Below are 54,319 nucleotides of genomic sequence, written 5' to 3'. Positions count from 1 at the left end.
GGCGCGCTGCTGGCGCCTTATCTGGAGGCGGTGCGTTCGCTCAATCCCGGGGACGGCGTGAAGAAATATCCGGGCTCGCCACTGCTCGCGCGCCAGCTCCTGCGCAAGCAGGATCGGCTGTCGGCGATTGAACTGCACCCGAAAGACGCCGCCAAGCTGAAGGCGGAATTCGCCGGCGATTTCCAGGTGAGGGTGATGGAACTCGATGGCTGGCTGGCGCTTGGCGCGCATCTGCCGCCGAAGGAGAAGCGCGGCCTGGTGCTCATCGATCCGCCATTCGAGGAGGAGGGCGAGTTCGACCGCCTCGTCGACGGTCTCATAAGGGCACACAAGCGCTGGCCCGGCGGCATCTATGCGCTGTGGTATCCGATCAAGGACCGCCGGGCGATCATCGCCTTCAGGAAGGCGCTGAAGCAATCCGGCATCCCGAAAATTCTCGACATAGAATTCGAGATCAGGCCGGCGTCGCTAGAGCCCAGCCTCGATGGCAGCGGCATGGTGCTGGTCAACCCGCCCTTCACGCTGGAAGGCGAATTGCGAACGGTGTTGCCAACCCTGCACAAATTGCTCGCCGTGGAAAAGCCGGCGCACTGGTCGCTGGAATGGCTTGCTGGGGAGTAGGTGGGCATGGCGTCGGCGGAGGCGCTGCTACACCCCGGTGGCAGCCAGCACCGACGGCGTGATGCCGGAGAGCCGCCTGCTTTCGCGTATCAAATGGGCCTGGTCCGCATAGCCGGCCTCGATCGCTAAGACCGCGGTCGAAGCATCGCCAGATATCTGCCGCAGGCGCCTGAAGCGGTGGAAGCGCAGGATCCGGTCAAGCGTCTTCGGGCCGTAGCCGAAACTTTCCTCGAAACGCCGCCGCAGCGTCCGTTCGCTCATATGCAGGGAGCGCAGGAGGAAAGGCACCAGCGGCTTGTCGGCCGGCAGACCCCGGTCGATCAGGTCAAAGGCAAAGCCCATGCCCGCATCGGGCGCATGGTGGTCTTGCGCGTATGCGCCGATTGCCTTCTCCAACTGTCCCACTAGCTTGGCGAGATCGGGCGTGGCCTGGACGCGGCCCGCCAGATGGCTTGCCCTCGTGCCCCAGAGCTCACTGAGGTCAAGGCGTTCTCCCACGAGTTGGTTAGCCGGCACGCCCAGCCAACCGGCCGCCGCCCCCGGCCGGAATCTGAATCCGACAATCGTCGCTGCTGAGGGCAGTACCTCGATCTGCGGCTCCCGGTCCGGTCCCGCGACCCGGAACCGGCCGTCGATCCACTGCAGGTCGATCGTCGCATCCGGCGTTATCACGACAGGCGGAGCGTCCTGGTCGCGCATGCGGTGGACCCAGACGGACGCGAAAGCGGCACCCAGCCGTCTCTCTGCGGGCCGTTCCTGGAAAAAGCCGGTGGTCTGCGCTAGTACCGCTTCCATCCCTTCAGCCTTCGTCAGCCCCGCTATTCCATTTTGGCCGAAATCTTCAAGGCGTGCCGCTCCCGCCATGGCAAACCGACACCGTGCAAGTCCCGAATATAGAAAGGAGAACCCAAAATGAAAGCTCGCATCAGTGTCATCACGCTTGGTGTCGACAGTCTGGAAGCGTCGCTCGAGTTCTACCGAAACGGCCTCGGGCTTCCGACCGAAGGCATCATCGGCAGGGAGTTCGAGCACGGCGCCGTCGCCTTCTTCGATCTGCAGAATGGTTTGAAGTTCGCGATCTTTGAACGCTCCAACATCGCTGTTGACGCCGGCATCGCCCAGACCGGCCGCAGCCCGACCGAATTCACCATCGGTCACAATGTCACCAGCGAGGCCGAGGTCGATGCCGTGATGGCTCAGGCCATCAGCGCTGGCGCGCGCCTCGTCAAGCCGGCGCAAGATACGTTCTGGGGTGGCTATGCCGGCTATTTCCAGGATCCGGATGACCATCTTTGGGAAGTCGTCTTCAACCCTGCCTTTCTTCCCGAGGACTGATACTGGAGAGGAACGCGTAGCCGCTAGGTACGTTGGTAGACGCTCCAGATCGTTTCTGGAAACCATTGTTTCGGCAACCGCTTGACCGCTGCCAAGCGAATCCGCACAGTGCGCGCAATCGACCTTGAGAGGCTGCCATGACTCGCTTCGCCAAATCCGCTCTTGCTGCCCTGATTTCGTTCTGCACGCCGCTTGCCGCGCCGCTCGGCGTCACCCAGGCAGTGCACGCGGCCGACCTTGGCGTCTATGCCGACGACGATGGCGGCGTCTGCGGCCAGCCCTGGGTGTTGAGCAAGATCACCAGCCGCTTCTCCTACCAGGTGCATCACGTGCCGCATCTGCCGGATGTGCAGATCACTGATTTCCAGCGCATCCATCAACACCGCTATCTGCCGGCCAACGATACCTGGCCGATCGGCCGCCGCTATTGCGGCGCCACCGTCAGCCTTTCCGACGGCCGCGCCCGCACCATCTGGTACCTGATCGAGGAAGGCCAGGGCTTTGCCTCGATCGGCGACAATGTCGAGTTCTGCGTCTCGGGCTTCGACCGCTGGATGGTCTATAACGGCCGCTGCCGCGTCCTGCGTTAGATCCTCGTAGCAGGGTTTTCAGACAGCTGCGACCTTGCGGCCCTGGGGGCACAATGGCTGGGCTAGGCGAGTTGCATGATCGTCTGTACGGAGGACTTTGGCACACTACACGGCCTGACCGCTTTCCCGCCATTATGACCGCAGGTGCGTTGTTGGTCGAACCAAAGATTGACAACGCCGAACGCTGGAAGACGTCGCGTGGACCCGACTACTATCCCTTTGTCCGAGTGATCGGCGGCGTCAGTCTATTCGATTTCCGGGGCTTCGACGCCGACCGATACGATCAGTCGCATCCCATCAGCACTTGGCGAACCTTTGTTCCCCACTCAGAGAACTGGCGTGGAGCTGTCTGGATCGAGATCGATGCTGAGGCCATCGCAGGTAGCTTCGTCACAGCGGACGAGATCGTAGATCGATGGGACGCTGGTTGCTATCATAGGCATACGATCATGCCACGCATCGAGGCAGCCCATATCGGTGACCTGCCAGTGTCGGCCTTTCGCTCCGCCTTCCTAACGTGGGCAGGTGGACGGAAAGTGCGTGACTTGGACATCGTCGATTTCGATCCCGCGGAATTCGACCGTCTTACCCACGAACTGCCTCAGCAGCACGATCAGCGGTAACCGATTTCCTGTGCGTCCTGTTGACAAAAAGATGCGATCTGCCGTAGTGATGAGACAGACCTGTCTCATCACTCGATAAGCGCTATGACACCGACACCTGTCTCCGACAAACGCCAGCATGTCGTCGAAACCGCCTACGCGCTGTTCAAGCGCGCCGGCTTTCATGCCACCGGCATCGACCGGATCATCACCGAGGCCGACGTGGCCAAGATGACGATGTATCGCCATTTCCCCAGCAAGGACGAGCTGATCGTCGCGGTGCTCGACTATCGCGCCAGGCGGTTCGACGATCAGCTCGACCGGCTTGCTGAGAAGAACATCACGCCCGAGCAGAAAATCGCAGAGATTTTCGACTGGCACGGCCAGTGGTTCCGCAGGCCGGATTTTCATGGCTGCCTGTTCGCGCATGCGTTGGCCGAATTCGGCGATCCCGGGCATCCAGTGTTCGAGGCTGTCGCCAGGCAGAAGAATGGCTTGAGGCAGCGCATGCGGTCGATCCTTGCGCAGGTGATGCCGCGCGGGCGGGCCGGGAGCGTGGCGGCCACATTGTTGATGCTGATTGAAGGCGCGACCCTGATGGCACAGATGGGGCAGGGGGATGCGGCCATCCGCGACGCCCGCAAGGCTGCCCTGGACATCATCTCCGCCTCGCGCAGGCCGCAATGAGCCCGCTGGTCATCGGACTCGCGCTCTTCGCAGCGATCCTGCACGCAAGCTGGAATGCTTTCCTGCGAACCGGCGCCGACAGGTTGTGGACCGTCACGGTCATGAGCTTCTCCAGCACGGCGCTGGCCATTCCTCTGGCCATCTTCAACGGTTTTCCGGCCACATCGGCCTGGCCCTATGTTGCGCTGTCGGCCTGCCTGCAGGTCGGCTACAGCGCGTTTCTGGTGGCCGCTTACCGATATGGCGAATTGGGACAGGTCTACCCGATCGTTCGCGGCAGCGTGCCTCTGCTCGTCACCCTTGGCGGCTTCCTGCTCGCCGGCCAGCGGCTCACCGTTCTGGAGACCGTCGGCGTTGCCCTGGTCGGTGGCGGCATCATGGGTCTTTCGCTCGGACGCGGAAGAGCCGCCACGACATCGATCCTTTATGCGCTGGCAACGGGAGCCATCATCGCTGCCTATGCGACGGTCGATGCGATCGGCGTTCGTGCGGCGAATAATGTCGGCGCCTACACCGCCTGGGTCCTGCTGGCCTATGGCGCGTTGCTGCCGGCGACTTTCGTCGCCAGTCGCGGCCGGCTCGTTGTCGACCCGCGGGCGCCGGAGACCTGGAAGGCACTGGGCGGCGGCCTGTTCGCGCTGCTGGCCTATGGCGTCGTGGTGGCGGCCTTCGCGCTCGGGCCTGCCGGTCCGATCACCGCGATCCGCGAGACCAGCGTCGTCTTCGCGGCGTTCATAGGACGGCTGTTTCTTGGCGAGACGCTGACGCCTCGGCGGGTCGGCGCCTGCGCCGTCGTCGCGCTCGGCGCCATCTGCCTGGGTTATCAATCGTGACGACAATGTATGCGCCTGCCGGCACGCACAGCACTGCCATCGACAATGGCCTGCTTGCCATACTCGCTGTTGCCGCGGGCCTGACCGTCGCCAACAATTACTACAACCAGACGATGCTCGGCCTGCTGGCGCATCAGTTCGCTCTGTCCGCCGGCACGGTCTCGGCGCTTCCCGTCGTGACGCAGCTGGGCAACGTCGTCGGCATCCTGTTTCTGGCGCCCCTCGGCGACCGGATCGAGCGGCGTTCCCTCATCCTGGCGACGACGGCGGCACTGGTCGTCGCTCTTGCCGGTGCCGCACTGGCGCACAGCTTTCCCTGGCTGGTCGTCGCCGGCATCGGCATTGGTCTGTTCGCCACGGTCACGCAGCAGATCGTGCCGCTCGCCTTGCACCTGGCGGCACCGCATGAGCGCGGCCGTGTGCTTGGCATCGTCACCGGCGGCATTCTCGTCGGCATCCTGCTTGCCCGCACCGTCAGCGGTTTCATCTCGGACATTTGGGGATGGCAGGCCGTCTTCTCGGCCGCCGCCGCATTGATGCTTGCCACCTGTGCCGCGCTCGCATGGCGTCTGCCGCGCGTCGAGCCGGTCACCGATCTAAGTTATGGCAGGTTGCTCGGCTCGCTGTGGACACTGCTGCGCACGCACCGCATCCTGCGGCAGGCGATCGTCGTGCAGGCGCTGATCTTCGCGGCCTTCATCGGCTTCTGGTCGACGCTCGCTCTCGCCTTCGACGCCGCTCCCTATCATTTCGGCGCCACGGCTGTTGGCCTGATGGCGCTGGTCGGTGTTGCCGGTGCGCTTGCGGCTCCGCTCGCCGGCCGCTTCGCTGACCGGCGCGGACCTCATGTGATCGTCTCGATCGGCGCCGGCCTGGTGGTTGCCGCCTTCGCCATCCTTGGCCTGTTCGAGGGATCGCTGGCGGCGATGATCGTCGCTGTGCTGATCCTTGATCTCGGCGTGCAGTCGTCGCAGGTCGCCAACCAGGCGCGCATCCATGCTCTCGATCCGACCGCGCGTAGCCGCCTGAACACCATCTTCATGGCGACGATGATTCTCGGTGGCGCCTTCGGCTCGGGTCTCGCGGGACTTGCCTATTCGGCGTGGGGCTGGAGCGGCACCTGCCTGTTCGGCGCGGTATCCGCCGCGGCTGCACTGCTGGTGTCACGAAGGCCCTGAACTTTCGGGCTATCGCCGGCAGGCAAATCGGTTAACCCTCTCACCCGAGAGCAACGCATCACTTTCGGGAGCCTCCATGGATCTTGCCACCATCCTTGCCTTCGCGGCCGCCTTCTTCGTCTTCGCCGCCAGCCCTGGCCCCGACAACATGACCATCGTCGCCCGCACGATCTCCAGCGGTGCGGCGTCGGGCGTCGCCTACGGCGCCGGCACCGTGGTCGGCATCCTCATCTTCCTGACGCTCGCTGCCTTCGGCCTGTCGATCATCGCCGCCAAGATGGCAATCGTCATGACGGTGCTTCGTTATGGCGGAGCGGCCTATCTGATCTGGATGGGTATCAGGCTGTGGACGGCCGTGCCCGTTGTGCCGGAGCTGCAGCCCGTCTCCGGGCGGCGCGGGCTGCTGACGATCTTCGCCACCGGCGTCGCGCTCAACCTCGGCAATCCGAAAATGCCGTTATTCTATGTGGCGCTGTTGCCCAACGTCGTCGGAGCCTCGCTCACATCAGCCCATCTCGGCATCCTGGTCGCGGTGATCCTGGCCGTCGAGATCGTGGTGATCGGCGGGCATGTCGTTCTCGCCGGCCGCGCCCGCAATCTGTTGCGCACGCCCAGGATCGTGCGACGGGTCAACCGCGCGGCGGGCGGCGTGATGATTGGCGCCGGCGTTGCCGTGGTCGCCACGCGTTGAGGGAAAGCGCTCAATCGCAGTGCTATTTCCTGCGTCGCGCCGGCTCGGCCTGATCGATGATCTTGCGAAGAAAGGCGATGTGGCCGCGAAAGGCCCGCCGCCCAATCGTCGTTGCCTTGATCCGGGTCTGCGGCCGTCGCCCGACGAAGAGCTTTTCAACATCGACATAGCCCGCTCTGGCCAGCGTATCGATGTGCGCTCCGAGATTTCCATCGGTAGCTTCGATCATGGCCTTCAACTGGCTGAACTCCAGTGCCTCACGTCTTTCCAGCGTGTTCAGGATGGCCATGATCCTGAGCCGTATGCTCTGATGGATGATCTCGTCAGCGCTCACCGATGGGCTCCAATGCGGCAAAGCCTTGGGCCGTCGCCATGGGGCTCGGCAACCTCGGCAGCGGTAGCTCCTGTGCAGAATACTCTGCTACACAGAGTATTCTGTCAACTTGTCAGCAGTTGACCGAAGCATGCTTGACAAGGTGATCATCAGATTGGTCGTCGCATCGCGCTCGTGATCCGCATGGGTCGTTCGCTTGCAAAAGATGATCGCCTCGATGAGGCGGCAGGTCATGATATTCGCGGCCGAAGATCATGCGTGAAGCTACTCGCTAATCTTCGCAGCGTCATGATGGCTTCGCATCGAGAATGCCGGTGTGAAATTGCTGGCGGTATCAGAAGATCAACAGCGGATTTTTGCGATGATCAGTGCGATCGTGTGTCGATCTCAACGAAAATTTAAGCTGAGAAAATCATACCATTGCTTCGCTGGCTAGCGAGCCGCGAGTCAGATATGCATTGCGCGCCGGGGTCATTCACGGCCATCGGCATAACGTGAAGGGGCATGACATGGCTAAGCAGTCATCTAAAGCGCCGGCATCCAAGGCACCGGCAAAGAAAGCACCCGCAAAAGCAGTCGCGGCGAAGGCCGCAACAGCAGTGAAGAAAGCAGCGCCTGCGAAGGCAGCGGCGAAAGCAGCACCGGCCAAGAAGCCGGCAGCGGCCAAGGCTGTGGCGAAGCCCGCAGTGAAGAAGGCAGCGCCCGCCAAGGCAGCGGCAAAGCCCGCCGCTAAGGCAGCACCGGCGAAGAAGCCTGCAGCCAAGGCGGCGGCAAAACCCGCGGCCAAGAAAGCAGCGCCTGCCAAGGCTGCGGCAAAGCCCGCCGCTAAGGCAGCGGCAAAGCCGGCTGTCAAAGCAGCAGCGGCCGCGACAAAGCCTGCGGTGAAGAAAGCCGCCGCGCCGAAGGCCAAGGCAGCGCCTGCGAAGGCGAAGGCTCCGGCCAAGAAGTAGACCGGTCGTTGGGGCGTCGCGTGTCCTTCGGGGCTCGGCAAGGACGCTCTGACGCACTGGATCGAAAACAAGTCGGCGGCGGGTTCAGCCCTGAGGGCTGAACATCGGGATGGGACCGAGGGGCAAGCAAAGCGAGGCGGCGACTGGCTGCCTCGCTTGCCCTTTGGATTGTCTCCTTGCCTAGGTTGGCGAAGGCCCCGGCGCAATGCCTGGGGTTGGTGCGATACGGATGCAGGTTTGAAATCCCGTCAGCCTGCGGTTGTCGCTCGCTCGTATTTTCCAGCGTACCAGTCTGTCGGCTTGTCCGTGATGTCTGGAGCGGAAACCGCAACCGGTTTCTGGCTGCTGTTTTTCTGCGCTCTGGCGGTTGATCGCAAGCGTCTGTCCAGTCAACACTGGACGCCTGCAAACAGGAAACCGATCATGCCGAAGCTGCTCTACGCCTCCACCTCTCCTTACAGCTCGAAGGTAAGGATGGCCGCGGCCTATGCCGGGATCGCGATGGATCTGGTGCCGGTCAAGACAGAGGACAAACCGGCCGAGCTGATCGGCGCCAATCCGCTCGGCAAAATCCCGGTGCTGGTGCTCGATGATGGTCGGTCGATTCACGACAGCCGCGCCATTACCCAGCACCTCAACCGGATTTCGAAGAACGCCTTGTTCCCGCGCAATCCCGACAAGCGGCTGGAAGCAGAAGTGCTGGAGGCGCTGGCAGACGGCATCTGCGATTGTGCGCTGTCGATGGTCTATGAGCGCCGCACGCGGCCTGAGGAGATAGTCTATCAGCCCTGGCTCGACCGGCAATGGGCGAAGATCACCGCGGCACTGGACCTACTCAACGCCAACCCGCCAAAGCTGCCGAAGAAGATCACCGCCGGTCAGATGGCGTTGCGTGCCTGCCTCGGCTATCTCGCGCTGCGTTTCGCCGGCAAATGGGAAAAGGGCCGTGGCCGGTTGACTCGCTGGGCGGCGCGTTTCGACGAAAAATTCCCGGAGCTGAAGCCGGCGGTGCCGGCGTGAGGTAGCGCGTTGGTCTTCAACGTTGGCGATTGGCGAAGGCCAGCGTGACAGCTCGCACCTCACTCTCCACCTTGAACCGCCGCCTGCTTCCGTGCTTGCCTGTAACCACGCAATCGCGGAGTGGTGAGCATGGCAAAGTCAGTCATCAAAACCAGTGCGGCCTCCGATCCCATGGTCGAGCGTCTGCGCGCCGCCCTTGGTGAGCGCGCCTTCACCGAACAGAAGATGTTCGGCGGCACCTGCTTCATGCTCAACGGCAACATGCTGATCGGAACCTCGAAACGCGGGCTGCTGGTCCGCGTCGGCAAGGCCGCGCATGCGGAGGCGGCCCTGCGTCCCCATGCGCGACCGATGGAGATGGGTGGGCGTTCGATGGAAGGCTACGTCCGTGTCGCGCCGGAAGGCACCGCGACCGATGCCGACCTTCGCGGCTGGCTCGATCTCGCGCTGGCCTTTGTCGGTACGCTTCCAGCAAAATCGAAATCCGCCAAGGTCGCAAATAAACGCGCCTGAGCGGCTGGCTCAGCGCATTTTATGCATGCCGCCCTGAAGCGCGTCGCATAAATCTCTTTCGACGCGACGCGCTTCACGCGTCGCACGAGTGAATTTGGGCGGGTTGGGCGCATGGCGAGGGGAGGATGCGATGGTCCTTACGGGAAACTGTATGTGCGGGGCGGTTGGCTGGACCTACTCCGGAGACACCACGCGCAATCTGGTCTGTCACTGCGTTGACTGCCGGCGCGCCACGTCCTCCCCCTGACGGCCTTCCTTGGGATGAGGCGGGAGCACGTGAACTGGACCGGTGATATCGTGCACTATGAGAGCAGCCCCGGGACGTTCCGCGGATTTTGCCCGACTTGCGGCACAAGGCTCTATTTCCGCTCTGGGAGATGGCCTTCGGAGGTTCACGTCCACGCCGCGACGATGACCGATCCGGGCGAATACCAACCAGACGCGCAAGTCTTCATTGGCTCGCGGATGAAATGGCTCGACCGGCTGCGGTCGCTTCCCGCCCATCAGGGTTTTCAGCAAGCTCCGGACGATTCTGCCGATACGCCCTGAGGGCGGAGCCTGCACGGTCCAGTTTGTTGCCGTCTCGCACAAAGTTCTCGAAACCGGCAAACTCCTGGGCTAGAAAGGTTTTTGAGAGTGGCGGCGCGAAAACCCAGCGATGAATATTACCGACGACGACAGCCCGAACGGCGCCCGCAACGCAGCGTTCGCGCCGCCCGGCGATGGTGCCGGCACGGAAAGGGCAGGGCGCCCGCGCAAGGCGCTGCTCTCGTCCTCCATGGTCGGCTCGACCAATCGCGGCCGCGTGCTGCAGGCGCTGTTTGATCTCGGCCCCACCAGCCGCGCCGAACTCGCGCGCATGGCTGGCGTCAACCGCACGACGATTTCAGGCATCGTGCAGCCGCTGATCGACGACGAGGTGCTGGTCGAGAGCGATCCCATGCCCGCCAATCCCGGTGGTGGCAAGCCGGCGCGGCCGCTGTGGTTCTCGCCGAAAGCCCGTCCCATCTGCGGCGTGCTTTTGATGCCGGACGCGGTGCACGCCTGCGTGGCGACGCTCGACGGCAAGATCGAATCGGAACGCAAGATGGCGCTGCCGGATGGCAGGGGGCAGGTCGCACCGATCATCGAGACGATTGCCGAATGTGTCGGCGACACACTTGCCAAGGCACGGCGCAAGCCCTTTGGCATCGGGGTCGCCGTCGGCGGCATGGTCGACACCGATCGCGGCTCGATCGTCACCGTCAATCTGGCCCCGGCGCTCGACCGCTATCCGCTGGCCGACGATCTCGGCCGGCGCTTCGGCCTGCCGGTCAAGCTCGATCATCATCCGCGCGCCCTGCTGGTCGGTGACCGCTGGTTCGGCGCCGGCCGTGGCGTCAGACAATTCGCGGTCGTCTACACCGGCGAAGTGCTGGGCGGCGCGCTCTATTTCGATGGCCATCTCCATCGCGGCACGTCCGGGGCGGGTGGCGAGCTCGGCCACACTTTCGTGCAGCTCGACGGCGAACTCTGCCGCTGCGGCCGGCGCGGCTGCTGGGACACCATCGCCACGCTGAGCTGGCTGCGGCGCGAGGCCACCAATGCGGACCTGCCCGAACCCGAACTGATCGACTCGGCCCGTCTTGTCGACATGGCCGATCGCCGCGTGCCGGGTGCTGAAAAGCTGCTCGACCGCTATGCCCGCAACGTGGCGGTCGGCATCGCTAATCTGCAGCAGACGGTGGCGCCCAACATCTTCATCCTGCATGGCGACGTCGTGCTCGGCGGCGATCGTCTGCTCGGCGCGATCGCCGATCATGTCCGCGCCATGGTACCCTCGCGCCCGGGCGGCGCGATCGAATTCATCGCCGGCGATGCGGGCGATGGCGCCGCATTGCTCGGTGCCGCCGGCCTGGTGATTTCCGAGCTGCTGCAGCTGCCGATTTAGGAGGTCCTCCGCTCTATCCAGCAAGCCCTGGATAAGTCTGGAACCATGGCCTGATGCGCTCGAAGCGCGCCGCCATGTTGAGCACGCTTTCGTCGGCGTGGCGTCGCCCGATGATCTGCAGGCCGACCGGCAGGCCCTGCGCGGTCAGGCCGGCTGGAACCGAGATTGCCGGATGGCCGGTGTAGTTGATCGGGTAGGTCATGCACCAGCCGATCAGCGGATCGACCGCCTCGCCATTGATCGAGGTCGGTCCGATCGTGTTACCGTCGGTGGCATTCTTCACCGGCGGAATGGCAAGCGTCGGCGACACGATCAGATCGTGGCTCGCAAACACATCCTCGAGCCCGTCATGCACGCCGGTGCGCAGGAGATCGTCGAGCGCATGGTCGACGGCGGACACCTTGTAGGCGTCCTTCAGCATGGTGAGGAATTGCGGGGTGAGCACGCCGGCATGCTCGCCCATCAGGTCGATGCCTTCCTGCTTCCAGTAGACCGCGATTGCCGCGTAGTGGATCGAGATCGTACGCACCCAAAGTGCTGCGAGGTCCTTGTGGTCGGCCCTGAAATCGACTTCGATCTCGTCGACAGCAATACCGTTGTCGCGCATGGCCTCGACCGCGTCGGCGACCACGGTCGCGACCTCAGGATCGACCGGGAAATTGCCGAGGCGCGGGCTGTAGGCGACGCGCTGCGGCCGGAACGGTCCAGTCGCCGCGCCGACATAGTCGACACCATCGTCCGGCAGGCTGAGCGGGTCGCGGCTGTGCGGACCGGCCATCACCTTGGTCATCAGCGCGGCGTCGCCGACAGTGCGCGCCAGCGGCCCGATATGGACAAGCGGATGCGCCCACAGGAAACCGTCGGGACGCGTCACCGAAGGGATACGGCCGAAGGAGGGCTTGAAGCCGACAGTGCCGCTGAACGAGGCGGGGATGCGCACCGAGCCGCCGCCATCGGTGCCTTGCGCCAGTGCCGCCATGCCGTCCGCGACCGCGGCGGCACTGCCGCCCGACGAGCCGCCGGAATTGTAGCCGATCGCGAACGGCGTGCTGGTCGGTCCGAAACGCGGATTGTCGGTGATACCCTTGTGGCCGAACTCCGGTGTGTTGGTCTTGCCCAGCACGATGGCGCCGGCGGCAAGCAGCCGCTCGACAGCCGCGGCACTGGTTTGCGGCACCCTGTTTTTCACGGCGCGCGACGCCATCGATGTCGGCACGTCGGCGACATCGTCAAGATCCTTGATGCCGACCGGAACGCCATGCAGCGGGCCGAGCGGAACACCGGCCATCACTTGCTTTTCGGCGACGCGCGCTGCGTCCATCGCTTCGTCGCCGAGGACCAGCGTATAGGCGTTGATGACGGGGTTTCGCGCTTCGATGCGGCGCATATAAGCCTCGGTTACCTCGACCGGCGACAGGTCGCGGCGCCGGATGCGTTGCGCCAGTTCGGCAGCCGGCAGGAAACAGAGTTCGTTGTCCGCAGAAGTCATGGAAGCCATTCCGTCTATTTGATGAAAACCGGATTTGCCGAACCGCCCGTGCCCTTGCTCACCTTGGTGGGGCTGGCGCAGTAAAAGCCTTCGTAGCGCCGGTCCGCCGCGCAATCGGCGGCGAGCCGGTCGAGCGCGGCCATCTCGGTGAAGACGACGCCGAGATTGCGCATCAGCGCCGCATGCAGCACCAGCATCAGGCCGGTTTCGGGATCGTAGGTGGTTTCGTTGGCCAGCGTGTCGGTGACCAGGCAAGGCACCTGCATGGCGTCGAACCAGCGCACGAGGTCCATGCTGAAGGTCAGGCCGGGCTCCCAATAATTGTCCCCGACCGATTGCTGCCCGGCAGCCAGCGCGCCGACCCAGCCGGTGCGGACGAGCAGGATGCTGCGCGGCCGGATCTCGACGCCTTGCGCCCGCGCGCAGTCCATCAAATCGTGGTGGGTGAAGGTCTCGGCGCGATCGAGCACCGGCTTGCCGCGAAAGCGCGCGATGTCGAGGAGCACGCCATGTCCGACAATGCCGCGCTCGGCGATCGGCATGATGCCGGCCTTGGTCATGCCGCCATTGGTGCTCGACGCCGGAAAGCCGTTCCACAGCGTGTCGTCGAACCACATATGGCCGAGTGCGTCGCAATGTGTGCCGGCCTGGGCGAAGCCGGTGACATAATCGTCGGCGAATTCGAGCCCGCCGGGCAGGGGATGCCAATGGCCGTTTTCGAACCCGGCCTTGTCGGCGACCATGAAATGCTTGGCTGGCCAGCGGCCGGGGAACACCGCGTCGCCTTCGTGGCTGGCGATCGGTACGCCAAGCGTGAAGGTGCGACCGTCCCGCACCGTCGCCAGTCCGCGCTTGACCTCTTCGGCGGTGAGATAGTTGAGCGCGCCGATCTCGTCGTCGGCGCCCCAATGGCCCCAGCGGTTGGGTGCGTCCGCGAGCAGCCGGTGCAGCGTCATGGCGTCGGTCGCGCTCATGCGCCGGCCTCCATGTCCGCGGCAGTCATCGCCTCCTTGGCGCCGGTTATATAGGCGACGACCTCTTCCATGTTGGTGGCGGAACTTGAGAGATCGGCGGCCTTGCGGCCCCTGCGCATCACCACCACCCGGTTGCAGACCTGCCAGAGGTGATCAAGATTGTGGGTGACCATGACAATGGTCAGTCCCTTGGCGCCCAGCCGTTTGATCAGCTCGAGCACCTCGCGCGATTCGCGCACGCCGAGTGCCGCCGTCGGTTCATCGAGCAGCAAGAGCTTATGGCCCCAGAAGGCACCGCGTGCGATCGCCACCAGCTGGCGCTGGCCGCCCGACATGCGCTCGACCGTCTTTGTGCGCACGCCGGGAATGTCGATATGCAATTCGTCGAGCCCCTTGATCGCGGTGTCGCCCATAGACTTCCGGCGGATCCAGCGCAGCAGCGCCGGGCCGCGGCCATGCGCCAGCTCGCGCCCGAGGAAGAAATTCTCGGCCGCGGTGAAAGTGCCGATCAGCGACAGGTCCTGGTAGACCGTCTCGATGCCGAGGCGCTGCGCCTCGGCCGGCGGCGCCAGTTTTCGCGCCTGGCCTTCGAGGATGACCTCGCCGGAAGTCGGGTCATGCGCGCCGGCCAGGATCTTGATCAGCGTCGACTTGCCGGCGCCATTGTCGCCGACCAGGCCGATAATGTCGCCCCTGGCGATGTCGAGCGAGACCGTGTCGAGCGCCTGGATGCCGCCGAAGCTTCGGCAGATGCGGCGCAGGCTGAGCAGTGTGTCCCGCGCCATGGCCTAGCCCCTCGCGAAGCGGCGGCCGATGCCGCCGAGCGCCACGGCGACGACGAGCAAGGTGCCGGTGAAAAGGAACTGGGTGAAGATCGGCGCGCCGATCATGGCCAGGCCATTGTTGCCGACGGCGACCGTCAGCACGCCGATCAGCGTGCCGAGAATGTGGAACTGGCCTTCACGCAGCGCCGCCGAACCGAGGAAGGCGGCGGAAAACGAGGTCAGCATGAAACTGTCGCCGGCCGTCACCTGGCCCGAGCCCAGATTGGAGGCCATCAGCACGCCGCCAATGGCCGCGCATGTGCTGGCGATGGCGAAGGCGACGATGCGGCTGCGGTCGACGGCGACGCCGGCACGGCGGGCCGATTCCGGACTGACTCCGATCGCCTTGATGTGCTGGCCCTGCACCGTGCGGTTGAGGATCACCCACAGGAGCGCCAGCACGACAGCCATGATGATGACGAGATGTGGCACGCCGGCAATCCTGCCGATGGCGATCCTGGTGAATTCGCGTGATTGGGTGAGCTGCAACGGAATGCCGCCGGAATAGGCGTAGTTCAGCCCGACGACGATGGTGCCGGTGCCGAGCGTGGCGATGAAGGCGTTGACGCCGATCTTGGAGACGACGAGGCCGTTGACAACGCCGATGATCGTGCCGAGCGCGATGACGAGGAGGATGGCCAGCGGGATCGACAGACCGCTGCTCAATAGCCCGACCGCGAGCAGCCCGCAGAAGCTCGCGACATAGCCGATGCTGAGATCGAAATCGCCGGCCACGAGTGGCACGGTGAGGCCCGCCGCGACGATGGTGCCGATCGCCATGTCGTTGATGATGTTGCGGAAATTACCGATCGTGGCGAAAGTTCCTGGTTGCAGCACCGAGAAGATCGCCAGCATCAGCGCCAGCACGATGATGGTTCCGTAGGTGCCGAGCAGGCGCATCAGAAGCGCCCGCCGGTCGTGCGTGCCGGGCGGGAGAGACCCGGCCTGCGCGACCGGCAAGGCGCCCTCCGCCGGAGCGGCGGTTTCAGGCAAGGGGTGATCAGCGGGCATGACAGCTCTGTTCATGATGGAACTCCGGCGAGGCCGGGCGTGCCCGGCCGCACCGTCAATCTGCAGGACTTACTGCGGATTGTCCTTCATGAACTGGTCGACATTGTCCTTGGTGACCAGCGTGTAGCCCGGCACGAAGGATTTCGGCTGCCACTTGTCGCCGGCCGCGAGGATGTCGGGAATCTGGTCGACCAGCATCTTGCCGGCGGACGTCAGGTCGACGCCGAGCGTCGCGGTCATGGTCCCGTCCTTGACCGCCTGGACGGCGGGCGCCGTGGCGTTGAACGAATAGACCTTCACATCGCTGCGGCCGTTCTGCTTCAGCGCCGCGATCGCGCCCATGGCGTTGTCGTCATAGCAGTTGAAGATCGCGAAAGGCCCCTTGGCGTTGGCATTGGCGGCAAGCCAGGCGCTGGTTGCGGCCTGCGAGGATTCGGCCGCACCTGGAATGCTGATCTCGTGCGACGTTGCCTTCAGTCCGGGATTGGCCTTCACCGCGGCATCGAAGGCGTCGGCCCGCTCGCGGCATGGAATGCCGGGGTGATAGGTGAGGTCGAGCACGGTGCCGGCACTGTCGATGTCCTTCAGCATAAGATCGATAAGCGGCGGGGCCGCGCCGGTGCTGGCCGAAAGCGCGATGCCGTCGGCCATGCCGCCGCCGGCGGAAAGCACAGGGATGTTGGCATCGGCCGCGGCTTGCAGCCCGGCGGCGAGGCCGGTCGAATCGAACACGGTGACGATGATGGCGTTCACCTTCTTGGTCGCCAGCTGCTTGATCGAGGTGATCGCCTGCGAAGGATCGCCATTGGCGTTGAGCGTTTCCACCGTCCAGCCCTTGGACTGGGCCTCCTTGCTCATCGTGTCGACCATCTGGTTGGTGTCGACGTCGGAGGTCGAGAAGGTGACGATGCCGATCGTCAACTTGTCGTCGGCATGTGCTGCCGGCTCGAAAGATGCCGCGACGAGCGCCGCGGTCGACAGTTTCTGGAAGCGGTTCACGTTGCAAATCCCCTTTTTGACCGAGTGTCCCCGCTCGCATCCGACCCACGCCTGGCCCTTATGTCGGGGCCTGTTTGCGGGGTCGCCACAGGTACATCTGTTTGTTCGTGCGAGCCACGTACTAACTATAGGCACAAGCAGGGAAGGGGCGCAACGGCTATTTTGCGGGCTTCTCCTCTTCCGCAGGGGGAGGCTGGCGGGAGGAGTACAGTCAATAAAAAAGCCGGGCGCGAGGCCCGGCTTTTTCGTGTCGTGGCTTGAACGACTTAGAACTTCATACCGACGCCGAAGGTGACGCGGTTGTCGGTGGCTTTGACCTTGCCGATACCGTCGAAGCTCTTCGAGCCGAAGTCGGTGTAGCGATACTCGACACGACCGAACACATTGTCGGTCAGCTTGATGTCGGTGCCGACGCCGGCGGTCCAGCCGAGCATGGTGGCGCGGTCGCTGGCACCGAGGACGGTGTCTTCCACCTTCAGGCTTCTGCCGGCGAGACCGCCGGTGCCATAGAGCAGGATTTCGGGGGTCACAGCGTAGCCGAGACGGGCACGCAGCGAGCCTTCGAAGCCGGCCTTGGAGTTGATGCCGTTATCGTCACCCTTGACGCCGTTGTAGCCGAGTTCGGCTTCACCGCCGTACACGAAGTTCTCCTGCTGCCACTGATAGCCGCCGAAGACACTGCCGATGAAACCCTTGGTGTCGGTCGAATCGCCGAAATCCTTCTCCTTGGTACGGCCGCTGAAGCCGTAACCAACATTCAGACCGGCGTAGGGGCCGGCCCAGGATGCGACGGGCAGTTCGGCAACCGGTGCGGGTGCCGGCGGCTCTTCCTGGACGACGTCTGCGGCATAGGCAGTACCACCGAGGGCGAAGAGCCCGAGCGCAACGGCCAACGGCCGTGCGAATTTGAGATTGGCTTGCATTGTTCTTTACTCCTTAAGCCACAGGACACAGGCTTGTTTCTCACGATCGCCATCAACCCGTCCGGGGGGTGAAACGGATCTGGCGTTCGTCGGTTCCAAATGTCGTGTCAAAATGCGGCTGAAGCGAACCTGAACTTGGGTCATTACCCGGCGCGAATGAGGCGGAACCTTGACGTTGCATCTTCGCAACAGCGAAATGTCAGCAGCCATTTCATGCTGCGCTGCACACCGCTTGGTGCAAGGAGTCCCGCATCCTATATTGCGGTCCGGCGGGTCCGACTCCAAGACGAGTCGGCATGCCGAACCGGGCGTTTCGCCACAATGCTGCCCCAGGTGCGAATGCCGTTTAACGCATGCAGGGCCATATTTCGTCGGCGTCGTGTTTTCGGGCCGAAATTGAGGATTGACAGCAGATGAGCAAAGCCACTGCCGCGGCGCTGGTGACGGGCGGGGCGAAACGTATCGGCAAGGCAATCGTCGAAGACCTTGCCAGCCATGGTTTTGCGGTCGCCATCCACGCCAATCGCTCGAGCGATGAGGCGGATGCCTTGGCCGCGGGAATCAACCGATCCGGCGGTCGCGCAGCGGTGGTAAGCGCCGACCTGACGGACATGGACGCCGTCAGCGACCTCGTCGGCCAGGCCGAAGCCGCGCTGGGCCCGATCTCGCTGCTGGTCAACAACGCTTCGCTCTTCGTCGACGATTCCGTTGAGGATTTCGACTGGCAGGCCTGGGACCGCCACTTTGCCATTCACGTGAAAACCCCGGCGCTGTTGGCGCAGAATTTCGCTCGTTCCTTGCCGGAAGGGCAGGAGGGGCTGATCGTCAACATTATCGACCAGCGCGTCTGGCGCCCGACGCCGCGCTATTTCTCCTATGCGCTGTCCAAGTCGGCCTTGTGGACCCAGACGCAGATGTTGGCGCAGGCACTCGGCCCGCGCATTCGCGTCAACGCGATCGGTCCCGGCCCGACGCTGAAAAATGTGCGCCAGGACGATTCCGACTTTGACGCACAACTCGCCGGCCTGATCCTGAAGCGCGGCCCCGAATTGCCGGAATTCGGCGCCACCATCCGCTATCTCTGGAAGGCGCGCTCGGTCACCGGCCAGATGATCGCGCTCGATGGCGGCCAGCATCTTGCATGGCAGACGCCCGATGTGACAGGCATGACGGAATGAGTCCTCTCGATCACAAGAACAAGGGGCGCGGCGGCGCCGATGATCTGCCTCCCGAAATCGACCTCGAGGATGAGGCGCTGGAGGAGATCGTCGAACCGGCCGGCCCGGATGTTGCCTTCACGGCCATCGACTGGACGCCGCATGCCGGCGATGCCGAAGGCATGGTCGGTGCCGAGGTGATCCAGACCCTGGTCAAGCGGCTGCCCAATGCGCCCGGCGTCTACCGCATGATGAACGCCGCCGGTGACGTGCTCTATGTCGGCAAGGCGCGCAGCCTGAAGAAGCGCGTCACCAACTACGCGCAAGGCCGGTTCCACACCAACCGCATCGGCCGCATGGTGCGCGAGACGTCGACGATGGAGTTCGTCGTCACCCGCACCGAGATCGAGGCGCTGCTGCTTGAAGCCAATCTTATCAAGCGCTTGCGGCCGCGATTCAACGTTCTGATGCGGGATGACAAGTCATTCCCGTATATCCTTTTGACCGGCGACCATGTTTCGCCCGGCATCTACAAGCATCGCGGCGCGCGATCGCGCAAGGGCGACTATTTCGGCCCCTTTGCCTCGGCGGGCGCCGTTGGCCGCACCATCAATTCGCTGCAGCGCGCCTTCCTGCTGCGCAGCTGCACCAATTCGTTTTACGAGAACCGCACGCGGCCGTGCCTGCTTTACCAGATCAAGCGCTGCGCCGGCCCCTGCACCGGTGAAATCTCGCATGAGGGCTATGCCGAACTGGTCGCCGAGGCGAAGGATTTTCTGTCCGGCCGCAGCCAGAAGGTGAAGACCGAGATTTCGGCGGCCATGCAGCAGGCGTCTGAAGACCTCGATTTCGAACGCGCCGCCATCTATCGCGACCGGCTGGCGGCCCTGTCGCATGTGCAGAGCCATCAGGGCATCAATCCGGCGACCGTCGACGAGGCCGATGTCTTCGCCATCCATCAGGAAGGCGGCCAGGTCTGCATTCAGGTGTTCTTCTTCCGCACCGGCCAGAACTGGGGCAACCGCGCCTATTTCCCGAAAGCCGATCCTGCCTTGGAGGGATCGGAAGTGTTGGGCTCGTTCCTGGCGCAGTTCTATGACGACAAGCCGACACCGCGTGCCATTTTCCTGTCGCAAACCGTCGAGGACCAGGAATTGCTGGCGGAGGCACTCTCCACCCGCGCTGGCCGCAAGGTGGCGATCTCGGTGCCGCAGCGCGGCGAGAAGAAGGATCTGACCGACAACGCCCTGCAGAACGCCCGTGAGGCGTTGGGCCGCAGGCTGGCCGAAACCTCGACGCAAGGGCGGTTGCTTGCCGGTTTCGCCGAGACCTTCGGCCTGGCCAAGCCGCCGGTGCGCATCGAGGTCTACGACAACTCGCACATTATGGGCACCAATGCGGTCGGCGCCATGGTCGTGGCGGGACCGGAAGGTTTTGTCAAAAACCAGTACCGGAAATTCAACATCCGCTCGACCGAGATCACGCCGGGCGACGATTTCGGCATGATGCGCGAGGTGATGGAGCGGCGTTTTTCGCGATTGCTCAAGGAGCATGGCGATGTTGCCGTGGCCGACGATGCGGCAGGCGAAGCGGCCGATGATATCGAAGACGATATCTCCGGCAGCTTCCCGGCCTGGCCCGACGTCATCCTGATCGATGGCGGCCAGGGCCAGATGACGGCGGTGCGCAAGATTCTCGCCGATCTCGGCATCGAGGACCGCGTCGTGGCGATCGGCATCGCCAAGGGGCAGGACCGCGATGCCGGCCGCGAGCGATTTTTCGTCAAGGGCAGGGACTCGTTTTCGCTGCCGGTGCGCGACCCCGTGCTCTATTTCGTCCAGCGCCTGCGCGATGAGGTCCATCGCTTCGCCATCGGCTCGCACCGGGCGCGGCGCAAGAAGGAGATGGTCAAGAGCCCGCTCGACGAGATCGCCGGCATCGGCCCCGGCCGCAAGCGCGCGCTGCTGCTGGCATTCGGGACCGCCAAGGCGGTCAGCCGTGCGGCCATCGAGGATTTAAGGAAAGTCGACGGCATTTCCGAACAGGTCGCCAAACTGGTCTACAATCATTTCCACGAAAGTTAGAAAATTCGGCAGTTTCAGCTGGCCAGTCGAATCTGGCCTGTTGACCCCCTACATTGGCTTCTGATTTGAGTACGCAGGCAGAAAGAGTCCACCACATATGGCCCAGCGCGCGTTCAACCTGCCCAACATGCTGACCTACGCCCGCATCATCGCGGTGCCGCTGGTGGTGCTGTGCTTTTTTCTCGAAGGCCATCTGAAATCGAGCGACTTCGCCCGCTGGTCGGCGCTGGTCATTTTCCTGCTGGCGTCCATCACCGATTATTTCGACGGCTATTTTGCCCGCGCCTGGCAGCAGACCTCCAACATCGGCAAGATGCTCGATCCGATCGCCGACAAGCTGCTGGTCGCCACCTGCCTTTTGCTGCTTGCGGCCGACACCGACCGCCACGCTGGCATTGCCGGCTGGTCGCTGTGGGCGGCGATCATCATCCTGTGCCGCGAAATCCTGGTTTCTGGCCTGCGCGAATATCTGGCGGCACTCAAGGTCTCGGTGCCGGTGACGCAGCTTGCCAAGTGGAAGACCACCATCCAGATGGTCGCCATAGCCTTCCTGCTGGCCGGGCCCGCCGGCGACAAGATTTTCCCGCTGACCACGCAAACCGGCCTGGTGCTGCTGTGGATCGCGGCACTCGTCACGCTCTATACCGGCTACGACTATTTCCGCGCCGGCCTCAAGCACATTATGGACGAGTGAGATGACGACCCGTCTCATCTATTTTGCCTGGGTGCGCGAACGGATCGGCATGCCTGAAGAGGATGTCGAATTGCCCGCCGGCATCGAGACGGTCGCCGACCTCTTGCGCTGGCTGCAATCGCGCGGCGAGGGCTACGAACACGCGCTGCAATATCCCGACGTGATCCGCGTTGCCATCAACCAGGAACATGTCGACCACCGCGAGAAGATAGCGGGCGCGCGTGAGATCGCGCTGTTCCCGCCGATGACCGGGGGCTGACATCCATGTCGGCCGCCCTGGTGCCGAGCGTGCGCATCCAGCGCCAGGATTTCGACGTCGCCGCCGAGATCGCCGGGCTGACGCAAGGCCGCGCCGACATTGGCGCCGTGGTCACCTTCTCCGGCCTTTGCCGGGACGAGCGGGGCGCGCTCTCGGCGTTGGAGCTCGAACATTATCCAGGCATGGCGGAGGCCGAGATCGGCCGCATCGCCACCGAGGCGGTGCAGCGCTGGCCGCTGCAAGGCCTTACCGTCATCCACCGCCATGGCAAGATTCGACCTGGTGAGAACATCGTGCTGGTGGTGGCCGCCTCGGCGCATCGCCAGGCGGCCTTCGAGGCGGCGAACTTCCTGATGGATTATCTGAAGTCACGGGCACCCTTCTGGAAGAAGGAGCATCGCACCGATGGTTCCGAGGGCGGTTGGGTCGAGGCCAAGGAAGCCGACGCCCAAGCGGCGAAGCGCTGGAAATCGCCCTCCGAATAAATCCCTGTCGCAGCCATGCATTGACCGCAATCCTTTGGCCAATTGCGTAGGGTTGATCAACCCGGGGATAGGCAAACCGGGGCAAGGGAGGTGGTCATGCTGGGCAGGCTCGCGGAGTTCTTCGTCTTCGGTTTCGTGCCTCTGGTCGTCGGCATGCTGGCGGTGCCGGAACTGTCCGTGGCCGCCGAAAAGGCGGTGAGGGGCGAGGTGATCTATCGCGAGCGCATCGCCCTGCCGCCCAGCGCCGTGCTTTCCGTCCAGCTTGCCGATGTCTCGCTGGCCGATGCGCCGGCCAAGATCATCGGCGAGCAGACTGTGAAGCCGGCTGGCCAGGTGCCGATCAGCTTCGAGATCAAGTTCGATCCGTCTGTGATCCAGCCGCAAATCACTTATGCACTGCAGGCCCGCATCATCGTCGACGGCAAGTTGATGTTCATCTCCGATGTGCGTCATCAGGTCGATCCACTGACCGATGCGCCGCAGACCATCATGCTCAAGATGGTTGCGCCAGGCACCGAGCCGGCGGCTTCCGTCTTTGGTCAGCTCTGGGTGGTCGACTATGTCGACGGCATTGGCGCCATCACCGCGCCGCAGGCGACGTTCCGGATCAGCGAGGCCGGCAAGGCCGGCGGCAGCGGCCCCTGCAACACCTATTTCGCCACGGCCAAGGTCGATGGCCAGGCGATCGCCATCAGCGAGATCGGCTCGACCTACAAGGCCTGCGCACCCGAGGTGATGGTCGAGGAAAAGGCGTTGTTCGATGCCTTGGCCAAGGCCGCGTCCTACAAGGTCGATGCCGGCAAGCTTGCCATATCAGACAAGGACGGCCGCGAAATCCTGCGCTTCAGCGCCGCGAGCTGATTGCCAAATGAAAAGGCCGGCGAAGCGCCGGCCTTTCCAAATCAGACTTGATGATATCGGCTCAGCCGACGACCTCGGTGTCCGAGAACCAGTACTTGATCTCCTGCGCGGCGGTTTCCGGGGCGTCGGAGCCGTGCACCGAATTCTCGCCGATCGACAGCGCATGCACCTTGCGGATGGTGCCTTCGGCGGCGTTGGCCGGGTTGGTGGCGCCCATCACTTCGCGGTTCTTGGCGATGGCGTTCTCGCCTTCCAGCACCTGGACGATCGTCGGGGCCGACGACATGAATTCGACCAGCTCGCCGAAGAACGGACGGTCCTTGTGCACGGCGTAGAAGCCTTCAGCCTCGCGGCGGCTCATCCACACGCGGCGCGATGCGATGACGCGCAGGCCGGCGTCTTCCAGCATCTTGGTGATGGCGCCGGTGAGGTTGCGCCGGGTTGCGTCCGGCTTGATCATTGAAAAGGTGCGTTCGAGCGCCATGGGTCGTCCTTGTCTGAGAATGGAATTGAGAGTGGCGGGCTCTATACAAGCCGCCCGGAGCCAGAGCAAGGGGTGAGGAGCGGTCCGCAAAGCGGACGGAAAGCCAATTGCTTGGCTTCCGAGTGACGAACGCCCGAAGCGATAGCGAAGGGTCGGAACAGTGCGTGTTTCTATGCAAGGCTGGTGTCGACAAGGTGAGCCCAGAGCCGACATCAGGTGGCTGCACAGCAACGCTTTGCTTGCTATAGTCACGCGTCGGCGCCGCGCTGAAGTCGGCCCGAATGGAGACAACATGACCATGGCAGACGATCGTCAGGAGCGTATTCGCAACCGCGCACATCAGATCTGGCAGGAAGAGGGGCAACCAGCCGGTCACCACGAACGCCATTGGCACCAGGCGGCCGCCGACATCGATCGGGAGGATGCGGGCAAGCCGTCGGCAGCTAAGCCGGCCAAGAAGGCATCTGGCGCCAGCAAGGCCAAAGCCGCCCCCAAGGAAGAAAAAGCTGCCGCGAAAGCCAGCAAGCCGAAGACCAGCAAGCCAAAGAAGGCGGCCAAGTAGGGCCCGCTATTCTGCCGCTGATTTTCGCCATGGATTGATCGCGCCCAAGCTGCCTGCGGGCAGGCGTCTTGCGGTCGTCAGGCCGCCGCGGCGACCTTTCGTCCCAGCCCGCCATGCAGGTCGAGGCAGCGGCAGAACCACTGCGCCACGACATCGCTGTTTTCGAGCAGCTGATAGGGCGTGGCGATGCGCGCCCATTGCAGCGCGCCGAAGACGATATAGTCCGCAAACAACGGCGCGGCGCCGCCAATGAAGGGTTGGTAGGCCAGCATCGAGCGCAGTGGCTCAAGCGACGCCCGAAACGCCGTCAACCCGGCGTCGCGCGCCGCGACGACGTCTTCCAGCCGCCTGCCCAAGCGCTGCTCGCGGCTCTGGCGGAAATAGGCAGCGTTCTCCTCGTCCTGCATGGTGTGGAGATCGACGATCGCGGCAGTGGTGACATAGGGGTGGATGGTCAATTGCGACCAGCGCTCGATGAAGCGCGCCATCGCCTTGCCGCCTTCGCCGCCAAACAGCGTCGGCCGGTCCGGATAGGCCTCGTCGAGATAGAGCGCGATGGCGAAGGAATCGATGACCACCTTGTCGCCGTCACGGATCACCGGAACGGTCTTCGAAGCGCCGCCTTCGATGGTGGGCACCTCGAGAAAACGCGTCGGCGCGGTTGAGATATCGAGCCCCTTATGCGCCAGCGCCATTGTCGCCTTCCAGCAATGCGGACTGAACGGACGGCTCTCGTCACGCCCGACGAGATCATAAAGCAGAATGGTCATTGGCGCAGGTCCCTTTGCGGTCTAGGTATCGCTCGCGACATCCCGAAAACGGGGCGGCGGGAGAAACGATGAAACAGCACTTCATGATGTTTGCTGCGTACAATCAATGGGCCAATGGCCGCATCTATGATGCCGCCGCCGATCTCGATGAGGAGGAATTCAATCGCGATGTCGGCGCCTTCTTCGGCTCGCTGATGGGCACGCTCAACCACCTGCTCGCCGCCGATCGCATCTGGATGAAGCGCTTCACCGGCGAAGGCGATGCGCCGACGGCGCTGGATGCCATCCTGCACCGGGCCTTGCCCAATTTAAGGATGGCGCGCGAGGCGGAGGACCGGCGGATCATCGACTGGCTCGGCGGCTTGGGCGACAAGGCGCTGTCGGGCCGCTTCACCTATATGACAGTGTCGGATATGCGCACCGTCTCGCAGCGTCTGGCGCCCGCGCTGGCGCATGTCTTCAACCACCAGACCCATCATCGCGGCCAGGCGCATATGATCCTTACGGTTCTCGGCCGCCCGTCCGTGCCGCTCGATCTGGCGCATTTCCAGCGCACCGAAGAGGGCAGAGCATTCGCCTGATCCAGATTGTTTCGTTCTAAATCCGAGGGCGAGCGGCCACCGCAGCACCGCTTTACATCAGGCCATTCGGAATTTCACACAGCTTCGGAAGCCAGGTCGCGGATTTCGCTATCCAACTGGCGTTGCGTCAAGGCTGCTTCCGCCATGACCCATTGTTTGAACAGCAGCACCTTGCGTGCGGCAAGGCTCTTGTTGGGGGAGACGAAATACCAGCCTGCACTGTTTGGATGGTGGACGGCGAAAGGAGCAATCAGCCTCTCGGCGCGTATGTCGCTGGCCATATAGGCACGGTTGGCCACGGCAAAGCCCATTCCGGCATTGGCCGCCTCGTAAGACATCATGCACGAGTCGAAATAGATGCTTTTGGTTTCGCTGAGCACGAAGCTGGCGCCGGCGAAACCAAGCCAGGATTGCCAGTTCTGGGTGCAGGTGTCGGAATGCAGCAGCGTGAAGTGTTTGAGGTCGTCCGGTGTCACCCTTGACACCGGCTTGTGGCCGAGAACCTCATGGAACAGCTTGCGGCTGCACACCGGTGTCAGGTCTTCCCGAAACAGCAGATCGGATGGCAGCCCGTTGAAATGGCCGTCGCCATAACGGATTTCGAGATCGAAATCGGAGGTCGCGAACTCATGCGTCGCGTAGGAGGTCGAAACCCGCATCACGATATCGGGGAATTGCCGCTGGAACTCCGGCAGGCGCGGAAACAGCCAGCGCGCGGCGAAGGTCGGCAGCACGGATATCTTCAGGACATGTTCCTGCGATTGCCCGGTCGCCTCCATGCTGGCGGCGACGATCCGCTCCAGCGCCTCGCGAACGCGCGAGACATAGGTCTCGCCTTCCGGCGTCAGTGACACCGCATTGCCGCCGCGCTGGAAGATCTTGAAGCGCAGCTGATCCTCCAGGCTCTTGACACGCTGGCTGACCGCCGAAGCGGTGATGAACTGCTCTTCGCCGGCTCGCGTGAAATTGCCGTGGCGCGCAGCACTCTCCACGATTTTCAGCGAATTGAGGTTGACCTGACTGAGCAGACGCACGGGTTTCGACCTTAAGCTTGGCTTACAGTAGCACCAGCATTCCTAATTTTACAGGGGGGGCTAATTTAATCGACTGTTAACCAAGTGTTTGCCCCCCACTTGGAGAAGTACAATGAACGCACATACCATACCCGAACTGCGCTATGCGATGAGCCGCGAGGCCATTATCGGCCATGAAACCGCCTGGAAAATATCGAGTTTCGGCGTTGCGCAGTATCTGCATGGCTATGATCCGGCCCTGCTTGCAGCGATCGAGGAGGCCGCTTTGAAGCTCAAGGCCAGCCATGCGGTGCACAAGCACCTCGATCTGACCTTCATCACGGGTGCCGACCGTTTCATCCCCGAAATCAAGGAGTTGCTGCACGACAAGCTGCGCCTGGAGCGGCTGTCCGACATGATGGGCACGAAGCTGGAGCCCTATCCGCTGTCGATCGTCGGTTCGACCGTCACCTTCATGAATCCAAGGGACGGTGCCGTCGAATGGCATTGCGATGGCGTTCCGGTTACCGAGCTCATTCCGCTGTCGATCAGCGATCCGCTGGTCGGTGGCCATCTCGAAATCTATTGCGACGATTCCGAAACCGGCCGCGCCATCCTGGAATCCGGCCGCGAGATTCCGCGCAACCGCATCATGCGCATCGATCACAAGATGAATTACGCGACGCTCGGCCAATTCCTTGGCGTCCTGCATCGCACGGCGCCGATCCAGTATGGCGACCGCGTCACCCTGGTGCTCAACCAGCGTTCGGTGGCCAAGCCCTATGTCGACGATAACCGCATGTTCTATCTTGCCGCCGACAATGACCACGACCGCGAATGGGTCAACGAGCTGGCTGAAGATGTTTGGACCAACCAGCTGCCGGCCTATCGCCGGTTCGAGGCGGAGCATCCCACGCCCGCCCCGGCTGCCGAAGCACAGGTTCCGGGTGGAGCCAGGGAATCATGGTAGCGAAATCCGCGCTGGTCTTTGCCGCCGGCGCGGTGGCTTTGTGGTCGACCAATGCCCTGGTCGGCAAATCCCTGCTGGCGACTCATCCGGTATCGCAGGTGCAGTTCCTGCAATTTGCTGGAGCTGCACTGGTCTTCGCCCTGATCCGGTTCACGAGCCGGGAAGGCGCCCCGCCGGTAGGGCCCAGCGGCGTGTTCGCAGCGTTCGTTGTCGGCCTCATCGGTCTGGTCGGCACCATGGTGCTGCAATACATCGCCTTCGCCTCGATGCCGGTGATCGAAGCCAATCTCATGGCCTACACTTGGCCCCTGATGGTTGCAGCGGCAGTGATCGCCTTCGAAAATCCGCGGCGTCCGGCTTTGCTGGGTCTTGCCGCGGCTCTTGGGTTCGTCGGCGTCGCCCTGGTGATTTCGGGAGGGCGTGATCGCACCTGGTTCCAGGGCGATCTCGTCGGCTATTTCGCCGCATTCGGGTCCGCGCTGTGCATGGCGTTCTATTCGGTGACGGTGGGACGGCTCGGCACGTCGCCGGAGCGACTGTTGCTGCCCTCGTCGCTGGTCGGCGTCGCCTTGACGCTTTTATGGTCCGCTCGTGAAGGCGTTGCCTGGCCCGCCGGTGTGGATCTGGCGCTTGGGCTCTATCTCGGCGCCGGCCCGATGGGGCTGGGTTACTATTTCTGGTCGCGCGCCTTGAAGCTTGAAGGCAGCGGCAAGGTGGCCGTCGTCGCTTATCTCACGCCGATCGCGTCGACGCTGCTGCTGATCCTGTCCGGTGAACGGCTGACGACGACCGCCATTGCCGGCGCCGTCCTCGTCATCGGCAGTTGTATCGCGGTCGGCCTGGAACGGTCGGAGGCGCAAGACTATGTTTGACGACAATGAACGTCTCGCCAGGCAAGAAGCGCATTGGCTCATCAAGGAATTTGGCGCCGAAGCACCGCTTTATGCTGCAATGAAGGCCGAAAAGGCGATTGAGCAGAAGGATTTCGGGCGCTGTGCTCGCTGGAAGCGTATTCTTGAGATACTGGCTGATGGCCGGACAACCAAGTCTGCCGCGTCGAAGTATTAGATTTTCTAATTTGCACGACGTCGATTTTCAATAAAAATAGTTGACGTCAAGTCTTGATTCGTTTTGGAGCTTGGCGGTCCGTTGGGGGACGCGGTTAAAGAGATACATCGACAAAAGTCTTCGCTGGGGTGGATGACTTTGTCGCAAATAGGGTGAAAGAATTGTCAAATATCGAGGATAAGACCGTTATCGAGCTAACGGCCGATATTGTCTCGGCCTATGTAGGCAACAATCCGCTTCCGGCTTCCGGCCTGCCTGACCTGATTGCCAGCGTCAGCGCATCGGTTCGAAAGCTGGCTGGTGCGGCCGTCGTGGAAAGCCCGAGCCTTGTTCCGGCTGTAAATCCGAAAAAGTCGGTGTTTCCCGACTACATCGTCTGCCTGGAGGACGGAAAGAAATTCAAGTCGCTCAAGCGACACCTCAGGACAGACTATGGTTTGAGCCCGGACGACTATCGGGCCAAGTGGGGCTTGCCGCCGGATTACCCGATGGTCGCGCCGAATTACTCGGCGACCCGTTCGGCGCTGGCAAAGTCGACAGGGCTTGGCCGCAAACCGGCAGCACCGGCCGTCGTGGCCAAGGCGACAAAGCGCAGCAAGGCGACTGCCTGAGGCTTGCTGACCGGTATGGCAAGCCGCTGACCGGTCGCTTTGACGGCACGATTGCGCGCCGTTTCCAAACCTTGTGCGGCCAACTGGCCCGCAAGGTCTTGCGAAGCGTTGGTGTCCGGTGCAAAAGCGCGGCCATGCTGATCATCAATGACCTTTCGCTCCGCATGGCCGGGCGCCTGCTTCTCGACCATGCCTCGCTGACCTTGCCAGCTGGCACCAAAGCCGGCCTTGTCGGCCGCAACGGCACCGGCAAGACGACGCTGTTCAAGGCAATCACCGGAGATTTTCCCTCTGAGACCGGCTCGATCAGCCTGCCGAAGAACACGCGCATCGGCCAGGTGGCGCAGGAAGCGCCGGGAACCGAGGACCCGCTGATCGAGATCGTGCTCAAGGCCGACCTCGAACGCACGGCGCTGCTCGAAGAGGAAAAGACCGCCACCGATCCTCACCGCATCGCCGACATCCACATGCGGCTGGCCGACATCGACGCGCATTCGGCCGAGTCCCGCGCGGCCACCATCCTGGCCGGCCTCGGCTTCGACGATGCCGCGCAGCGCCGTCCGGCCTCATCCTTCTCCGGCGGCTGGCGCATGCGTGTGGCGCTCGCCGCCGTGCTGTTTTCGGAACCCGACCTTCTGCTGCTCGACGAGCCGACCAACTATCTCGACCTCGAAGGCACGCTGTGGCTGGAAAACTATGTGTCGAAGTATCCGCACACCGTGCTTCTGATTTCGCACGATCGCGATCTGCTCAACCGCGCCGTCAATTCGATCGTTCATCTCGACCAGAAGAAGCTGACCTTCTGGCGCGGCGGTTACGACCAGTTCGAGCGCCAGTATACCGAGCAGAAGGAATTGCAGGAAAAGGGCCGCGTCAAACAGGAGGCCGCCCGCAAGCACATGGAATCCTTCGTCGAGCGTTTTCGCGCCAAGGCGTCCAAGGCCAGGCAGGCGCAGTCACGGATCAAGGCACTGGAAAAGATGAAGCCGATCGCGGCCATCGTGAACGATTCGGTGCGGCCGTTCTCCTTCCCGGAGCCGGTGAAGACGGTGGCGTCACCGATCGTTGCCTTGAGCAACGTCAATGTCGGCTACACCGAGGGCCAGCCGATCCTGAAGAAGATGACGCTGCGCATCGACGCTGACGACCGCATCGCGCTGCTGGGCGCCAATGGCAACGGCAAGTCGACCTTCGCCAAATTGCTGTCTGGCCGGCTCAAGCAGGAGAGCGGCACGATGACGGTGGCGCCCGGGCTGAAGGTGGCGATCTTCGCCCAGCACCAGCTCGACGATCTGCGTCCGGAAGAAAACGCCTATGAGCATGTCCGCCGGCTGATGCCGGAGGCGCCGGAATCCAAGGTGCGCGGCCGCGTCGCCCAATTTGGTCTCACGACCGAGAAGATGAATACGCCCGCCAAGGACCTGTCCGGCGGCGAGAAGGCACGCCTCTTGATGGGCCTGTCGGCCTTTGAGGGACCGAACCTGTTCATCCTCGACGAGCCGACCAACCACCTCGATATCGACAGCCGCGAATCGCTGATCCATGCGCTCAACGAATTTCCCGGCGCCGTGATCCTGATTTCGCACGATCGTCACTTGCTCGAAGCGACGGCCGACCGGCTGTGGCTGGTCAAGGACGGCGCGGTCAACCCGTATGACGGCGATTTGGAGGACTACAAGACATTGGTCACCGGCGTGTCCGGCGACCGCCGCGGCAAGCGCGAGGCGGACAAGGCGTCGAAGGCGGATCGCCGCCGCGATGCAGCCGCACGCCGTGCCGCCTTCGAACCGCTGGCCAAGGAAATCCGCGCCACCGAAGCGCTGATGGACCGCATCCGCAAGCGCATCGACGGCATCGAGGACGAACTGGCCAATCCGGCGATCTACGAAAAGGATCCCTCGACCGCGACACGCCTGGCCAAGGAACGCTCGCAGCTTGCCCAGACACTCGCCGGTCACGAGGAGAGATGGCTGACCATGTCGGCCGAGTATGAGGAAGGCACGGCGGAGTAGGGCTAATCTTCCCGTCATGGGGGAGAATTGGCTAGTCATCTGGCTCTACACGCCGCCCCTGAAACCCGCTAAACCTCACCCCATGAACCAGCACGCCAAGCTCCGCATCGGCCATTCGGCCTGTCCTCATGATTGCCCGTCGACCTGTGCGCTCGAGGTCGAACTGCTCGATGGCAACCGCATCGGCCGCGTTCATGGCGCCAAGGCCAACACCTACACATCGGGCGTGGTCTGCGCCAAAGTCGCTCGCTATGCCGACCGCGTCCACCATCCCGACCGGCTGCTCAAGCCGCTGATCCGCGCTGGCGCCAAGGGCGACGGCGCCTGGAAGGAAGCGAGCTGGGAGGCCGCGCTCGACCTCGTCGCCGAAAAGTTCGTCGCTGCCGAGGCGAAATACGGCTCGGAGACGGTCTGGCCCTATTACTATGCCGGCACGATGGGGCTGGTGCAGCGCGACGGCATCGAGCGGCTGCGCCACGCCAAAAAATATTCGGGCTTCTTCGGGTCGATCTGCACCAATCTCGCCTGGACCGGCTGGATGATGGGGGCGGGCGCCTTGCGTGGGCCCGACCCGCGCGAAATGGCGAAATCCGACTGCGTGGTGATCTGGGGCACCAATGCCGTGGTCACGCAGGTCAATGTGATGACCCATGCCATCAAGGCGCGCAAGGAGCGTGGCGCCAAAGTCGTCGTCATCGACGTCTATGAAAACGCGACGATGAAGCAGGCCGACATGGGCCTGGTGCTGAAGCCCGGCACCGACGGCGCACTGGCTTGTGCGGTCATGCATGTGCTGTTCAGGGAAGGCATGGCCGACCGCGCCTATCTCTCGAAATACACTGACGATCCCGCCGGGCTGGAAGCGCATCTGAAGACGCGTACGCCGGAATGGGCCGCCGCGATTACCGGCCTTGGCGTCGCTGAAATCGAGGCCTTCGCGCGACTGGTTGGCACAACCAAGAAAACCTATTTCCGCCTCGGCTACGGCTTTGCCCGCCAGCGCAACGGCGCCGTCAACATGCATGCCGCGTCCTGCATCGCCGCGGTCACCGGCAGCTGGCAGTATGAGGGCGGCGGCGCCTTCCATTCCAATTCCGGCATCTTCAAGCTCAACCAGGAGGTGCTGGAAGGCTCGAGGATGCGCGATCCCTCAATCCGCTATCTCGACCATTCGCGTATCGGCCCGGTGCTGACCGGCGCCGGCGATGCACTCTATGGCGGGCCGCCGGTGACGGCGATGCTGATCCAGAACACCAATCCAGTGAATGTTGCGCCCGAGCAGCGGCTGGTGAAGCAGGGTTTTCTGCGCGACGATCTGTTCACTTGCGTGCACGAGCAGTTCATGACCGACACGGCCAAACTTGCCGATGTCGTGCTGCCGGCGACGATGTTTCTCGAGCACGATGACGTCTACAAGGGCGGCGGCAACCAGCACATTACGCTCGGACCGAAGCTGATCGAGCCGCCGGAAGGGCCGCGCACCAACCATTTCGTCATCGAACAGCTGGCCGAACGCCTGGGGGTCGCCGACCGCCCGGGTTTTGGCCTGACCGAGCAGCAGCATATCGACATCATTCTCGGCAAGCGCGGGCTGGGCAGCTTCGACAGCTTGAAAGAGCAAAAATGGCTCGATCTGCAGCCGGATTTCGAGACCGCGCATTTCATCAAGGGCTTTGGCCATGCGGATGGAAAATTCCGCTTCCGCGCCGACTGGACCGGCCAGGCGGCGCCCAACCGGCCGCCGAAGAGCATGGGCCTGTTCGGACCGGTAGAACGGCTGCCGGAATTTCCCGACCATGTCGACCTGATCGAGGTGGCCGACGAGGCGCATCCGTTCCGGCTGACAACCTCGCCGGCGCGCAATTTCCTCAACTCGACCTTTGCCGAAACACCGGTGTCGAAGGAAAAGGAAGGCAGGCCGGCACTGCTCCTGCATCCCGACGATGCGGCTGACCTTGGGCTTGTCGATGGCGACCGTGTCGAGGTCGGCAACCAGCGCGGCGACCTGGTGCTGCACGCGAAATTCTTCGACGGCATCAAGCGCGGCGTGGTGATCGCCGAAGGCATCTGGCCCAACAGCGCGCATGAGCGCGGCGAGGGCATCAACGTGCTGACCGGCGCCGACGCACCGGCGCCCTATGGCGGCGCTGCCTTCCACGACAACAAGGTCTGGCTGCGCAAGGCAAGTTGAGCCGGGCGAAGCGCCGGGGTCGACTATACCGGCAGGATTTCGGCCGCCTTTTTCCTGTTCAGCCGGTGCCGGATGTCGTCGGCAATCGCCTGGGCTTCGATGCCGATTTCGCGCAGCAATCCGGTGACCGCATTGTGGAAACCGATGAGGTAGAGGCCGAGATCCGAGGCTTTAGGGGTAACGCCGCTGCGGTCCGGCTGGATACTGGGCTCGAGAAATTTGGCATAGCCCGGCCGGTAGCCGGTGGCGAAGATGATCGCGTCGAATTCGTTGTGTTTGCCGTCGGCAAAACGGGCGCCGCGTTCCGAGATTTCGGCGATATCGGGGGCAACCTTGATCGCGCCTTCGCGGATCTTGCCGATTGTGCCCACGTCGATCACCGGAATGCGCGACGCAATCGCGATCTGCTCCAGCAGCCCCTGTCCCGGCCGTCTGAGCCCGTATTTTTCCAGCCTGCCCAGCACCAGGTCGAGAATGATCGGGAAAAGAAAATCGTTGAGGCGTTGCGGCCCCAGGCGCGCCGCCATGCCGACCATCTGGATGGGCACGCCGAACAGTTCGCGCGGCACGATATGAACGCCCCCGCGCACCGAAATCGTCGGCTGTGCGCCGTTTTCCGCCAGATCGAGCGCAATCTCCGCGCCGGTGTTGCCCATGCCGACGACCAGCACCGACTGGCCGGTGAAAGGCGTGGCATTGTGATAATCGGCGCTGTGCAATGTCTTGCCCGTGAAGCTGTCGATCCCAGCAAACCCGGGCTGCAACGGCTCGGCATTGTAGCCTGACGCGATCACCACATGTTTGGCGCGCAACGGGCCGGATGTCGCGTCCACGCGCCAGCCGTGACCCGCCCGGGTGATCGCTTTGACCGTTTCTTCGAAGCGGGGCTTGAGGTCGAAGCGTTGCGCATAGGCGTCGAGATAGTCGACGAAGAGATCGCGCGGCACGTAACGCGGATAGTGCTTCGGGAAGGGCACGAAGGGCAGGGACGAATAGCGCTTGGTCGTATGCAGGTGGACGCGCTCGTAATGGCGCCGCCAGGCGGGCGCGGCCTGCTGCTCTTTTTCGATGATGATGAAGTCGACGCCGGCCTGCCGCAGGCATGCGGCAACGGCCAGGCCCGCCGGCCCGGCACCGATGATCGCTACTGATGTGGTGTCGTCCAAGCGTGCCTCCCAGCTCAAGTCGCGTCCGACGAATGTCGAAAAGCATGGCAGGGCCGGACAGCAACCTGCCTGCCGGCAAGCCTCAATCCGCCAACGGCACCGTCAGCCCCACCTTGACACGGTCCATGGCGACGAAGGTGCGAAACTTCCGGACATTGTTGCTGCCGAAGAACAGTTTTCGCGTCAGCGCCTCATAGGCACCCATGTCGGCCACCGTGATGACGAGGATGAAGTCGGCTTCGCCGGTGACGTAATAGCATTGCTGCACCTCCGGCGTTTCCGAGAATTGCCGTTTGGCCGCGTCGATCAGCTCGGTGCGTTCGCTTTCCAACTCCACTTCGACGAAGATGGTGATGGGTTGGCCGACCGCCGTGGGTTCGATGATTGCGACATTGCTTGCGATGACGCCGGTCTGTTCCATCCGCTTGATGCGGCGCTGCACCGCCGGCGCCGACAGGTTCACCGCTTCGCCGATCAGGCGCTGCGGCGTCGTGTTGTCCCGCTGCAGAATGGCAAGGATGGCGAGATCGAAACTGTCGAGTGAGGCTGGCGATGGAGGCAATGGCGGTATCCCGGTGAAACAAACTTGCATTTCGGAGGCCCAATTACAGCGCTCTTTGCGCCTGTCCTGCAATATGGTCTCGCTGACTGCCAAGGAGGCCGCCAGTGTTCCTGCTCAACAGCAATGCCTTGTACGGCAAGCCGCTTGATGCGGCCGATGCCGAAACCCTCGGGATTGCTGGTGCTGACACGGTCGAGCGCTTTCTTGCCCATCGTGACAATCACGTGGTGACGCCGCTGCACGCCCTGCCGGCGCTGGCAAGCGAACTCGGCCTCGCTCAGCTGCATGTCAAGGATGAGGGCTTTCGTCTCGGCCTTGGCAGCTTCAAGGCGCTGGGCGGCGCCTATGCTGTCTTCCGCCTGGTGCTGGAGGAGGCAGGCAAGTGGCTTGGCCGCCCCGTCGATGTCGAGGATCTCGATCGGCCCGATGTCCGCTCGGTCGCCGCAAAGATGACATTTGCCTGCGCCACCGACGGCAATCATGGCCGTTCCGTTGCGCAAGGCGCCGAACTTGCCGGCGCCAGGGCCGTGATCTTTGTCCATGCCGGTGTCAGCGACGAGCGGATCTCGGCAATCGCCCGCTATGGCGCGGAGATGGTCCGCGTCGACGGCAATTATGACGATTCGGTCAGGCAAGCCGCCAAGGTCGCGGCCGAGAAAGGCTGGACCGTGGTGTCGGATACGTCATGGCCGGGCTATGAGCGCATTCCCGGCCTCGTCATGCAGGGCTATACGGCGATCGTGCGCGAAGCGCTGCGCCAGCTCAGCGAACCGCCGACCCATGTCTTCGTGCAGGCAGGCGTCGGCGGCATTGCCGCGGCGGTGGCCGGCCATCTCGCCATCGTGCTCGGCGACGCCAGGCCAACCTTCATTGTCGTCGAGCCGGCACGCGCGGCCTGCATTGTCGCGGCTGCCCAGGCAGGTCGTGTGGTCAAGGTCGCGCACGACCGGCCGACTGTCATGGCCATGCTTGAGTGCTATGAGGCGTCACAGGTCGCCTGGCGCGTGCTGGCGCGCGCCGCCGACGCCTTCATGACCGTGGACGAGGACGAAGCCATCGCGGTGATGCGACGCTTGGCACGGCCGGCCGGCCGCGATCCGGTGATCGTCGCCGGCGAAAGCGGCGGCGTCGGCCTTGCCGGACTGCTCTGCGCCATGGCCGAAAACAAGACCGATCTCGGCCTCGACGGCAGATCCCGCGTGCTGGTGATCAACACCGAAGGCGCCACCGACCCGCATCGCTATGCCGAGCTGGTCGGGATGAGCCCGGCCGATGTGCTGACCGGCAAGCTCGCTGCCGAGGCAACATCATGATCGCGGTCGATGCACAGCGTCTGCTTGGCCGCATCCGTGAACTCGGCGCCGTCGGCCGCGATGGCGAGGGCAGGCTGATCCGGCTGGCGGCGTCCGACACCGACAAACAGGGCCGCGATCTCTTCGTCGGCTGGCTGCGGCAGGCCGGGCTCGATGTCGCCATCGACCGCATCGGCAACATTTTCGGCATCTGGCAAAGTGCCGACAATGCAGGCAAAGCACCGGTGCTGCTCGGCTCGCATATCGACACGGTCATCGACGCCGGCATCTACGACGGCTGCTACGGCGTGCTTGCCGGGCTGGAGGTGATCGAGACGCTGAAGGCGTCCGGCCTTTCGCCGTCGCGCCCGCTCGCCGTCGCGGCCTTCACCAATGAGGAAGGCGTACGCTTCTCCCCCGACATGATGGGGTCGCTGGTGCATGCCGGCGGCGTCGATGTCGAAGCGGCACTCGCCGCTGTCGGCACCGACGGCAGCACGCTCGGGCAGGAACTCGCCCGCATCGGCTATGCGGGCGAGCGCGAACCCGGTTTTCTCAAGCCGCACATCTATGTCGAACTGCATATCGAACAGGGGCCGGTTCTGGAGCGCGAATGCATCCCGATCGGCGCGGTTGAGAACCTGCAAGGCATCTCCTGGCAGCGCATCACCCTCGATGGTGTCGCCAACCATGCCGGCACCACGCCGATGTCGATGCGCTGCGACGCCGGATATGCCGCGGCACGCGTGGTCACCTTCCTGCACGACCGGGCGGCGGCGTCGAATTCGCCAACGGTTGTCACCGTCGGCACGATGCGCTTCGAGCCGAACGCCATCAACGTCATTCCATCGCGCGCCGTCTTCACCGTCGATCTGCGCGATCCCGACGAGCAGCGCCTGCAGGCGCAAGAGGCGGCGCTGGCCGCCTTTTTGGAACAGCTCGTTGCCGAGGGCATCACCGTGACGGTCGAAAGGCTGGCGCGCTTCGAGCCGGTTGTCTTCGACGGCCGAGTCGTCGAGCTGATCGAGGCCGCGGTCAGGAAGCGCGGGCTCGCCTCGCGGCGCATGACCTCGGGCGCCGGCCATGACGCGCAGATGATCGCGCGCATCGCACCGGCGGCGATGATCTTCGTGCCGAGCGCCGGAGGCATCAGCCACAGTCCGCACGAGCATACCGAAGATGCCGAGCTTGTTGCCGGCGCCAACATCCTGCTTGATGTGGTTGCGGAACTCGCCGAACTCAAGGGCTGAATACATGGCTGAACTCGATCCGGAAACATTGAAGCGCGAGATGACCGCTTGGCGGCGCGACCTGCACGCACACCCCGAATTCGGCTTCGAGGAGAAACGCACTGCCGCCTTCGTCGCGACCAAGCTGCGCGAATTCGGTCTGGACGATGTCGCGGAGGGTGTCGGCGGCACCGGTGTCGTCGGCACGCTGAAGCGCGGCACCGGCAACCGCGCCATTGCGCTGCGGGCCGATATGGATGCGCTGCGCATCGCAGAACAATCGACCGCGTCCTATCGCTCCGGCAATCCCGGCGTGATGCATGCCTGCGGCCATGACGGCCACACCGCCATGCTGCTTGGCGCGGCGAAGCTGCTGGCCGGCGAGGGCGGTTTCGACGGCACCGTGCGCTTCATCTTCCAGCCGGCCGAGGAGTGGGGCAGGGGCGCGCTGGCCATGCTCGACGATGGCCTGATGCAGCGCTTCCCCTTCGACGAGATCTTTGGGCTGCACAACATGCCCGGCCTGCCTGTCGGGCATTTCGAGACCCGCGCCGGCCCGATAATGTCGGCCGAAGATAATTTCGAGATCGTGCTCAGAGGGCTCGGCGGCCACGCGGCGCGGCCACATTCGGGCAACGAGACGCTGGTCGCCGCCTGCGCGCTGGTCACCAATCTGCAGACCATCGTGTCGCGCCGGCTGAGCCCGGCCGACATAGGGGTGGTTTCGGTGACCGAGCTGATCACCGACGGCACCCGCAATGCATTACCCGGTCTTGCCCGCATCCTTGGCGATGCGCGCAGCTTCCGCCCCGAGGTCAGCACTGAGATCGAACGCCAGATGCGCATCATCGCCGAGGGCACCGCTGCCGCCTACAACGTTGCCGCCGAGGTGAACTACAGCAGAGAATTTGTGCCTTTGCGCAACGATGCCGAACTGGTCGACGCCGCCTTCGCCGCCGCCAGGAGCGTTTTCGAACCCGGCAACATCGCGGTCGCCCGCGAGCCGATGACGGCGTCGGAGGATTTCGCTCGTTTCCTCGATCACGTGCCGGGCTGCTTCGTCTTCCTCGGCAATGGCGAGGCCACGGCGCCGCTGCACAATTCCAGCTACGACTTCAATGATGACGGACTGGTGTTCGGCACGAATTTCCATGTCGCCATCGCCAGGCAACGGCTTGGGGTTTGACAACCCTGTCGGCGCTTTTACGGGGGAAAACGCCCGGAAAAGGCCGAAATCCGCGATCCCGGATGACGCAGCGGCAAGACTCAGCTAGCCTATGTTGTGCGGCGGACCTGATTTATCCGCTTGGCCGGCGCCTTCTCCTCCCAAGCGGCGCCGGCCTTCTTCGTTGCGGCGCTTGGCTGCTAAATTAGAATCCATTAAATTTAGAATATTCGCACTTGCCGGAAGTTAGGGTCTTGCTGGCATAGAAGCCGCCGGTCTTTGGGGTGGTTACGGAAGACGGATGCACGGGCGAAGCTGGATAAAGGCGTTACGTCAGGATGAGGCGCGGCAGGTGCGTGCGCGCATCGCTGAACTCGAAAGAAACCTGACGGCTGCGTCCCCATCCAGGGGCCGTCAGCAGCGACAGGAAGCCGGGCACGAGTTGCGCAATGCCAAGTTCCGGCTCGAGCGCCTTGAGGAGTGCATCGGGGCAATGCAATGAGATTCGGACAACAACCTCGTTGCACCACCTTACTTGCCCACAGTCCCTGCGTTCATGACAGGATTGCCGGCGTAGGAGCTTTGTTCGGCACCAGGAGCCTTGGTCGGTGGCAGTTTGTTGTCGCAGGCCGAGACAGCCAAAGCCACCAGAACGAGGCTTAATCCTAGCTTTTTCATCGCTACCGCCTCCAATCTCACAACGAGCCTCCATCTCAAAACGAGGCGATGTTGGTTTGGTTGCGAACCAGCGTTGAGGGGAACAAAATGCCGTGCCTTCGGTTGATCTCTATTAGAGGAGACCGCAGCATGATCCGTTTGCTTCTGGTAAGCACCTTTGCCTTTCTCACCTACCGCCTCGCGCGCAGGATGATCGATGACGTGCCCGGCGACATCGATCCGCTGTTGCTGCCCGCATCGAGGAGTGACCGCGACGCTCTACGCCGCCAGTCGGCGGCCATGGGTGTCGATCCCCGGCGCTAATTCGTCGTGCCGCTTCTTTGTTGCGAACAAAGCGGAAACGATGCTTGATGGGCGATGAACCTCGCCGCCCATGATTCGACCTTTGTGGAATCGACTGCCCAGCCCGCCTATCTCGCGCGGCTGAATGACGCCCAACGTCAGGCCGTCGAGCATGGCGACGGCAGGATCGCCGGTCCCTTGCTGGTCATTGCCGGCGCCGGCTCGGGCAAGACCAACACGCTGGCACATCGCGTCGCTCATTTGATCGTCAAGGGCGCCGACCCGCGCCGCATCCTGCTAATGACCTTTTCGCGGCGCGCCGCCTCCGAAATGGCCAAGCGCGTCGAGCGCATCGCCGGCGAGGTGCTCGGCCGTGACGCCGCGGTCATCACCGATGCGCTGACCTGGGCCGGCACCTTTCACGGCATCGGTGCGCGGCTGTTGCGCGACTATGCGCTGGAGATCGGCCTCGATCCGGCCTTCACCATCCATGACCGCGAGGATTCGGCCGACCTGATGAATCTCGTGCGCCACGAACTCGGCTTCTCCAAGACGGAGGCGCGCTTTCCGACCAAAGGCACCTGCCTTGCCATCTATTCGCGCGCCGTCAACGCGCAGGCGCCGCTCGGCGAAGTGCTGGGGTCGGCCTTTCCCTGGTGCGCCGGCTGGGCCGATCAGCTCAAGCTGTTGTTCGCCGGCTATGTCGAGGCCAAGCAGGCGCAGAACGTACTCGATTACGACGATCTGCTGCTCTACTGGGCGCAGATGGCGGCCGAGCCGGAAATCGCGGCGCATCTTGGCGGGCGTTTCGACCACGTGCTGGTCGACGAATACCAGGACACCAACCGGCTGCAGGCCTCGATCCTGATGGCGCTGAAACCCGACGGCGCCGGGCTGACGGTGGTCGGGGACGATGCGCAGTCGATCTATTCGTTCCGCGCCGCCGAGGTGCGCAACATCCTCGATTTTCCCCGGCAGTTCGCGCAGGCCGCCGATGTAGTCATGCTTGAGCGCAATTACCGCTCGACCGAGACCATTCTGGCTGCCGCCAATGCGGTGATCTGCGAGGCCTCGGAGCGTTTTACCAAGAACCTGTGGTCGGAACGTAAATCCACCGACAAGCCAAGGCTGGTCACCGTCCGCGACGAGGTCGAGCAGGCCAACTTTGTCTGCGATACGATCCTTGCCGAGCGCGAGGCCGGCACGGCGCTGAAATCGCAGGCGGTGCTGTTTCGAGCCTCACACCACAGCGGGCCGCTGGAGATCGAGCTGACGCGGCGCAACATTCCCTTCGTCAAATTCGGCGGGCTGAAATTTCTCGATGCGGCCCATGTCAAGGACGTGCTGGCGGTGCTGCGTTTTGCCGAAAATCCGCGCGACCGCGTCGCCGGTTTCCGCGTCCTGCAGCTCATGCCGGGCATTGGCCCCTCGGCGGCAGGACAGATTGTCGAGACGATGACATCGGCGCTGGACGAGGCGATGGGGCTGGCTGGCTGGCGGCCGCCGCAGCGCGCGGCCGATGACTGGCCGGGCTTCGTCTCGCTCTATTCCGGCCTGCGGGCTGGTGCCAAATGGCCGGCCGACCTCGAACAGGTCAGGCTGTGGTACGAGCCGCATCTGGAGCGCATCCACGAGGACACGATCACCCGCCGCGCCGACCTGTTGCAGCTCGAGCAGATCGGGTCGGGTTATGCCTCGCGCGAACGGTTCCTGACCGAGCTGACGCTTGATCCGCCGGACGCAACCAGCGACCAGGCCGGACCGCCGCATCGCGACGAGGATTATCTGATCCTGTCGACCATCCATTCGGCCAAGGGCCAGGAGTGGAAGAATGTCTTCGTGCTCAACACGGTCGATGGCTGCATCCCGGCCGATCTCGGCGTCGGCACCAAGGAGGATATCGAGGAGGAGCGCCGGCTGCTCTACGTGGCGATGACGCGGGCCAAGGACAATCTCAATCTGGTTATGCCGCAGCGCTTCTTTCCGCACGGCCAGGCGGCGCGCGGCGACCGCCACCTCTATGCCTCGCGCACCCGCTTCATCCCGGCCTCGATCCTCGGCGCGTTCCAGCAGATGTCGTGGCCGAGTGCGCAAGCCGCGCAGGGCAGGGCGCCCCGGCCGGACGTGCGCGTCGATATCGGCGCGCGCATGCGCGGCATGTGGAAATAGCCGACGCCATGCCGATCAGGATCGCCATCGCCGGGGCGCTGGGCCGCATGGGCCGCCAGATGGCGGAGGCCGTGCAGGCCGATCCGCGGCTGGCGCTTGCCGCATGCTTCCACCGGCCTGGCAACGTCGGCGACGGGCTGGTGAGCCGCGACGAGGCGCTTGCCTTGGCCGATGTAGTGATCGATTTCACCACACCGGCCGCCTCCGCCGATCTGGCAAGGGTTTGCGCAAACCGGGGCGGTCCAGCTTTGGTGATTGGCTCGACGGGTTTCGATGCCGCCGAACTGGCGGCAATCGCCAACGCCGCGAAAACGATTCCCATCGTCCGCTCCGGCAGTTTTTCGCTCGGGCTCAACATGCTGGTCGGGCTGGTCGAGCAGGCGGCGAGGGCACTCGCTGCCGAAGATTGGGATGCAGAGATTTTCGAGGCGCATCATCGCCACAAGATCGACGCGCCGTCGGGCACCGCGCTGATGCTGGGCCAGGCCGTTGCCGGTGGACGCGGCGTTGAACTGGACACGGTCGCAAGGCGCGTCCGCGACGGCGTCACCGGCGCGCGTCTCGCCGGCGAGATCGGTTTTGCGGTAACGCGCGGCGGCAGCATCATCGGCGAACACAGCGTAAGCTTCTGCACAGAGGGCGAAACCGTCACCTTGTCGCATGCCGCCGGCGACCGCATCATGTTCGCCCGTGGCGCCATTGCCGCGGCACTCTGCGTGTCGGGACGCTCGCCCGGCGAATACGATATGCGCGACGTGCTTGGGTTGAACGATTGATGAGGCGCGCGTCATCTCGGCATGTTGCCCTGTGGCGGCGGGCAAGCCGCAGCTTACCAATCCGTAAGCTTTGATTTTCAGCTTTTCCTTGAAAGCTGGATGAAAGGTTGGTGCCATAACTGTTGATTGGCGCCCCCATATTGTCGTGCAAAAGCGATGGGAGAGAGAGGGGCGCGGGAAACGAACAAAGGGAAGAGGCCATGTCGCTCGCGCGAATTCTGCTTGATTCAGCCGCCACAACCGCACTCGTCGCCACCATGGCCTTGTCAGCGCCATCCGCGCGCGCCGACGAAAAAATCTCCATCATGGTCGGCGGCTACGAAAAACAGATCTATCTGCCCGCCAAGCTGACCGAAGCGCTCGGCTACTTCAAGGATGAGGGTCTCGACGTCGAATTGCTGAACGAACCGGCCGGCGTCGATGCCGAAAACGAGATGCTGGCCGGTGCCGTGCAGGGGGTTGTCGGCTTCTACGATCACTGCATCGATCTGCAGGCAAAAGGCAAGTTCGTCGAATCCATCGTCCAGTTCAGCCAGGCGCCGGGCGAGGTCGAGCTGGTTTCGACGAAACATCCGGAGATCAAATCACCCGCCGACTTCAAGGGAAAGAGCCTGGGCGTGACCGGTCTGGGCTCATCGACGAATTTTCTTACGGAATATCTCGCCGTCAAGAACGGCTTGAAGCTCGGGGATTTCACTTCGGTTCCGGTTGGCGCCGGCACCACCTTCATCGCCGCCATGCAGCAGGACAAGATCCAGGCCGGCATGACGACCGAGCCGACGATCACCCGGCTGCTAAAAACCGGCGAAGCGACCGTTCTTATCGACATGCGCACAATGGAGGGCACCAAGGCTGCGCTCGGCGGCACTTACCCGGCCGCCTCCCTCTATATGCAGACCGATTGGGTCGAAGCGCACAAGGACACCGTGCAGAAGCTGGCCAATGCCTTCGTCAAGACACAGAAGTTCATCAACACGCATAGCGGCGCCGAGATCGCCGACAAAATGCCGAAGGACTACTATGTCGGCGACAAGGAAGGCTACGTGAAGGCCCTCGATGCCGGTAAGGCAATGTTCACCCCCGACGGAATAATGCCGGAAGGGGGCCCGGAGACGGTGCTGACGGTCCTTTCAGCCTTCAAGAAGGAACTGCAGGGCAAGCAGATCGACCTCTCTAAGACCTACACCTCGGAATTCGTCAAGAACGCCAAGTAGCAGACCGTGCCGGCGCGATGAAGGCATCGCGCCGGCAATCGTCAGTTTCTTAACGTCCGGCGGCTCTGGCCGACGGCGGGCGTTCGCTCGAACCGGAGTTTCATCATGGCCCCTGAAAAGACCACACCAGCGATTGAGCTGATCAACGTCAGCCGTCGCTTCCTCTCGCCCACCGGCAAATCGCTGACCGCGCTACGCGATTTCACCATGACCGTCGAGCGCGGCGAATTCGTCGCCGTCGTCGGCCCGACCGGTTGCGGTAAATCCACCACTCTCAACCTGGTCACTGGATTGGCAAGCCCAAGTGCCGGCGAGGTTCGTGTCATGGGCGCGCCGGTCAAGGGGATAGACCCGCGCATCGGCTTTGTCTTCCAGAGCGATGCTTTGTTCCCCTGGCGAACCGTGATCGAGAACGTGATGGCCGGCCCGCTGTTTCGCGGCCGAGCCAAGGCCGATGCCACGGCCGCGGCACGCGACTGGCTGGCGCGCGTCGGCCTGTCGCGTTTCGAGCAGCACTATCCGCACCAGCTCTCCGGCGGCATGCGCAAGCGCGTGGCGCTGGCACAGACCTTCATAAACGGCCCGGAGATCCTTCTGATGGACGAGCCGTTTTCAGCGCTTGACGTGCAGACGCGCGTGCTGATGCACGAGGAATTGCTGCGCCTGTGGTCGCAGGCAAAGGCTTCTGTGGTCTTCGTCACGCATGACCTCGAAGAGGCAATCGCGCTCGCAGACAAGGTCTATGTCCTGACCGCCGGGCCGGCCACGGTAAAGTCGGTCTACACGATCGACCTGCCGCGCCCGCGCGTGGTCGCCGATATCCGCTATGAGCAGAGCTTCATCAATTACTCGCGCACGATCTGGGCCGACCTCAAGGAAGAGGTCGAGACCAGCTATGCGCGTGCGGCAGCCTGAGGAGGAAAGCCATGACCGATGCCGCCATCGACATCAGAGCAGGGGCCTTCAAGCCTGGTACATCAGACGCCGAAATCGAAGCGGCCGCGGCAAAGGCATTGCAGCATCGCCGCCGCACCGTGATGTTCTGGCGGGTCGCCATCCTCGTTGCCTTTCTCGGCCTTTGGGAAGTCGCCGCGCGCGAGGCCTGGATCGATCCGTTCTTCTACGCAATGCCGAGCGCGATCGCGCAGCGGCTCTATGAATGGACGACGGAAGGAACGTCCGAGGGGCCGCTCTGGTATCATCTCTATGTCACCATGGAGGAGTCGGTCATCGGCTTCGCGACCGGCTCGGTCGCCGGTATCATCATCGGTGTCGCGCTCGGTCGCAACCGGATGGCTGCCGACATTTTCTCGATCTACATCAAGGTCATCAATTCCATTCCGCGTGTGGTTCTGGCGCCGATCTTCATCATGATCCTCGGCCTCGGCCTCGCCTCGAAAGTGGCGCTTGCCTTCGTGATGGTTTTCTTTGTCGTCTTCCACAATGCCTTCCAGGGCGTGCGGGAGGCCGACAGGGCAATGATCGCCAATGCCCGCATCCTCGGCGCATCCAACTGGCAACTGACCCGCTCGGTGATCGTCCCGTCGGCGATGAGCTGGATCTTCGCCAGCCTGCATGTCAGCTTCGGCTTTGCCATCATCGGCGCGATCGTCGGCGAGTTCGTCGGCGCGCGCTTCGGCATCGGCCTGCTGATCAACATCGCCAAAGGGTCCTTCGACGCCGCCGGCATGTATGCCGCGATCGTCATCGTCATGGTGGTGGCGCTCGGCGCCGAATATCTGATGACGATGGTCGAGAACCGCCTCGCAAAATGGCGCCCCCAGCCATTGCACGAGACGCAGTGAGCGGCGACATAATTCAGCTGCCTGCCAGCGGCAGCCTTACCTCGACCACCAGACCGCCGGCCGCGCCATCCCGCAGGGTGACGCGGCCGGCGGCATTTTCGACGACCTCGCGCACGATGGCGAGCCCCAGCCCGCTGCCTTCCTCGGTCGAACCAGCGATGCGGTAGAAGCGCTCGAACACATGGTCTCTTTCGTCCACAGGGATGCCTGGACCGTCGTCGGAGACCGTCAGCACGGCGTCGCCAGCGACGGCTGCCAACCTCACCGTGACGCTGCCACCTGATGAGGAGTAGCGCAGCGCATTGTCGACGAGATTGACGATCATCTCGCGCAGCATGGTGCCGTCGCCGATGACGGGCACAGGGCCAGTCTCCTCAAGGCCGAGATCGATGTTGCGGCTGATTGCCAGCGGCGCTTGCGCCTCCAGCACGTGTCGGGCCGCTTCGGTCAGGTCGATGCGGTCGGCGCGCGGCCGCCGGCTGCCCGGTTCCGCCCGTGACAGGGTGAGCAATTGTTCGGCCAACCGCGCCAGCTTGCCGGAGCTTGCCTGCAGCGCCACCAGCGCCTCCTGGCGCGCGTCGGGGACAGTTTCACGCAGTGCATAGCTTGCCTGTGTCGACAGCAACGCCAGCGGCGTGCGCAACTGGTGCGCGGCATTGGCGATGAAGCGGCGCTGCGCCGACATCTGCGCCCGCACGCGCTCCATATAGACGTTGAGCGCATCGATCAGCGGGCGGATCTCGCTTTGCGCACCCGGCACCTCGACCGGGTCGAGATCGCTGCGGCTGGGCGAACGCACCGCGTCGCGCAGCCGGATCAACGGCGCAAGGCCACGATGCAGGCCGAGCAGAACGAACAAGCCGGCAATCGCCACCAGTGCCAGCTGCTGGGCAAAGGCGCCAAACCAGAGACGCCGGACCATGGCATCGTGTCCGGCAAGAGTGACGCCAACGGTAACTGATATCGGCGAGTCGTCTCCGGCGCCGACCACCGTATGGCTGTAAGTAAGCAATCTCAGCAGATGGTCCCGATAGCTTGCCTCGGTGCCGGGATACTTCACCGCCTCCGGCAGGTCGGGATAGCCGGTCAGCAGCCGCCCTCCACGGGCCTTGACATGGTAGTAGACGCTGTCGCGGTCGCCGGTGTCGAACATCTCGAGCGCCGCCGGCGGTATCGTGGCGTCGAGCACGCCGTCAGTCACGGCGACACGTTCGGCAATAGCCCGCGCCGAACCCATCAGCATGCGATCGGTGACGAGATCCGCGGTCGCCAGCGCGTTGCGGTGGCTAGTCCACAGATTGATGGTGACGAGCCCAACGAGCGGCAAGATCACCCAAGCCAGCAGTTGCAAGCGGAGACTGTTAATCCTCATGGCGCAAGAGATAGCCGAGGCCACGCAAGGTGGCGATCTGGACCCGCGACCCCTCGAGCTTCTTGCGCACACGGTGCACATAGATCTCGATGGCGCTGGGATCGGCGTCGGTCTCGAAGTCGTAGATCGCCGCCGAAAGCGCCGCCTTGCTCACCGTGCGTCCGGCCTTGACCATCAATTGCTCCAGCACCGCATGTTCGCGCGGCGTCAATGCCAGCGTCTCACCGGCGAGCGAAAACAGCCTTGTGTTGGTGTCGAAGACGAGGTCGCCGCAGGCAACGACAGGTGCGGTGCGGTCATTGGCGCGTCGCAGCTGCGCCCGGATACGGGCCTCGAGCTCCTCGATCTGGAATGGCTTGGCCAGATAGTCGTCGGCGCCTTCATTAAGGCCCTTGACCCGACCGTCGAGGCTGGCATTGGCGGTCAGCACGATCACCGGCACCCGGTTACCGCGCGCGCGCAGCATGCGCAGCACCTCCAGGCCGCTCATGCGCGGCAGCGCCAGATCGAGGATGACAAGCGCGTGGTCGCCCGCCGCCAACGCATGCTCGACATCCTCGCCGTCATGGACGATGTCGACGACATAATTTGCCTGGCGCAAGGTCTTGCCCAACCAGTCGGCCAGTTCGTGATTGTCCTCAACAAGCAGCAGTCGCATATCTATGGCAGTCCGGATCCCATTTCCCAGCGGATCGCCTTGGGCTTGATCGGCCGCGGCACCCCTGATCTCTGTTGAATGAGCGACAGTATCGATCCCAACGCAAGACAAATGCGATCTTGGCTAGCTGCAAGAGCAGATCCTTACAGGTTCAGATCGGCCAATTTTCCCTATAAATCGAACCGAACGGTTCGGTTCTGATCGACAGATTGTATCGCAAACAGTGAACAATGGCCTCCAAAAGCACGCCGGTTTCGTTGGAGGCGATGATCTTAATAGGCTGAAATTGCTTCATAAATCGTATCGAGATTGCTGCGATGCAGCATGCATTGTCTATAATATAAGCAAATTCTCCAAAGCCGACGCGGGTGGAAATCCCAAAAAGCATTCCCTACTTCGGGGTGATCCGAGCGACGCGAAATTCCTCCCAAGGGCACGCCACCAGACGGACAGAAAAGACAATTACTGGAGTACTTAAAATGACCAAGATCGCTCTCACCGCCGCCGCCATCCTTGTTGCCACCGGCACCGCTTTTGCCGGCAGCGATAACTACGGTTCCAGCAATGTCAACCAGCCGGTTGCCGGCCAGTCGTCCGCCAACGTCGACACCACGCATACCGGTTCGATCGCGAAGTCTGTAAAGGCACAGGGCGACGCCAATGCCAACGTACCGGCTCAGTCGGGCCAGGGCATCTGGGGCCGTTAATTCCTTCAATCCCCGGAAGACGACAAAGAGCGGTGGGCTTGGCCCGCCGCTCTTGTTTTTGTGCACAGTGACAGATGTCAGCCGGTCGGGTTTGCAACTTACCGCCTGGCACATCGAACGACGTAGTTCGCCCAGGTGTTTCACGCGGGTGTGCTGATCGGAAATCGAACCGGTCGGTTCAAGTTATGTTGACGGACCGTGAGCGGATGATGGATGCCGGCTGGGTGAATCGCCGCATCGTCCGATGGGCGTTTCCATATAACCGTATGATATTAATAAATAAATAGCTTTTTGCCTGACCTTCTGGCCGAAGTTCAAGGTCTGAATTCGGCGCGTGATGGAACATCTTCGTGATTGGAAGTCGACGAACGAAAAACCCACTTCCAACCTGTCCGAGCGACGCGAAATTCCTCCCAAGGGCACGCCACTAGACGGACTGAACAGAGAAATACTGGAGTACTTAAAATGACCAAGATCGCACTTACCGCTGCTGCCATCCTCGTTGCCACCGGCAGCGCCTTCGCCAGCAGCGACCACTATGGCTCGGACAACGTCAACCAGCCAGCCGTGACCACGCATACGAGCAATATCGACCACAGCTACACGGCTTCGACCCGCAAGCCGGTCGAGCACCACGGCTTCAAGCTGACGCCCGATTCGGTCCAGCCGGAATCCGGCCAGGGCATCTGGGGCAACTAAGCCAGCGCTCAAGCAGGCCTCGATGACAAAGGGCGGTGGGCTTGGCCCGCCGCCCTTGTTTTTTGAGCAACATGATATGCATCGATTTGACTGGCTGGTCTCCGCAACCGGCAGAAAAGGCTTCCACCTCCAGGAATAAAACCGGATGGCCTCGGGTCTTATCCTCAGCGGAACCGTCCTCCCAAGACGCCGCCAAACGGAAGAACCAGGAGATTGAAATGAACAAGATCGCTATCGCTATCGCCGCTATCCTGCTTGCAACCGGCGGCGCCTTCGCCGGCAGTGACCATTATGGCACCGACAATACCAGCCAGCCGGTTGCTTCGGTCGCCGGCGTCGATCACGCCGTCACCGGCGCGGTCAAGAACATGAACATGGCCGGGCACAAGGCAGCCGATACCAGGATGAAGACCAGCACCGACTGGCCGGAACCCGGCCAGGGTATTTGGGGGAACTAACGTTTCCAGCGGGCGTGCGGCGGGCTCGGCCTGCCGCTGCCCGGCATTGGACTTCTAGCTCAAGTCCTTAGGCCGCAGGCAATGCGTCAGCCGCCCGGACGAAAGGCCAGACCAGTCGCCATCGAAGACGAAGCGCGCGAGGGCTGCGGTCGGAAACTTTTCCTCGAGCCTCTTGCGAGTTTTGGTCTCCGAGCCTGACCCGGCAAGCTGTTTCGCCAGATCCTCCAGGCCCGGATTATGGCCGACCACCGCCAAGCAAGCGCTCGACGGCTCGACTTTGTGAATCTGGCTCAGAATATCCGCCGCCGAAGCGTCGTAGAGCGCATCGACAAACGCGACCCGGGGATGCATCGGCAGTTCTGCGGCGACCAGCCGCCAGGTGTCGCGGGTGCGCAGCGCCGACGACACCAGCACCTGATCCGGCAGCCAATCGCGCGCCGCAAGCTCCCGCCCGATCAATCGGGCCGCGTTCAATCCGCGTTGCGCGAGCGGCCGGTCGAAATCATCGAGAGCAGTATCGTCCCAGCTCGATTTGGCGTGGCGTAGGAGAAGCAGCTGTCTCATCGGCATTGGTCGGGACCAAGGAAACTGTTCAGACGAGTGCGGGCCTTTTGTTTGATCGCCTCAATGTCGAAGGGATCGAATGGGCCGCTTTCAAGTCCTTCCAGCCAAGCTTTGCGCAGCCGTTCGGTCTCAGGCTGACGCGGAGTCTGATTTGGCGGACCCAGGCTATGCGCCATGCTGTCATCCCCGATCTAGGTCTCTTACGGCGTGATCCGCGCCAGATGCTCCAGGTCGGCTTCCTCGCGCAGCGGATCGGGCGCCATCACCACCGAGGTGCCATTGTCGGCGTCGTCGGCGAAGTGGGCAAGCACCGTGCGCCCGGCCTGCATGCGTGCCTTGCCTTCGGCAACCAGCCCCAGCGCCAGCGGATAGAGCCGGTGCTCGGCCTTCAGTACTCGAGCAGCCAGTGTATCGGCATTGTCGCCGACCATCACCGGCACGGCCGCTTGCGCGATGATCGGCCCGTCATCCATCTCGGCCGTGACGAAATGCACGGTGCAGCCATGGATGCGCATGCCGGCGGCCAGCGCGCGCGCATGGGTGTCGAGGCCCTTGAATGCCGGCAGCAGGGCAGGGTGGATGTTGATCATCCGGCCGTGCCATTTCTGGACGAAGCCGGAAGACAGGATACGCATGTAGCCGGCCAGCGCCACGATCTCGGCGTTGAAGGCCGTGAGTGCGGCGTCGATCGCCGCGTCATGCGCCTGCTTGCTGCCATGGTCGGCACGGGCAATGACCTGCGTGGCGATGCCACGCGCCTTGGCGACGCCGAGGCCTGCGGCGTCGGCCTTGTCGGAAATGACGCCGACGATCTCGGCCGGGAAGGCCGGGTCGCTGGCCGCCGCGATCAGCGCGGTCATGTTGGAACCGCGGCCCGAGATCAGGACGACCGTGCGTTTTCTGCTCATAGGCCGATCGAACCCCGATAGATGACGCCGGCGTCGCGTCGCGGCACGATACGGCCGATCGGCGTTACCGTCTCGCCGGCTTCCTGCAGCACGGCGGCGACCTGCGCCGCCTGGCCGGAGGCAACCGCCAGGATCATGCCGATGCCGCAATTGAAGGTGCGCATCATCTCTTCGGGCGCCACACCGCCGGTCTTGGACAGCCACGAGAACACCGCCGGTACGTCGATGGCTTCGAGATCGAGTTCGGCCGAAAAATCCTTGGGCAGCACGCGCGGAATGTTTTCGGGAAAACCGCCGCCGGTGATGTGCGCCAGCGCCTTGATGCCATGCGTGTTGCGAATGGCCTTGAGGATCGACTTGACGTAGATGCGGGTCGGTTCGAGCAGCGCCTCGGCCAGTGTCGCGTCGTCGTTGAACGGCGCCGGATCGCTCCACGAAAGGCCGCTTGCGGCGACGATGCGGCGCACCAGCGAAAAACCGTTCGAATGCAGGCCCGAGGAAGCGAGACCCAAAAGCACGTCGCCTTCGACGATGTCGTCCGTGGGCAAAAGCTGGCCGCGTTCTGCGGCACCCACGGCAAAGCCGGCGAGGTCATAATCCTTGCCGTGATACATGCCCGGCATTTCCGCCGTCTCGCCGCCGATCAGCGCGCAGCCGGCCTGGCGGCAGCCTTCGGCAATGCCGCTGACGATTGCAGCGCCCTGGTCGGGGTCGAGCTTGCCGGTGGCGAAATAGTCGAGGAAGAACAGCGGTTCGGCGCCCTGCACGACGATGTCGTTGACGCACATGGCGACGAGGTCGATGCCGATCGTGTCGTGCTTGCCGGCATCGATGGCGATCTTGAGCTTGGTGCCGACACCGTCATTGGCAGCGACCAGCACGGGATCGGTGAAGCCGGCAGCCTTGAGGTCGAACAGGCCGCCGAAACCACCAATCTCACCATCGGCACCCGGCCGGCGCGTGGCACGCACCAGCGGCTTGATCTTCTCAACCATGAGATTGCCGGCATCGATATCGACGCCGGCCTCGGCATAGGTGAGCCCGTTCCTGCGCTTGCCCGTTTTGTTCTGGCCAGTTTCGCGCTTGCTCATCGCAATTTTCCTGCTCGTTTGCGGGCTCTTCGCATGAACGGTTTCGGTCCGCAAGGATAACGGCGGAGCCAAGCGCCATTTGGCCCGACAAAAGCGTGGATAGCATTTTCCGACATTCGCGGCGAACACCATGACAGTCGAATTGCGCGGCACGGAGCTTGCGGCGCCTCTCCATCTCCATCATCTATCCCTGACCTGAGAGGACGGGACGAGCATTTGACCATCCCCAACCTGATCACCATCCTGCGCCTTGTGCTGGTGCCGGCCGTGGTGTTGGCCATGTTGCAGGCGCGTTGGGACTGGGCCTTCGCCGGCTTCGTCATTGCCGGCGTCTCGGATGGCGTCGACGGCTTCATTGCCCGCCGTTTCAACCAGCAGTCCAGGCTCGGCGCCTATCTCGATCCGATGGCCGACAAGCTGCTTCTGGTTTCGGTGTTCGTCGTCATGGGCTTCATCGGGCAGTTACCGCTGTGGCTGGTCGTCACCATGGTGTCGCGTGATGCACTGATCGTCTGCGCTGTTCTTTTGTCCACGGTGATGGCCCACCCGGTCGAGATAAAGCCGTTTCTGGTGTCGAAGGCCAACACCGCCATCCAGATCGTGCTGGCGGCGGTCGTGCTGGGGGAACTGGCCTTTGCCGTGAACCTCGACCCTTTGCGGCCAAGCCTCATATTGCTGTCCGGGGTCTTGACCGTGGCTTCGGCCGCAGCCTATCTCGTGGCTTGGCTGAGGCATATGAGCGGCTATGGCGAAGGCTCCAATCCGGACATCTGAGAAAGAAGCGGCGGTGATCGAGGCTGCGGCCGCCGATCTTGCCGCGGCCTCCGCGTTCCGCCGGCAGATCTTCTTCTGGCTGGCTGGCGTCGCCGGACTTGCGCTCTTCCTCTATGTCTTCAGTGGCATCCTGCTGCCCTTCGTCGCCGGCATGGTGCTTGCCTATTTCCTCGATCCGGTCGCCGACCGGCTGCAGCGGCTCGGCCTGTCGCGCTTCATGGCGACGGTGGTCATCCTCATCACCTTCCTCATCCTGCTGGTGCTGGCTTTCGTCATCCTCATTCCGGTGCTGGCCACGCAGATGGCCGATTTTGCCGGCAAACTGCCGGAATATCTGACCCGGCTCCAGAGCCTGATCACCTCCTTTGATCCGAAATGGCTGGAGCAGAAATTCGGTGTCAACGCCAATGGCTTGCGCGACGGGCTGAACTCTTTGCTGACCTCCGGTTTTGGCCTGATCACCACGGTCTTCACCTCGCTGTGGAGTTCCGGCATGGCGCTGGTCTCGGTGGTTAGCCTGTTCGTGGTGACGCCTGTGGTCGCCTTCTACATGCTGCTCGACTGGGACCGCATGGTGGCGGTCATCGACAGCTGGGTGCCGCGCGACCATGTCGCGACCGTGCGCGCCATTGCGCGCGACATCAACACCGCCACCGCCGGCTTCGTGCGCGGCCAGGGCACGCTCTGCCTCGTGCTGGGCGCCATGTATGCCACCGGCCTGACGCTGACCGGGCTGAACTTCGCCATCCTCATCGGCTTGTTTGCCGGTCTGATCTCCTTCATCCCCTATGTCGGCTCGCTGACCGGTCTGGTGCTGGCCGTCGGCGTCGCTTTCGTCCAGTTCTGGCCGGACGGGACGATGATCGCTGCCGTTGCGGTGGTGTTCTTCATCGGCCAGTTCATCGAAGGCAACATCCTGCAGCCCAGGCTGGTCGGCAAAAGTGTCGGCCTGCATCCGGTATGGCTGATGTTCGCGCTGTTCGCCTTCGGCGCGCTGTTCGGCTTTGTCGGCTTGCTGATTGCCGTGCCGGCTTCCGCCGCCGTCGCCGTTCTGGTGCGCTTTGCCATCGCCCGCTATCTCGAATCGCCGCTCTACAAGGGCCACGCGACGGAGCCCGCGCCGCGGCTGTCGGCCGATCGCGGCGGCGGCCACCGCACGCAGCCGCGTCGCTCGAAGTGACCGCCCAGCGAACCGATCCGCCGCGCCAGCTGCCGCTCGATCTCGGCCACGGCACCGGCTATTCGCGCGACGAGCTCGTCGTCTCCGGCACCAACAACCAGGCAGCGGCCCTGGTCGACCGCTGGCCGGACTGGCCTTCGGCGGTGGTGGTGCTGGCAGGTCCCGCCGGCTCCGGCAAGACGCATCTGGCGGCCATCTGGCGCGCGCGTGCCAACGCAATGGCTGTCGACGCCGGGCGTATTGGCGACAGCATCGCGAACCTCG

Annotated in this window: 62 protein-coding genes (2 of these 62 running past the window's edge); 43 read left to right on the top strand and 19 right to left on the bottom strand. The window is 63.3% G+C overall.

Annotated features, from left to right (window positions below):
- Positions 1-621, top strand: the 3' portion of a protein-coding gene (locus CKW40_RS25005; protein WP_095202503.1) for a 23S rRNA (adenine(2030)-N(6))-methyltransferase RlmJ. The gene continues 228 nt to the left of window position 1, outside the view; 621 of the gene's 849 nt are visible here — the last part of the coding sequence; its start codon lies off the left edge, out of view; the stop codon is at positions 619-621.
- A gap of 27 nt (positions 622-648) precedes the next feature.
- On the opposite strand, the gene CKW40_RS25000 is transcribed toward CKW40_RS25005, so the two are convergent.
- Complete coding sequence (locus CKW40_RS25000) at positions 649-1,416, bottom strand: helix-turn-helix domain-containing protein (protein ID WP_095202572.1); 768 nt, start codon at positions 1,414-1,416, stop codon at positions 649-651.
- A gap of 117 nt (positions 1,417-1,533) precedes the next feature.
- On the opposite strand from CKW40_RS25000, the gene CKW40_RS24995 reads away from it, so the two are divergent.
- From CKW40_RS24995 to CKW40_RS24965, 7 genes are all read left to right on the top strand, one after another.
- Positions 1,534-1,956, top strand: coding sequence for a VOC family protein (locus CKW40_RS24995; protein WP_095202502.1), 423 nt, complete (start codon positions 1,534-1,536; stop codon positions 1,954-1,956).
- A 137-nt stretch (positions 1,957-2,093) separates the two neighbouring features.
- Positions 2,094-2,546 carry a hypothetical protein gene (locus tag CKW40_RS24990; RefSeq protein ID WP_095202501.1) on the top strand — a complete coding sequence of 151 codons (453 nt, stop codon included), beginning with the start codon at positions 2,094-2,096 and terminating at the stop codon, positions 2,544-2,546.
- A 152-nt stretch (positions 2,547-2,698) separates the two neighbouring features.
- Complete coding sequence (locus CKW40_RS24985; protein WP_143748369.1) at positions 2,699-3,169, top strand: hypothetical protein; 471 nt, start codon at positions 2,699-2,701, stop codon at positions 3,167-3,169.
- Positions 3,170-3,253: 84 nt separating this feature from the next.
- A complete protein-coding gene (locus CKW40_RS24980) occupies positions 3,254-3,835 on the top strand; it encodes a TetR/AcrR family transcriptional regulator (protein WP_095202499.1) in 582 nt (193 codons plus the stop codon).
- Positions 3,832-4,668 (top strand): EamA family transporter, encoded by an 837-nt coding sequence (locus CKW40_RS24975; protein ID WP_095202498.1) that lies wholly within the window; start codon positions 3,832-3,834, stop codon positions 4,666-4,668. Before CKW40_RS24980 ends, CKW40_RS24975 begins: the two co-directional genes overlap by 4 nt.
- A gap of 5 nt (positions 4,669-4,673) precedes the next feature.
- The gene (locus tag CKW40_RS24970) at positions 4,674-5,846 is read left to right on the top strand and encodes an MFS transporter (RefSeq protein ID WP_095202497.1); all 1,173 of its coding nucleotides are present in this window, start codon (positions 4,674-4,676) and stop codon (positions 5,844-5,846) included.
- 76 nt (positions 5,847-5,922) lie between these two features.
- Positions 5,923-6,537 carry a LysE family translocator gene (locus CKW40_RS24965; RefSeq protein ID WP_095202496.1) on the top strand — a complete coding sequence of 205 codons (615 nt, stop codon included), beginning with the start codon at positions 5,923-5,925 and terminating at the stop codon, positions 6,535-6,537.
- Positions 6,538-6,559: 22 nt separating this feature from the next.
- Here the strand turns inward: CKW40_RS24965 and CKW40_RS24960 are convergent, their stop codons facing one another.
- The gene (locus CKW40_RS24960) at positions 6,560-6,871 is read right to left on the bottom strand and encodes a transcriptional regulator (RefSeq protein ID WP_095202495.1); all 312 of its coding nucleotides are present in this window, start codon (positions 6,869-6,871) and stop codon (positions 6,560-6,562) included.
- A gap of 599 nt (positions 6,872-7,470) precedes the next feature.
- On the opposite strand from CKW40_RS24960, the gene CKW40_RS24955 reads away from it, so the two are divergent.
- From CKW40_RS24955 to CKW40_RS24935, 6 genes are all read left to right on the top strand, one after another.
- A complete protein-coding gene (locus CKW40_RS24955; RefSeq protein WP_179298101.1) occupies positions 7,471-7,821 on the top strand; it encodes a hypothetical protein in 351 nt (116 codons plus the stop codon).
- A gap of 423 nt (positions 7,822-8,244) precedes the next feature.
- Positions 8,245-8,841 (top strand): glutathione S-transferase family protein, encoded by a 597-nt coding sequence (locus CKW40_RS24950; protein ID WP_095202571.1) that lies wholly within the window; start codon positions 8,245-8,247, stop codon positions 8,839-8,841.
- 129 nt (positions 8,842-8,970) lie between these two features.
- Positions 8,971-9,354, top strand: a complete 384-nt coding sequence (locus CKW40_RS24945) for a TfoX/Sxy family protein (protein WP_244571277.1) — start codon at positions 8,971-8,973, stop codon at positions 9,352-9,354.
- A gap of 130 nt (positions 9,355-9,484) precedes the next feature.
- A complete protein-coding gene (locus tag CKW40_RS45975) occupies positions 9,485-9,601 on the top strand; it encodes a GFA family protein (protein ID WP_439331005.1) in 117 nt (38 codons plus the stop codon).
- Between the two features lie 14 nt (positions 9,602-9,615).
- Entirely contained in the window at positions 9,616-9,903 is a 288-nt protein-coding gene (locus tag CKW40_RS24940; RefSeq protein WP_244571276.1) for a GFA family protein, read from the top strand.
- 109 nt (positions 9,904-10,012) lie between these two features.
- On the top strand, positions 10,013-11,284 hold the full coding sequence (locus tag CKW40_RS24935; RefSeq protein WP_095202492.1) for an ROK family protein: 1,272 nt from the start codon (positions 10,013-10,015) through the stop codon (positions 11,282-11,284).
- Between the two features lie 13 nt (positions 11,285-11,297).
- Here the strand turns inward: CKW40_RS24935 and CKW40_RS24930 are convergent, their stop codons facing one another.
- From CKW40_RS24930 to CKW40_RS24905, 6 genes are all read right to left on the bottom strand, one after another.
- Positions 11,298-12,773, bottom strand: coding sequence for an amidase (locus CKW40_RS24930; protein ID WP_095202570.1), 1,476 nt, complete (start codon positions 12,771-12,773; stop codon positions 11,298-11,300).
- Positions 12,774-12,787: 14 nt separating this feature from the next.
- Positions 12,788-13,747, bottom strand: coding sequence for a cyclase family protein (locus tag CKW40_RS24925; protein ID WP_095202491.1), 960 nt, complete (start codon positions 13,745-13,747; stop codon positions 12,788-12,790).
- Complete coding sequence (locus CKW40_RS24920; protein ID WP_095202490.1) at positions 13,744-14,532, bottom strand: ATP-binding cassette domain-containing protein; 789 nt, start codon at positions 14,530-14,532, stop codon at positions 13,744-13,746. The genes CKW40_RS24925 and CKW40_RS24920 overlap by 4 nt, the downstream gene beginning before the upstream one ends.
- A 3-nt stretch (positions 14,533-14,535) precedes the next feature.
- On the bottom strand, positions 14,536-15,597 hold the full coding sequence (locus CKW40_RS24915; protein ID WP_244571275.1) for an ABC transporter permease: 1,062 nt from the start codon (positions 15,595-15,597) through the stop codon (positions 14,536-14,538).
- A gap of 54 nt (positions 15,598-15,651) precedes the next feature.
- On the bottom strand, positions 15,652-16,581 hold the full coding sequence (locus CKW40_RS24910; RefSeq protein ID WP_095202488.1) for a sugar ABC transporter substrate-binding protein: 930 nt from the start codon (positions 16,579-16,581) through the stop codon (positions 15,652-15,654).
- 266 nt (positions 16,582-16,847) lie between these two features.
- Complete coding sequence (locus CKW40_RS24905; protein ID WP_095202487.1) at positions 16,848-17,504, bottom strand: outer membrane protein; 657 nt, start codon at positions 17,502-17,504, stop codon at positions 16,848-16,850.
- A gap of 413 nt (positions 17,505-17,917) precedes the next feature.
- Between CKW40_RS24905 and CKW40_RS24900 the strand changes: the two genes are divergently transcribed.
- From CKW40_RS24900 to CKW40_RS24875, 6 genes are all read left to right on the top strand, one after another.
- Complete coding sequence (locus CKW40_RS24900; RefSeq protein ID WP_095202486.1) at positions 17,918-18,682, top strand: SDR family oxidoreductase; 765 nt, start codon at positions 17,918-17,920, stop codon at positions 18,680-18,682.
- Positions 18,679-20,745 carry an excinuclease ABC subunit UvrC gene (gene uvrC / locus CKW40_RS24895; protein WP_095202485.1) on the top strand — a complete coding sequence of 689 codons (2,067 nt, stop codon included), beginning with the start codon at positions 18,679-18,681 and terminating at the stop codon, positions 20,743-20,745. Before CKW40_RS24900 ends, uvrC begins: the two co-directional genes overlap by 4 nt.
- A 97-nt stretch (positions 20,746-20,842) precedes the next feature.
- Entirely contained in the window at positions 20,843-21,439 is a 597-nt protein-coding gene (pgsA, locus tag CKW40_RS24890; protein WP_013896263.1) for a CDP-diacylglycerol--glycerol-3-phosphate 3-phosphatidyltransferase, read from the top strand.
- A gap of 1 nt (position 21,440) precedes the next feature.
- Complete coding sequence (gene moaD / locus CKW40_RS24885) at positions 21,441-21,698, top strand: molybdopterin converting factor subunit 1 (RefSeq protein ID WP_027034532.1); 258 nt, start codon at positions 21,441-21,443, stop codon at positions 21,696-21,698.
- Positions 21,699-21,703: 5 nt separating this feature from the next.
- Complete coding sequence (locus CKW40_RS24880; protein WP_095202484.1) at positions 21,704-22,183, top strand: molybdenum cofactor biosynthesis protein MoaE; 480 nt, start codon at positions 21,704-21,706, stop codon at positions 22,181-22,183.
- A gap of 96 nt (positions 22,184-22,279) precedes the next feature.
- Positions 22,280-23,044 (top strand): YbaY family lipoprotein, encoded by a 765-nt coding sequence (locus CKW40_RS24875; RefSeq protein ID WP_095202483.1) that lies wholly within the window; start codon positions 22,280-22,282, stop codon positions 23,042-23,044.
- A 61-nt stretch (positions 23,045-23,105) separates the two neighbouring features.
- On the opposite strand, the gene ndk is transcribed toward CKW40_RS24875, so the two are convergent.
- Positions 23,106-23,528 (bottom strand): nucleoside-diphosphate kinase, encoded by a 423-nt coding sequence (ndk, locus tag CKW40_RS24870; RefSeq protein WP_095202482.1) that lies wholly within the window; start codon positions 23,526-23,528, stop codon positions 23,106-23,108.
- Between the two features lie 292 nt (positions 23,529-23,820).
- Between ndk and CKW40_RS24865 the strand changes: the two genes are divergently transcribed.
- Positions 23,821-24,090, top strand: coding sequence for a DUF2934 domain-containing protein (locus tag CKW40_RS24865; protein ID WP_095202481.1), 270 nt, complete (start codon positions 23,821-23,823; stop codon positions 24,088-24,090).
- Positions 24,091-24,167: 77 nt separating this feature from the next.
- On the opposite strand, the gene CKW40_RS24860 is transcribed toward CKW40_RS24865, so the two are convergent.
- A complete protein-coding gene (locus CKW40_RS24860) occupies positions 24,168-24,860 on the bottom strand; it encodes a glutathione S-transferase family protein (protein WP_095202480.1) in 693 nt (230 codons plus the stop codon).
- Positions 24,861-24,928: 68 nt separating this feature from the next.
- Here CKW40_RS24860 and CKW40_RS24855 point away from each other — a divergent pair, with 68 nt between their 5' ends.
- A complete protein-coding gene (locus CKW40_RS24855; RefSeq protein ID WP_095202479.1) occupies positions 24,929-25,441 on the top strand; it encodes a DinB family protein in 513 nt (170 codons plus the stop codon).
- A gap of 74 nt (positions 25,442-25,515) precedes the next feature.
- Here the strand turns inward: CKW40_RS24855 and CKW40_RS24850 are convergent, their stop codons facing one another.
- Complete coding sequence (locus CKW40_RS24850; protein WP_095202478.1) at positions 25,516-26,475, bottom strand: LysR substrate-binding domain-containing protein; 960 nt, start codon at positions 26,473-26,475, stop codon at positions 25,516-25,518.
- 112 nt (positions 26,476-26,587) lie between these two features.
- Between CKW40_RS24850 and CKW40_RS43910 the strand changes: the two genes are divergently transcribed.
- From CKW40_RS43910 to CKW40_RS24815, 6 genes are all read left to right on the top strand, one after another.
- Entirely contained in the window at positions 26,588-27,424 is an 837-nt protein-coding gene (locus CKW40_RS43910) for a hypothetical protein (RefSeq protein WP_179298100.1), read from the top strand.
- Positions 27,418-28,296: a DMT family transporter gene (locus CKW40_RS24835; protein WP_095202477.1), complete on the top strand. Its 879-nt coding sequence runs from the start codon at positions 27,418-27,420 to the stop codon at positions 28,294-28,296. Before CKW40_RS43910 ends, CKW40_RS24835 begins: the two co-directional genes overlap by 7 nt.
- Positions 28,289-28,492 (top strand): hypothetical protein, encoded by a 204-nt coding sequence (locus CKW40_RS24830; RefSeq protein WP_095202476.1) that lies wholly within the window; start codon positions 28,289-28,291, stop codon positions 28,490-28,492. Before CKW40_RS24835 ends, CKW40_RS24830 begins: the two co-directional genes overlap by 8 nt.
- Before the next feature lie 161 nt (positions 28,493-28,653).
- Positions 28,654-29,103: a Ros/MucR family transcriptional regulator gene (locus CKW40_RS24825; protein WP_095202568.1), complete on the top strand. Its 450-nt coding sequence runs from the start codon at positions 28,654-28,656 to the stop codon at positions 29,101-29,103.
- 134 nt (positions 29,104-29,237) lie between these two features.
- Positions 29,238-31,115 carry an ABC-F family ATP-binding cassette domain-containing protein gene (locus CKW40_RS24820; RefSeq protein ID WP_095202567.1) on the top strand — a complete coding sequence of 626 codons (1,878 nt, stop codon included), beginning with the start codon at positions 29,238-29,240 and terminating at the stop codon, positions 31,113-31,115.
- An 82-nt stretch (positions 31,116-31,197) separates the two neighbouring features.
- Positions 31,198-33,306: a molybdopterin-containing oxidoreductase family protein gene (locus CKW40_RS24815; RefSeq protein ID WP_095202475.1), complete on the top strand. Its 2,109-nt coding sequence runs from the start codon at positions 31,198-31,200 to the stop codon at positions 33,304-33,306.
- A gap of 23 nt (positions 33,307-33,329) precedes the next feature.
- On the opposite strand, the gene CKW40_RS24810 is transcribed toward CKW40_RS24815, so the two are convergent.
- Both CKW40_RS24810 and CKW40_RS24805 read right to left on the bottom strand, forming a co-directional pair.
- Positions 33,330-34,472: a flavin-containing monooxygenase gene (locus tag CKW40_RS24810; protein WP_095202474.1), complete on the bottom strand. Its 1,143-nt coding sequence runs from the start codon at positions 34,470-34,472 to the stop codon at positions 33,330-33,332.
- Positions 34,473-34,554: 82 nt separating this feature from the next.
- A complete protein-coding gene (locus CKW40_RS24805) occupies positions 34,555-35,034 on the bottom strand; it encodes an Lrp/AsnC family transcriptional regulator (protein WP_095202473.1) in 480 nt (159 codons plus the stop codon).
- 104 nt (positions 35,035-35,138) lie between these two features.
- Here CKW40_RS24805 and CKW40_RS24800 point away from each other — a divergent pair, with 104 nt between their 5' ends.
- Genes CKW40_RS24800 through CKW40_RS24790 form a run of 3 tightly spaced genes read left to right on the top strand, consistent with a single transcriptional unit; the run spans position 35,139 to position 38,741 of the window.
- The gene (locus tag CKW40_RS24800; RefSeq protein WP_095202472.1) at positions 35,139-36,347 is read left to right on the top strand and encodes a diaminopropionate ammonia-lyase; all 1,209 of its coding nucleotides are present in this window, start codon (positions 35,139-35,141) and stop codon (positions 36,345-36,347) included.
- Positions 36,344-37,576 (top strand): Zn-dependent hydrolase, encoded by a 1,233-nt coding sequence (locus tag CKW40_RS24795; protein ID WP_095202471.1) that lies wholly within the window; start codon positions 36,344-36,346, stop codon positions 37,574-37,576. Before CKW40_RS24800 ends, CKW40_RS24795 begins: the two co-directional genes overlap by 4 nt.
- Before the next feature lie 4 nt (positions 37,577-37,580).
- Positions 37,581-38,741 (top strand): M20 aminoacylase family protein, encoded by a 1,161-nt coding sequence (locus CKW40_RS24790; RefSeq protein ID WP_095202470.1) that lies wholly within the window; start codon positions 37,581-37,583, stop codon positions 38,739-38,741.
- A 510-nt stretch (positions 38,742-39,251) separates the two neighbouring features.
- Here the strand turns inward: CKW40_RS24790 and CKW40_RS43905 are convergent.
- Entirely contained in the window at positions 39,252-39,398 is a 147-nt protein-coding gene (locus CKW40_RS43905) for a hypothetical protein (RefSeq protein WP_179298099.1), read from the bottom strand.
- A gap of 129 nt (positions 39,399-39,527) precedes the next feature.
- On the opposite strand from CKW40_RS43905, the gene CKW40_RS43900 reads away from it, so the two are divergent.
- The 6 genes from CKW40_RS43900 to CKW40_RS24755 all read left to right on the top strand — a co-directional run bounded on the left by CKW40_RS43900 (position 39,528) and on the right by CKW40_RS24755 (position 45,644).
- On the top strand, positions 39,528-39,701 hold the full coding sequence (locus tag CKW40_RS43900) for a hypothetical protein (protein WP_095202468.1): 174 nt from the start codon (positions 39,528-39,530) through the stop codon (positions 39,699-39,701).
- Positions 39,702-39,755: 54 nt separating this feature from the next.
- A complete protein-coding gene (locus CKW40_RS24775; RefSeq protein ID WP_095202467.1) occupies positions 39,756-41,849 on the top strand; it encodes an ATP-dependent helicase in 2,094 nt (697 codons plus the stop codon).
- Positions 41,850-41,857: 8 nt separating this feature from the next.
- Positions 41,858-42,625 (top strand): 4-hydroxy-tetrahydrodipicolinate reductase, encoded by a 768-nt coding sequence (gene dapB / locus CKW40_RS24770; RefSeq protein ID WP_095202466.1) that lies wholly within the window; start codon positions 41,858-41,860, stop codon positions 42,623-42,625.
- Positions 42,626-42,882: 257 nt separating this feature from the next.
- Complete coding sequence (locus CKW40_RS24765; RefSeq protein ID WP_439331007.1) at positions 42,883-43,839, top strand: ABC transporter substrate-binding protein; 957 nt, start codon at positions 42,883-42,885, stop codon at positions 43,837-43,839.
- 105 nt (positions 43,840-43,944) lie between these two features.
- Positions 43,945-44,754, top strand: coding sequence for an ABC transporter ATP-binding protein (locus CKW40_RS24760; protein WP_027042092.1), 810 nt, complete (start codon positions 43,945-43,947; stop codon positions 44,752-44,754).
- Positions 44,755-44,765: 11 nt separating this feature from the next.
- Complete coding sequence (locus tag CKW40_RS24755; RefSeq protein ID WP_095202464.1) at positions 44,766-45,644, top strand: ABC transporter permease; 879 nt, start codon at positions 44,766-44,768, stop codon at positions 45,642-45,644.
- Positions 45,645-45,657: 13 nt separating this feature from the next.
- On the opposite strand, the gene CKW40_RS24750 is transcribed toward CKW40_RS24755, so the two are convergent.
- Both CKW40_RS24750 and CKW40_RS24745 read right to left on the bottom strand, forming a co-directional pair.
- Positions 45,658-47,016, bottom strand: coding sequence for a sensor histidine kinase (locus CKW40_RS24750; protein ID WP_095202463.1), 1,359 nt, complete (start codon positions 47,014-47,016; stop codon positions 45,658-45,660).
- Positions 47,006-47,674 carry a response regulator gene (locus CKW40_RS24745; protein WP_095202462.1) on the bottom strand — a complete coding sequence of 223 codons (669 nt, stop codon included), beginning with the start codon at positions 47,672-47,674 and terminating at the stop codon, positions 47,006-47,008. The genes CKW40_RS24750 and CKW40_RS24745 overlap by 11 nt, the downstream gene beginning before the upstream one ends.
- Positions 47,675-48,153: 479 nt before the next feature.
- On the opposite strand from CKW40_RS24745, the gene CKW40_RS24735 reads away from it, so the two are divergent.
- From CKW40_RS24735 to CKW40_RS24725, 3 genes are all read left to right on the top strand, one after another.
- Positions 48,154-48,381 carry a DUF680 domain-containing protein gene (locus CKW40_RS24735; protein WP_095202460.1) on the top strand — a complete coding sequence of 76 codons (228 nt, stop codon included), beginning with the start codon at positions 48,154-48,156 and terminating at the stop codon, positions 48,379-48,381.
- A gap of 465 nt (positions 48,382-48,846) precedes the next feature.
- A complete protein-coding gene (locus CKW40_RS24730) occupies positions 48,847-49,080 on the top strand; it encodes a DUF680 domain-containing protein (protein ID WP_095202459.1) in 234 nt (77 codons plus the stop codon).
- A gap of 218 nt (positions 49,081-49,298) precedes the next feature.
- Positions 49,299-49,538 carry a DUF680 domain-containing protein gene (locus CKW40_RS24725; protein ID WP_095202458.1) on the top strand — a complete coding sequence of 80 codons (240 nt, stop codon included), beginning with the start codon at positions 49,299-49,301 and terminating at the stop codon, positions 49,536-49,538.
- 54 nt (positions 49,539-49,592) lie between these two features.
- Here CKW40_RS24725 and CKW40_RS24720 read toward each other — a convergent pair whose 3' ends face one another.
- The 3 genes from CKW40_RS24720 to purM form a co-directional block, all read right to left on the bottom strand.
- Complete coding sequence (locus CKW40_RS24720; protein ID WP_095202566.1) at positions 49,593-50,102, bottom strand: SixA phosphatase family protein; 510 nt, start codon at positions 50,100-50,102, stop codon at positions 49,593-49,595.
- 200 nt (positions 50,103-50,302) lie between these two features.
- Positions 50,303-51,010, bottom strand: coding sequence for a phosphoribosylglycinamide formyltransferase (purN, locus tag CKW40_RS24710; protein ID WP_095202456.1), 708 nt, complete (start codon positions 51,008-51,010; stop codon positions 50,303-50,305).
- Positions 51,007-52,101 carry a phosphoribosylformylglycinamidine cyclo-ligase gene (gene purM, locus CKW40_RS24705; RefSeq protein ID WP_095202455.1) on the bottom strand — a complete coding sequence of 365 codons (1,095 nt, stop codon included), beginning with the start codon at positions 52,099-52,101 and terminating at the stop codon, positions 51,007-51,009. Before purM ends, purN begins: the two co-directional genes overlap by 4 nt.
- A 216-nt stretch (positions 52,102-52,317) precedes the next feature.
- Between purM and CKW40_RS24700 the strand changes: the two genes are divergently transcribed.
- The 3 genes in view from CKW40_RS24700 to hdaA are tightly spaced (each overlapping or abutting the next) and all read left to right on the top strand, a layout consistent with a single transcriptional unit that may run on beyond the window.
- The gene (locus CKW40_RS24700; protein ID WP_095202454.1) at positions 52,318-52,875 is read left to right on the top strand and encodes a CDP-alcohol phosphatidyltransferase family protein; all 558 of its coding nucleotides are present in this window, start codon (positions 52,318-52,320) and stop codon (positions 52,873-52,875) included.
- Positions 52,847-54,055 carry an AI-2E family transporter gene (locus CKW40_RS24695; RefSeq protein WP_095202453.1) on the top strand — a complete coding sequence of 403 codons (1,209 nt, stop codon included), beginning with the start codon at positions 52,847-52,849 and terminating at the stop codon, positions 54,053-54,055. Before CKW40_RS24700 ends, CKW40_RS24695 begins: the two co-directional genes overlap by 29 nt.
- Positions 54,052-54,319, top strand: partial view of a DnaA regulatory inactivator HdaA gene (gene hdaA, locus CKW40_RS24690; RefSeq protein ID WP_095202452.1) — the beginning only. Its footprint extends 437 nt past the window's final position; 268 of the gene's 705 nt are visible here — the first part of the coding sequence; the start codon lies at positions 54,052-54,054; its stop codon lies beyond the right edge, outside the window. Before CKW40_RS24695 ends, hdaA begins: the two co-directional genes overlap by 4 nt.

The sequence above is a fragment of the Mesorhizobium carmichaelinearum genome (assembly GCF_900199455.1).
Taxonomy (GTDB): Bacteria; Pseudomonadota; Alphaproteobacteria; order Rhizobiales; family Rhizobiaceae; genus Mesorhizobium; species Mesorhizobium carmichaelinearum.
Note: the sequence above shows the minus strand (reverse complement) of the source record. Positions and strands in the feature narration are given on the sequence as shown.

Coding starts and splice junctions, on each gene's coding strand:
- uvrC (WP_095202485.1), top strand. CDS start 18,679: ATGAGTCCTCTCGATCACAAGAACAAGGGGCGCGGCGGCGCCGATGAT.
- CKW40_RS24855 (WP_095202479.1), top strand. CDS start 24,929: ATGAAACAGCACTTCATGATGTTTGCTGCGTACAATCAATGGGCCAAT.
- CKW40_RS43905 (WP_179298099.1), bottom strand. CDS start 39,398: ATGAAAAAGCTAGGATTAAGCCTCGTTCTGGTGGCTTTGGCTGTCTCG.
- CKW40_RS24945 (WP_244571277.1), top strand. CDS start 8,971: ATGGCAAAGTCAGTCATCAAAACCAGTGCGGCCTCCGATCCCATGGTC.
- ndk (WP_095202482.1), bottom strand. CDS start 23,528: ATGGCGCTCGAACGCACCTTTTCAATGATCAAGCCGGACGCAACCCGG.
- CKW40_RS45975 (WP_439331005.1), top strand. CDS start 9,485: ATGGTCCTTACGGGAAACTGTATGTGCGGGGCGGTTGGCTGGACCTAC.
- CKW40_RS24720 (WP_095202566.1), bottom strand. CDS start 50,102: ATGAGACAGCTGCTTCTCCTACGCCACGCCAAATCGAGCTGGGACGAT.
- pgsA (WP_013896263.1), top strand. CDS start 20,843: ATGGCCCAGCGCGCGTTCAACCTGCCCAACATGCTGACCTACGCCCGC.
- purN (WP_095202456.1), bottom strand. CDS start 51,010: ATGAGCAGAAAACGCACGGTCGTCCTGATCTCGGGCCGCGGTTCCAAC.
- CKW40_RS24835 (WP_095202477.1), top strand. CDS start 27,418: ATGGTAGCGAAATCCGCGCTGGTCTTTGCCGCCGGCGCGGTGGCTTTG.
- CKW40_RS24695 (WP_095202453.1), top strand. CDS start 52,847: ATGGCGAAGGCTCCAATCCGGACATCTGAGAAAGAAGCGGCGGTGATC.
- CKW40_RS24795 (WP_095202471.1), top strand. CDS start 36,344: ATGATCGCGGTCGATGCACAGCGTCTGCTTGGCCGCATCCGTGAACTC.
- dapB (WP_095202466.1), top strand. CDS start 41,858: ATGCCGATCAGGATCGCCATCGCCGGGGCGCTGGGCCGCATGGGCCGC.
- CKW40_RS24935 (WP_095202492.1), top strand. CDS start 10,013: ATGAATATTACCGACGACGACAGCCCGAACGGCGCCCGCAACGCAGCG.
- CKW40_RS24875 (WP_095202483.1), top strand. CDS start 22,280: ATGCTGGGCAGGCTCGCGGAGTTCTTCGTCTTCGGTTTCGTGCCTCTG.
- CKW40_RS24820 (WP_095202567.1), top strand. CDS start 29,238: ATGCTGATCATCAATGACCTTTCGCTCCGCATGGCCGGGCGCCTGCTT.
- CKW40_RS24815 (WP_095202475.1), top strand. CDS start 31,198: ATGAACCAGCACGCCAAGCTCCGCATCGGCCATTCGGCCTGTCCTCAT.
- CKW40_RS24920 (WP_095202490.1), bottom strand. CDS start 14,532: ATGGCGCGGGACACACTGCTCAGCCTGCGCCGCATCTGCCGAAGCTTC.
- CKW40_RS43910 (WP_179298100.1), top strand. CDS start 26,588: ATGAACGCACATACCATACCCGAACTGCGCTATGCGATGAGCCGCGAG.
- CKW40_RS24930 (WP_095202570.1), bottom strand. CDS start 12,773: ATGACTTCTGCGGACAACGAACTCTGTTTCCTGCCGGCTGCCGAACTG.
- CKW40_RS24865 (WP_095202481.1), top strand. CDS start 23,821: ATGACCATGGCAGACGATCGTCAGGAGCGTATTCGCAACCGCGCACAT.
- moaD (WP_027034532.1), top strand. CDS start 21,441: ATGACGACCCGTCTCATCTATTTTGCCTGGGTGCGCGAACGGATCGGC.
- CKW40_RS24995 (WP_095202502.1), top strand. CDS start 1,534: ATGAAAGCTCGCATCAGTGTCATCACGCTTGGTGTCGACAGTCTGGAA.
- CKW40_RS25000 (WP_095202572.1), bottom strand. CDS start 1,416: ATGGAAGCGGTACTAGCGCAGACCACCGGCTTTTTCCAGGAACGGCCC.
- CKW40_RS24965 (WP_095202496.1), top strand. CDS start 5,923: ATGGATCTTGCCACCATCCTTGCCTTCGCGGCCGCCTTCTTCGTCTTC.
- CKW40_RS24750 (WP_095202463.1), bottom strand. CDS start 47,016: ATGAGGATTAACAGTCTCCGCTTGCAACTGCTGGCTTGGGTGATCTTG.
- CKW40_RS24765 (WP_439331007.1), top strand. CDS start 42,883: ATGGCCTTGTCAGCGCCATCCGCGCGCGCCGACGAAAAAATCTCCATC.
- CKW40_RS24790 (WP_095202470.1), top strand. CDS start 37,581: ATGGCTGAACTCGATCCGGAAACATTGAAGCGCGAGATGACCGCTTGG.
- CKW40_RS43900 (WP_095202468.1), top strand. CDS start 39,528: ATGATCCGTTTGCTTCTGGTAAGCACCTTTGCCTTTCTCACCTACCGC.
- CKW40_RS24940 (WP_244571276.1), top strand. CDS start 9,616: ATGAGGCGGGAGCACGTGAACTGGACCGGTGATATCGTGCACTATGAG.
- CKW40_RS24760 (WP_027042092.1), top strand. CDS start 43,945: ATGGCCCCTGAAAAGACCACACCAGCGATTGAGCTGATCAACGTCAGC.
- CKW40_RS24970 (WP_095202497.1), top strand. CDS start 4,674: ATGTATGCGCCTGCCGGCACGCACAGCACTGCCATCGACAATGGCCTG.
- CKW40_RS24775 (WP_095202467.1), top strand. CDS start 39,756: ATGAACCTCGCCGCCCATGATTCGACCTTTGTGGAATCGACTGCCCAG.
- CKW40_RS24730 (WP_095202459.1), top strand. CDS start 48,847: ATGACCAAGATCGCACTTACCGCTGCTGCCATCCTCGTTGCCACCGGC.
- CKW40_RS24830 (WP_095202476.1), top strand. CDS start 28,289: ATGTTTGACGACAATGAACGTCTCGCCAGGCAAGAAGCGCATTGGCTC.
- CKW40_RS24725 (WP_095202458.1), top strand. CDS start 49,299: ATGAACAAGATCGCTATCGCTATCGCCGCTATCCTGCTTGCAACCGGC.
- CKW40_RS24990 (WP_095202501.1), top strand. CDS start 2,094: ATGACTCGCTTCGCCAAATCCGCTCTTGCTGCCCTGATTTCGTTCTGC.
- CKW40_RS24880 (WP_095202484.1), top strand. CDS start 21,704: ATGTCGGCCGCCCTGGTGCCGAGCGTGCGCATCCAGCGCCAGGATTTC.
- CKW40_RS24975 (WP_095202498.1), top strand. CDS start 3,832: ATGAGCCCGCTGGTCATCGGACTCGCGCTCTTCGCAGCGATCCTGCAC.
- CKW40_RS24900 (WP_095202486.1), top strand. CDS start 17,918: ATGAGCAAAGCCACTGCCGCGGCGCTGGTGACGGGCGGGGCGAAACGT.
- CKW40_RS24980 (WP_095202499.1), top strand. CDS start 3,254: ATGACACCGACACCTGTCTCCGACAAACGCCAGCATGTCGTCGAAACC.
- CKW40_RS24925 (WP_095202491.1), bottom strand. CDS start 13,747: ATGAGCGCGACCGACGCCATGACGCTGCACCGGCTGCTCGCGGACGCA.
- CKW40_RS24905 (WP_095202487.1), bottom strand. CDS start 17,504: ATGCAAGCCAATCTCAAATTCGCACGGCCGTTGGCCGTTGCGCTCGGG.
- CKW40_RS24755 (WP_095202464.1), top strand. CDS start 44,766: ATGACCGATGCCGCCATCGACATCAGAGCAGGGGCCTTCAAGCCTGGT.
- CKW40_RS24745 (WP_095202462.1), bottom strand. CDS start 47,674: ATGCGACTGCTGCTTGTTGAGGACAATCACGAACTGGCCGACTGGTTG.
- CKW40_RS24860 (WP_095202480.1), bottom strand. CDS start 24,860: ATGACCATTCTGCTTTATGATCTCGTCGGGCGTGACGAGAGCCGTCCG.
- CKW40_RS24915 (WP_244571275.1), bottom strand. CDS start 15,597: ATGAACAGAGCTGTCATGCCCGCTGATCACCCCTTGCCTGAAACCGCC.
- purM (WP_095202455.1), bottom strand. CDS start 52,101: ATGAGCAAGCGCGAAACTGGCCAGAACAAAACGGGCAAGCGCAGGAAC.
- CKW40_RS24950 (WP_095202571.1), top strand. CDS start 8,245: ATGCCGAAGCTGCTCTACGCCTCCACCTCTCCTTACAGCTCGAAGGTA.
- CKW40_RS24735 (WP_095202460.1), top strand. CDS start 48,154: ATGACCAAGATCGCTCTCACCGCCGCCGCCATCCTTGTTGCCACCGGC.